56 protein-coding genes, 1 tRNA gene, 1 other RNA gene and 2 pseudogenes (1 of these 60 cut by a window edge) are annotated in these 57,671 nt (G+C 39.5%); 34 read left to right on the top strand and 26 right to left on the bottom strand.

Annotated elements, in window-relative coordinates; translation table 11 throughout:
- Nucleotides 1-901 carry the 5' portion of a M16 family metallopeptidase gene (locus AC559H_RS15680; RefSeq protein ID WP_026795959.1) on the bottom strand. It extends 425 nt beyond the left edge of the window, so 901 of the gene's 1,326 nt are visible here — the first part of the coding sequence; the start codon lies at nucleotides 899-901; the stop codon falls past the left edge of the window.
- Between the two features lie 184 nt (nucleotides 902-1,085).
- Between AC559H_RS15680 and AC559H_RS15675 the strand changes: the two genes are divergently transcribed.
- From AC559H_RS15675 to AC559H_RS15665, 3 genes are read left to right on the top strand one after another with little or no spacing between them, the layout of a single operon-like run.
- On the top strand, nucleotides 1,086-1,256 hold the full coding sequence (locus AC559H_RS15675) for a DUF8624 family small hydrophobic protein (protein WP_173401021.1): 171 nt from the start codon (nucleotides 1,086-1,088) through the stop codon (nucleotides 1,254-1,256).
- Complete coding sequence (locus AC559H_RS15670) at nucleotides 1,249-1,734, top strand: GNAT family N-acetyltransferase (protein WP_026785357.1); 486 nt, start codon at nucleotides 1,249-1,251, stop codon at nucleotides 1,732-1,734. Before AC559H_RS15675 ends, AC559H_RS15670 begins: the two co-directional genes overlap by 8 nt.
- A 52-nt stretch (nucleotides 1,735-1,786) precedes the next feature.
- Complete coding sequence (locus AC559H_RS15665; RefSeq protein ID WP_026785358.1) at nucleotides 1,787-2,530, top strand: HEAT repeat domain-containing protein; 744 nt, start codon at nucleotides 1,787-1,789, stop codon at nucleotides 2,528-2,530.
- A gap of 28 nt (nucleotides 2,531-2,558) precedes the next feature.
- On the opposite strand, the gene ssrS is transcribed toward AC559H_RS15665, so the two are convergent.
- Nucleotides 2,559-2,745: non-coding RNA, 6S RNA (ssrS, locus tag AC559H_RS15660), on the bottom strand.
- A 209-nt stretch (nucleotides 2,746-2,954) separates the two neighbouring features.
- Between ssrS and AC559H_RS15655 the strand changes: the two genes are divergently transcribed.
- On the top strand, nucleotides 2,955-3,575 hold the full coding sequence (locus tag AC559H_RS15655; protein WP_036833668.1) for a tetratricopeptide repeat protein: 621 nt from the start codon (nucleotides 2,955-2,957) through the stop codon (nucleotides 3,573-3,575).
- 129 nt (nucleotides 3,576-3,704) lie between these two features.
- Here the strand turns inward: AC559H_RS15655 and pcrA are convergent, their stop codons facing one another.
- Together pcrA and AC559H_RS15645 are read right to left on the bottom strand one after the other, a co-directional pair.
- Nucleotides 3,705-6,083 carry a DNA helicase PcrA gene (gene pcrA / locus AC559H_RS15650; protein WP_026795957.1) on the bottom strand — a complete coding sequence of 793 codons (2,379 nt, stop codon included), beginning with the start codon at nucleotides 6,081-6,083 and terminating at the stop codon, nucleotides 3,705-3,707.
- A gap of 113 nt (nucleotides 6,084-6,196) precedes the next feature.
- A complete protein-coding gene (locus AC559H_RS15645; RefSeq protein WP_026785364.1) occupies nucleotides 6,197-6,751 on the bottom strand; it encodes a hypothetical protein in 555 nt (184 codons plus the stop codon).
- A 324-nt stretch (nucleotides 6,752-7,075) separates the two neighbouring features.
- On the opposite strand from AC559H_RS15645, the gene AC559H_RS15640 reads away from it, so the two are divergent.
- The 5 genes from AC559H_RS15640 (at nucleotide 7,076) to AC559H_RS15620 (ending at nucleotide 16,051) form a co-directional block, all read left to right on the top strand.
- Nucleotides 7,076-7,921: a segregation/condensation protein A gene (locus AC559H_RS15640; protein WP_026785365.1), complete on the top strand. Its 846-nt coding sequence runs from the start codon at nucleotides 7,076-7,078 to the stop codon at nucleotides 7,919-7,921.
- Nucleotides 7,922-8,138: 217 nt separating this feature from the next.
- Complete coding sequence (locus AC559H_RS15635; protein ID WP_026785366.1) at nucleotides 8,139-9,296, top strand: nucleotidyltransferase family protein; 1,158 nt, start codon at nucleotides 8,139-8,141, stop codon at nucleotides 9,294-9,296.
- 80 nt (nucleotides 9,297-9,376) lie between these two features.
- A complete protein-coding gene (gene priA, locus AC559H_RS15630; RefSeq protein WP_026795956.1) occupies nucleotides 9,377-11,911 on the top strand; it encodes a primosomal protein N' in 2,535 nt (844 codons plus the stop codon).
- A 255-nt stretch (nucleotides 11,912-12,166) separates the two neighbouring features.
- A complete protein-coding gene (gene cobN, locus AC559H_RS15625; protein WP_202806354.1) occupies nucleotides 12,167-14,611 on the top strand; it encodes a cobaltochelatase subunit CobN in 2,445 nt (814 codons plus the stop codon).
- Between the two features lie 108 nt (nucleotides 14,612-14,719).
- The gene (locus AC559H_RS15620; protein ID WP_431602506.1) at nucleotides 14,720-16,051 is read left to right on the top strand and encodes a cobaltochelatase subunit CobN; all 1,332 of its coding nucleotides are present in this window, start codon (nucleotides 14,720-14,722) and stop codon (nucleotides 16,049-16,051) included.
- A gap of 78 nt (nucleotides 16,052-16,129) precedes the next feature.
- Here the strand turns inward: AC559H_RS15620 and AC559H_RS15615 are convergent, their stop codons facing one another.
- A complete protein-coding gene (locus AC559H_RS15615) occupies nucleotides 16,130-17,347 on the bottom strand; it encodes a glycosyltransferase family 4 protein (RefSeq protein WP_026785371.1) in 1,218 nt (405 codons plus the stop codon).
- Nucleotides 17,348-17,623: 276 nt separating this feature from the next.
- Here AC559H_RS15615 and psb30 point away from each other — a divergent pair, with 276 nt between their 5' ends.
- On the top strand, nucleotides 17,624-17,755 hold the full coding sequence (gene psb30 / locus AC559H_RS15610) for a photosystem II reaction center protein Ycf12/Psb30 (protein WP_026795955.1): 132 nt from the start codon (nucleotides 17,624-17,626) through the stop codon (nucleotides 17,753-17,755).
- 42 nt (nucleotides 17,756-17,797) lie between these two features.
- On the opposite strand, the gene AC559H_RS15605 is transcribed toward psb30, so the two are convergent.
- The 9 genes from AC559H_RS15605 to AC559H_RS15565 form a co-directional block, all read right to left on the bottom strand.
- Nucleotides 17,798-18,199, bottom strand: a complete 402-nt coding sequence (locus tag AC559H_RS15605) for a DUF4346 domain-containing protein (RefSeq protein ID WP_026795954.1) — start codon at nucleotides 18,197-18,199, stop codon at nucleotides 17,798-17,800.
- Nucleotides 18,200-18,455: 256 nt separating this feature from the next.
- Nucleotides 18,456-19,292, bottom strand: a complete 837-nt coding sequence (locus tag AC559H_RS15600; protein WP_036834550.1) for an IS5 family transposase — start codon at nucleotides 19,290-19,292, stop codon at nucleotides 18,456-18,458.
- A gap of 170 nt (nucleotides 19,293-19,462) precedes the next feature.
- Nucleotides 19,463-19,729, bottom strand: a complete 267-nt coding sequence (locus tag AC559H_RS15595) for a type II toxin-antitoxin system YafQ family toxin (RefSeq protein WP_026795952.1) — start codon at nucleotides 19,727-19,729, stop codon at nucleotides 19,463-19,465.
- Nucleotides 19,729-19,989 (bottom strand): hypothetical protein, encoded by a 261-nt coding sequence (locus AC559H_RS15590; protein WP_026795951.1) that lies wholly within the window; start codon nucleotides 19,987-19,989, stop codon nucleotides 19,729-19,731. Before AC559H_RS15590 ends, AC559H_RS15595 begins: the two co-directional genes overlap by 1 nt.
- Before the next feature lie 35 nt (nucleotides 19,990-20,024).
- Nucleotides 20,025-20,174 carry a type II toxin-antitoxin system YoeB family toxin gene (locus tag AC559H_RS15585; protein ID WP_081693770.1) on the bottom strand — a complete coding sequence of 50 codons (150 nt, stop codon included), beginning with the start codon at nucleotides 20,172-20,174 and terminating at the stop codon, nucleotides 20,025-20,027.
- A complete protein-coding gene (locus tag AC559H_RS15580) occupies nucleotides 20,167-20,421 on the bottom strand; it encodes a type II toxin-antitoxin system Phd/YefM family antitoxin (RefSeq protein WP_026785375.1) in 255 nt (84 codons plus the stop codon). Before AC559H_RS15580 ends, AC559H_RS15585 begins: the two co-directional genes overlap by 8 nt.
- A gap of 175 nt (nucleotides 20,422-20,596) precedes the next feature.
- Entirely contained in the window at nucleotides 20,597-21,070 is a 474-nt protein-coding gene (locus AC559H_RS15575; RefSeq protein WP_026785376.1) for a hypothetical protein, read from the bottom strand.
- 87 nt (nucleotides 21,071-21,157) lie between these two features.
- Nucleotides 21,158-22,897 carry a SulP family inorganic anion transporter gene (locus tag AC559H_RS15570; RefSeq protein WP_237745559.1) on the bottom strand — a complete coding sequence of 580 codons (1,740 nt, stop codon included), beginning with the start codon at nucleotides 22,895-22,897 and terminating at the stop codon, nucleotides 21,158-21,160.
- Entirely contained in the window at nucleotides 22,890-23,429 is a 540-nt protein-coding gene (locus AC559H_RS15565; protein WP_026785377.1) for a rhodanese-like domain-containing protein, read from the bottom strand. Before AC559H_RS15565 ends, AC559H_RS15570 begins: the two co-directional genes overlap by 8 nt.
- Nucleotides 23,430-23,522: 93 nt before the next feature.
- Here AC559H_RS15565 and AC559H_RS15560 point away from each other — a divergent pair.
- The 5 genes and pseudogenes from AC559H_RS15560 to AC559H_RS15540 form a co-directional block, all read left to right on the top strand.
- Nucleotides 23,523-23,779 (top strand): annotated as a pseudogene (locus AC559H_RS15560) (ferredoxin:protochlorophyllide reductase (ATP-dependent) subunit N); the annotation flags it as partial.
- Between the two features lie 83 nt (nucleotides 23,780-23,862).
- Entirely contained in the window at nucleotides 23,863-24,030 is a 168-nt protein-coding gene (locus AC559H_RS15555) for a type II toxin-antitoxin system HicB family antitoxin (RefSeq protein WP_071782617.1), read from the top strand.
- A gap of 8 nt (nucleotides 24,031-24,038) precedes the next feature.
- Nucleotides 24,039-25,121: a DUF262 domain-containing protein gene (locus AC559H_RS15550; RefSeq protein ID WP_051319548.1), complete on the top strand. Its 1,083-nt coding sequence runs from the start codon at nucleotides 24,039-24,041 to the stop codon at nucleotides 25,119-25,121.
- Entirely contained in the window at nucleotides 25,118-26,233 is a 1,116-nt protein-coding gene (locus tag AC559H_RS15545) for a DUF3696 domain-containing protein (RefSeq protein WP_026795949.1), read from the top strand. The genes AC559H_RS15550 and AC559H_RS15545 overlap by 4 nt, the downstream gene beginning before the upstream one ends.
- Entirely contained in the window at nucleotides 26,226-27,023 is a 798-nt protein-coding gene (locus AC559H_RS15540) for a hypothetical protein (protein WP_026798796.1), read from the top strand. The genes AC559H_RS15545 and AC559H_RS15540 overlap by 8 nt, the downstream gene beginning before the upstream one ends.
- A gap of 102 nt (nucleotides 27,024-27,125) precedes the next feature.
- On the opposite strand, the gene AC559H_RS15535 is transcribed toward AC559H_RS15540, so the two are convergent.
- Nucleotides 27,126-27,701, bottom strand: a complete 576-nt coding sequence (locus tag AC559H_RS15535) for a Uma2 family endonuclease (RefSeq protein WP_026785380.1) — start codon at nucleotides 27,699-27,701, stop codon at nucleotides 27,126-27,128.
- 64 nt (nucleotides 27,702-27,765) lie between these two features.
- Between AC559H_RS15535 and AC559H_RS15530 the strand changes: the two genes are divergently transcribed.
- The 3 genes from AC559H_RS15530 (at nucleotide 27,766) to AC559H_RS15520 (ending at nucleotide 32,314) form a co-directional block, all read left to right on the top strand.
- A complete protein-coding gene (locus AC559H_RS15530; protein ID WP_026785381.1) occupies nucleotides 27,766-29,205 on the top strand; it encodes a sensor histidine kinase in 1,440 nt (479 codons plus the stop codon).
- A gap of 138 nt (nucleotides 29,206-29,343) precedes the next feature.
- Nucleotides 29,344-31,614: a heavy metal translocating P-type ATPase gene (locus AC559H_RS15525; RefSeq protein WP_026795948.1), complete on the top strand. Its 2,271-nt coding sequence runs from the start codon at nucleotides 29,344-29,346 to the stop codon at nucleotides 31,612-31,614.
- 175 nt (nucleotides 31,615-31,789) lie between these two features.
- Nucleotides 31,790-32,314 carry a cupredoxin domain-containing protein gene (locus tag AC559H_RS15520; protein WP_026798541.1) on the top strand — a complete coding sequence of 175 codons (525 nt, stop codon included), beginning with the start codon at nucleotides 31,790-31,792 and terminating at the stop codon, nucleotides 32,312-32,314.
- Between the two features lie 62 nt (nucleotides 32,315-32,376).
- Here the strand turns inward: AC559H_RS15520 and AC559H_RS15515 are convergent.
- A tRNA-Gly gene (locus AC559H_RS15515) sits at nucleotides 32,377-32,448 on the bottom strand.
- 601 nt (nucleotides 32,449-33,049) lie between these two features.
- On the opposite strand from AC559H_RS15515, the gene AC559H_RS15510 reads away from it, so the two are divergent.
- Together AC559H_RS15510 and AC559H_RS15505 are read left to right on the top strand one after the other, a co-directional pair.
- On the top strand, nucleotides 33,050-34,036 hold the full coding sequence (locus AC559H_RS15510; RefSeq protein ID WP_026795946.1) for a LysR family transcriptional regulator: 987 nt from the start codon (nucleotides 33,050-33,052) through the stop codon (nucleotides 34,034-34,036).
- A gap of 116 nt (nucleotides 34,037-34,152) precedes the next feature.
- A pseudogene (locus AC559H_RS15505) lies at nucleotides 34,153-35,073 on the top strand (IS5 family transposase); the annotation flags it as partial.
- A 245-nt stretch (nucleotides 35,074-35,318) separates the two neighbouring features.
- Here AC559H_RS15505 and AC559H_RS15500 read toward each other — a convergent pair.
- The 5 genes from AC559H_RS15500 to AC559H_RS15480 form a co-directional block, all read right to left on the bottom strand.
- A complete protein-coding gene (locus AC559H_RS15500) occupies nucleotides 35,319-36,173 on the bottom strand; it encodes a nitrate ABC transporter ATP-binding protein (RefSeq protein ID WP_026785387.1) in 855 nt (284 codons plus the stop codon).
- Nucleotides 36,174-36,242: 69 nt separating this feature from the next.
- Nucleotides 36,243-38,249, bottom strand: coding sequence for an ABC transporter ATP-binding/substrate-binding protein (locus AC559H_RS15495; protein ID WP_036831947.1), 2,007 nt, complete (start codon nucleotides 38,247-38,249; stop codon nucleotides 36,243-36,245).
- A 53-nt stretch (nucleotides 38,250-38,302) separates the two neighbouring features.
- Complete coding sequence (gene ntrB / locus AC559H_RS15490; protein WP_026798540.1) at nucleotides 38,303-39,151, bottom strand: nitrate ABC transporter permease; 849 nt, start codon at nucleotides 39,149-39,151, stop codon at nucleotides 38,303-38,305.
- Nucleotides 39,152-39,202: 51 nt separating this feature from the next.
- Entirely contained in the window at nucleotides 39,203-40,576 is a 1,374-nt protein-coding gene (locus AC559H_RS15485) for a CmpA/NrtA family ABC transporter substrate-binding protein (RefSeq protein ID WP_026785390.1), read from the bottom strand.
- A 619-nt stretch (nucleotides 40,577-41,195) separates the two neighbouring features.
- Nucleotides 41,196-41,897: a DUF1997 domain-containing protein gene (locus AC559H_RS15480; RefSeq protein WP_026785391.1), complete on the bottom strand. Its 702-nt coding sequence runs from the start codon at nucleotides 41,895-41,897 to the stop codon at nucleotides 41,196-41,198.
- A gap of 132 nt (nucleotides 41,898-42,029) precedes the next feature.
- Here AC559H_RS15480 and AC559H_RS15475 point away from each other — a divergent pair, with 132 nt between their 5' ends.
- Together AC559H_RS15475 and AC559H_RS15470 are read left to right on the top strand one after the other, a co-directional pair.
- Entirely contained in the window at nucleotides 42,030-42,692 is a 663-nt protein-coding gene (locus AC559H_RS15475) for an NAD(P)H-binding protein (protein WP_026785392.1), read from the top strand.
- Nucleotides 42,692-43,393 carry a glycoside hydrolase family 24 protein gene (locus AC559H_RS15470; RefSeq protein WP_051319546.1) on the top strand — a complete coding sequence of 234 codons (702 nt, stop codon included), beginning with the start codon at nucleotides 42,692-42,694 and terminating at the stop codon, nucleotides 43,391-43,393. The genes AC559H_RS15475 and AC559H_RS15470 overlap by 1 nt, the downstream gene beginning before the upstream one ends.
- Nucleotides 43,394-43,414: 21 nt before the next feature.
- On the opposite strand, the gene AC559H_RS15465 is transcribed toward AC559H_RS15470, so the two are convergent.
- The 3 genes from AC559H_RS15465 to purE all read right to left on the bottom strand — a co-directional run bounded on the left by AC559H_RS15465 (nucleotide 43,415) and on the right by purE (nucleotide 45,202).
- Complete coding sequence (locus AC559H_RS15465) at nucleotides 43,415-44,026, bottom strand: hypothetical protein (RefSeq protein ID WP_026795942.1); 612 nt, start codon at nucleotides 44,024-44,026, stop codon at nucleotides 43,415-43,417.
- Between the two features lie 117 nt (nucleotides 44,027-44,143).
- Nucleotides 44,144-44,656, bottom strand: a complete 513-nt coding sequence (locus AC559H_RS15460) for a hypothetical protein (RefSeq protein ID WP_026795941.1) — start codon at nucleotides 44,654-44,656, stop codon at nucleotides 44,144-44,146.
- A 66-nt stretch (nucleotides 44,657-44,722) separates the two neighbouring features.
- Entirely contained in the window at nucleotides 44,723-45,202 is a 480-nt protein-coding gene (purE, locus tag AC559H_RS15455; RefSeq protein ID WP_026785396.1) for a 5-(carboxyamino)imidazole ribonucleotide mutase, read from the bottom strand.
- Between the two features lie 66 nt (nucleotides 45,203-45,268).
- Here purE and nagA point away from each other — a divergent pair, with 66 nt between their 5' ends.
- The 4 genes from nagA (at nucleotide 45,269) to AC559H_RS15435 (ending at nucleotide 48,391) form a co-directional block, all read left to right on the top strand.
- Nucleotides 45,269-46,537 carry an N-acetylglucosamine-6-phosphate deacetylase gene (gene nagA, locus AC559H_RS15450; RefSeq protein WP_051319545.1) on the top strand — a complete coding sequence of 423 codons (1,269 nt, stop codon included), beginning with the start codon at nucleotides 45,269-45,271 and terminating at the stop codon, nucleotides 46,535-46,537.
- A gap of 42 nt (nucleotides 46,538-46,579) precedes the next feature.
- Nucleotides 46,580-46,792 carry a DUF2839 domain-containing protein gene (locus AC559H_RS15445; RefSeq protein WP_026795940.1) on the top strand — a complete coding sequence of 71 codons (213 nt, stop codon included), beginning with the start codon at nucleotides 46,580-46,582 and terminating at the stop codon, nucleotides 46,790-46,792.
- A gap of 209 nt (nucleotides 46,793-47,001) precedes the next feature.
- Nucleotides 47,002-47,352, top strand: a complete 351-nt coding sequence (locus AC559H_RS15440; RefSeq protein WP_026795939.1) for a DUF1815 family protein — start codon at nucleotides 47,002-47,004, stop codon at nucleotides 47,350-47,352.
- Nucleotides 47,353-47,515: 163 nt separating this feature from the next.
- Nucleotides 47,516-48,391, top strand: a complete 876-nt coding sequence (locus AC559H_RS15435; protein WP_026795938.1) for an alpha/beta fold hydrolase — start codon at nucleotides 47,516-47,518, stop codon at nucleotides 48,389-48,391.
- Nucleotides 48,392-48,466: 75 nt separating this feature from the next.
- Here the strand turns inward: AC559H_RS15435 and glyA are convergent, their stop codons facing one another.
- Entirely contained in the window at nucleotides 48,467-49,750 is a 1,284-nt protein-coding gene (glyA, locus tag AC559H_RS15430) for a serine hydroxymethyltransferase (RefSeq protein WP_026795937.1), read from the bottom strand.
- Between the two features lie 195 nt (nucleotides 49,751-49,945).
- On the opposite strand from glyA, the gene AC559H_RS15425 reads away from it, so the two are divergent.
- The 7 genes from AC559H_RS15425 (at nucleotide 49,946) to AC559H_RS15395 (ending at nucleotide 55,908) form a co-directional block, all read left to right on the top strand.
- A complete protein-coding gene (locus AC559H_RS15425) occupies nucleotides 49,946-50,143 on the top strand; it encodes a hypothetical protein (protein WP_026795936.1) in 198 nt (65 codons plus the stop codon).
- Nucleotides 50,144-50,269: 126 nt separating this feature from the next.
- Nucleotides 50,270-50,746 carry a Tic20 family protein gene (locus AC559H_RS15420; RefSeq protein WP_026785403.1) on the top strand — a complete coding sequence of 159 codons (477 nt, stop codon included), beginning with the start codon at nucleotides 50,270-50,272 and terminating at the stop codon, nucleotides 50,744-50,746.
- Between the two features lie 900 nt (nucleotides 50,747-51,646).
- Complete coding sequence (locus AC559H_RS15415; protein WP_026785404.1) at nucleotides 51,647-52,627, top strand: SDR family oxidoreductase; 981 nt, start codon at nucleotides 51,647-51,649, stop codon at nucleotides 52,625-52,627.
- A 145-nt stretch (nucleotides 52,628-52,772) separates the two neighbouring features.
- A complete protein-coding gene (locus AC559H_RS15410) occupies nucleotides 52,773-53,690 on the top strand; it encodes an NAD(+) kinase (RefSeq protein WP_026785405.1) in 918 nt (305 codons plus the stop codon).
- A gap of 114 nt (nucleotides 53,691-53,804) precedes the next feature.
- Entirely contained in the window at nucleotides 53,805-54,500 is a 696-nt protein-coding gene (gene nblR, locus AC559H_RS15405) for a response regulator transcription factor NblR (RefSeq protein WP_026785406.1), read from the top strand.
- A gap of 172 nt (nucleotides 54,501-54,672) precedes the next feature.
- Nucleotides 54,673-55,224 (top strand): DUF192 domain-containing protein, encoded by a 552-nt coding sequence (locus tag AC559H_RS15400; RefSeq protein WP_233423139.1) that lies wholly within the window; start codon nucleotides 54,673-54,675, stop codon nucleotides 55,222-55,224.
- A gap of 468 nt (nucleotides 55,225-55,692) precedes the next feature.
- Nucleotides 55,693-55,908 carry a DUF2949 domain-containing protein gene (locus AC559H_RS15395; RefSeq protein WP_036831945.1) on the top strand — a complete coding sequence of 72 codons (216 nt, stop codon included), beginning with the start codon at nucleotides 55,693-55,695 and terminating at the stop codon, nucleotides 55,906-55,908.
- 335 nt (nucleotides 55,909-56,243) lie between these two features.
- Here AC559H_RS15395 and vapB read toward each other — a convergent pair whose 3' ends face one another.
- On the bottom strand, nucleotides 56,244-56,465 hold the full coding sequence (vapB, locus tag AC559H_RS15390; RefSeq protein WP_026795935.1) for a type II toxin-antitoxin system VapB family antitoxin: 222 nt from the start codon (nucleotides 56,463-56,465) through the stop codon (nucleotides 56,244-56,246).
- A gap of 692 nt (nucleotides 56,466-57,157) precedes the next feature.
- On the opposite strand from vapB, the gene AC559H_RS15385 reads away from it, so the two are divergent.
- Nucleotides 57,158-57,601 carry a type II toxin-antitoxin system VapC family toxin gene (locus AC559H_RS15385; RefSeq protein WP_026785411.1) on the top strand — a complete coding sequence of 148 codons (444 nt, stop codon included), beginning with the start codon at nucleotides 57,158-57,160 and terminating at the stop codon, nucleotides 57,599-57,601.
- Nucleotides 57,602-57,671: the final 70 nt, after the last annotated feature.

Genomic DNA, 57,671 nt, shown 5'->3' with positions numbered 1-57,671 from the left:
CCCGTAGATCTTGGAATAGTCGTGCGGTTCTGCCCTGACCTAAAATATAGGCTAAAACGTCTAAAGGATAGGTTTCAGAAAGTTCTACTAAACCAGGTACACGCCACAACATCAATAATCGGGCTTGTTCCAAGGTATCATCAATGATTTCTTGACGAACAATTTCCTGAAAACTCGCTTCAGGAGTCCAGGGTTGTAGTTCAGGGAGGGCAGAACCCGACGAGGATGGGGGATAAACCGAGCTAACGGCATTTTCTACCGTTTGGATCAAATTTTCCACGGGTAAATTTCCGACCACTGCTACGGTCATGGAGCGGGGCTGATACCAAGTGCCATGGAAATCCCGCATTTGTTGAGATTGTAACTGCTCAATCACCGATGCTGGCCCCAAAACCGGACGACGATAGGGGAGTCGCTCAAAGGCGATTTCCATGGACTGACGGAAGGAACGCCGCCCTGGGTTATCTTCAGCCCGACGAATTTCTTCTAAGACGACAAATCGTTCCCGTTCAAAGGCTTCATCCGCGACACTGGCATTCAGAACCACATCAAATTGTAGGGGAGCTAAATCCGCAAAGTCCTGGGGGGCGGTGGTGATGTAGTAATGGGTATAGTCCTGACTGGTTGCTGCATTGGTGACCGCGCCCCGTTGTTCGATTTTTTGCTCAAATTCCCCGATTTGCAGATGGGGTGTGCCTTTAAAAACGATATGTTCTAAAAAGTGCGCCATACCGTTGATATCATCGGATTCAATGGCTGAACCAATATTAATCCAAACATTGAGATTTACCGCATCAACGGCTAACTGTTCTGCCACAATGGTCAGACCATTGGAGAGTTGATGAACAGTGGGAGTATTGATCGGTCGAGGCAAAGATGGTTTAACGAGGATAGAAGTCATTTAATTCAGTTATCAGTAAACAGTTATCAGTGGTTAGACGCGCCTAAACAAAGCGCAATCTCGTCAGGCTGTTATTGCATCCGTACCAGTTATTAGTTATTCGTTCATAGTTGATAGTTTTTATTGTATTGTAGGTTATTAGCTAAAAACCGACAATTCCTACACTGATAACTGATAACTGATTATGGCATTCTTTCGTCAATATATGGCCCCGTTGATTGTGGTCATCATGTTTTTATTTGCTCTGTTCGTTGTCAGTGCGCGAATTTTTCTCCCTGGAGATATGACCGCCCCTGCGCCCATTGGCACGATTACTACATCGGCGACCTATTTCCTTAATCATATCCGTGTCTGAAGTTTTTATTCCCGGTTATCATTTGCGCCAGGGGTCACGTTTAGATCGGGCTTTATTACTCAAGTTTGCATATCGAACCTATAAGGAACAATTCCCCGATCAAGATTTAAGCCATCTCGCCCTAACTGTTGAGCAGTATTTTTCGCCTCAAACTCCTTTGTGGTGGGTGGATAAATTCAACCCAGACTCCTACCCTCCCGAACCGATAGCTTGTTTATGGTTAGGTAATGCGATTGATTTGGCCGACGGAGAACGCACCGCCCATGTTTTTTTGTTGTATGTCGCACCAGAACACCGAAAACGGGGTATTGGTTCGGCTTTAATGGCTCATGTCCAACAGTGGGCCATAGGACGAGGCGATCGCAAAATCAGTCTACAAGTTTTCACGAATAACCAACCCGCTCTCAATCTTTATCAGAAACTAGGTTATCAACCTCAATCTTTGTTGATGCAGAAGATTCTATACAAAGAGGTTTAACTTCCCTAAAATTGATGACATCAACGGTGACAAATTGTTGTAAATTAATGATATGGAGGATGAAAAACTGATCGTAACCAATACTCAAGACCCCTTAGAAAGTCCTTTGGATCAATTGGATGATGGCGAAATGGCCAAACCCGATCCAGAGGAAATGTTGCTGTTGTTAACCTCATCCGAACCGCAACAGCGCATGATTGCGGCCAGGGCATTTTGTGAAATTAAGGACAGGCGGGCTATTCCTGATTTAATTCGGTTGTTGAAGGATAGTTGCCCTTTGGTGCGGGTAAGTGTGGCCTATGCCTTGGGACGCAATTCTAATTCCCAAGTGGTGGAAGCTTTGATTACACAACTACATCAAGACTGGAATGGTTATGTCCGTAAAGGGGTGGTTTGGGCTTTAGGAACCTGTGGCGATCGCCGAGCTTTAGAACCTTTATTAGATGCCCTAAAAACTGATATTCCCGCCGTGCGTCTGTGGGCGGCGAGTTCCCTTGGTCAAATGGCGAAAGTGAGTTATGATACCGTGATTCGGGCAATTCCCCCCATGATTGAAGCCCTCCGTCAAGATCCGGTTCCGGCGGTTAGAAGTAACTGCGCCTGGGCATTGGGTCAACTCTGTCGAGAACTACCCTCTAATGTTGTTTATGCCGTGGCTATTGATGCCTTAATTGAAGCCTTGGAAGAAGATGGGGATGTCGGGGTTAAGGATGATGCTAAATCATCGTTATTAAGAGTCGGTGATCCGAGGGGATTACAAATTATTGAAGATTTAGAAATGGACGGCCTATTATAGTTTCTATTGTTTGAGAACTTGAGCGATAAGGTTAACCGCAACGCCGTGTTACCTCAGCTTTTGACCTGGGCAAAACCAGGTGGGTACCTCGACCAGACTTAAAGTTTCCGAGTCTAAGCTCGGTTTACTGCCGCCTGCAATTCTCTTGGCTCCCGTATTCTTAAAGCTATAGATCAAAAAAACATATCGGCAAATCACCAACGCCGCAGCACAACCTTGAACTTATTATAACAGATTTTTCTGGGATAGCAAGGAGATTGGGCAAGAGGTAATGGGTAATGGGTAATGGGTAATGGGTAATGGCTGTTGTTCATCAAAAAATTAAATTAATTCTTTGTCGAGCTTTAGCTCCACCCGTTGTTGCGCTTAAGCGCATCTTCTCTGTTATAATAGATTGCGCTTAAGCGCAACAACAATATCAAATATGCCTCTTTCCTTAGAACAACAACTCAACTACTGGACTAAATATTTTCATTCCCATCCTGATGATATTCGGGGATATATTCAACGGGGAATGGTTTATTTTAAATTGGGGAAAATTGCTGAATCTATCCAAGACTTTGATCACGCAGAAAAGTTGGATTCTAGCATTAAACCCTATTTGTGGCAACGGGGATTATCCTATTATTATACAGAACAATATCAACTCGGTGCTGAACAATTTGAAATTGATTTAACCGTTAATTCCCAAGACGTTGAAGAAACGGTTTGGCGATATTTATGTATTGCCCAATTTCAAGGAGTTGAAGCTGCTAAAAATACCCTGCTTCCGGTTAAAAATGATCCGCGTCCGGTTTTGAGAAGTGTTTATGAATTATTTGCCGGGAATTGTACCCCCGAAGATTTATTAAAAATCGGAGAAAAACAAGGAAAATCAGGGAATTTTTATAGTCATCTTTACTTGGGATTATATTATGAAGCTGAACAAAATATAGAACTTGCTAAAACCTATATTAATCAAGCTGCAACTGAATATGAAATTGAGGATTATATGTGGAATTTAGCCGTTGTTCATCAAAAAGTTAAATTCTTTGTTGAGCTTTAACTCCACCCGTTGTTGTGCTTTAGCACATCTTCTCCATTATTGTAGTTTAACAATAGATTGCGCTGAAGCGCAACAACAAGCGCAACAACAAACGCAACAACAAACGCAACAACAAGTGCAACAACGGGATTATTTGAAACGTTGTAAGGGAACAGTATTTGGGTCAAGAATTTTAGGACTGAGACTGCCAAATTTAATCGCTAAAGACATTTTATCTTTATTTGAGAAAATGTGGGTTACTTCTCCAATCCCAAAGGTACGATGAAAGACTTTATCCCCAACTTTCCAGTCCTTAACATTCGATTCTAATTTGTCACTTTTGGCAGGTTGTTTAATCTCAGTTGGTGATTTTGACTCTTGTTTAATTCCCTTATTTTTATTTTTAGTTGTTTTGGGTTGAATGGGAGGAGTATAACTATGAATTAATCCTTCGGGTAATTCTTGTAAAAACATTGAGGGGATACAGGATTCTAAAGTTCCCCATAACCGCCGTTGACAAGCATGGGTTAAGAATAACTGTTCCTGGGCACGAGTAATTCCAACATAACATAAACGTCGTTCTTCTTCAATAGATAAGGGGTCATTTAAACTGCGATAATTGGGGAAAAGTCCCTGTTCTAAACCAACTAAAAAGACGATGGGAAATTCTAATCCTTTAGCCGCATGGAGGGTTAATAAGGAAACCGCTTGTTGTCCTTCTTTTAAGTTATCTAAATCGGAAGCTAAGGAGGCACTGGCTAAAAATCCACCCAGGGTATTATCCTCATATTCCTCTTGAAATTGGGAGACGGCATTCGTCAATTCTTTAATATTTTCTAAGCGGTTTTCGGCTTCATCTGTTCCTTCATTTTTCAAGTCTTGAATATAACCCGCATCCTGTAAAATTCCTTCTAAAATTTGCATGGCGGAATGGTCTTCTAGGCGTTCTTGCCAAGTTTTAATAGTTTGGGCAAATTGATTTACGGATTTTGCTGAACGTCCGGCTATGGTATTAACAGAATCTTCATCACTAAGCACTTCCCAAAGGGGTATTCCTAACTGTTTAGACGCATTGAATAACCCATCAATAGTGGTTTTACCAATACCTCGACGGGGAACATTAATAATTCTAAGTAAACTAATACTATCGGCCGGGTTAGCAATTACTCGTAAATACGATATGGAATCCTTGATTTCTTTGCGGTCATAGAACCTTAATCCCCCGACAACGGTATAGAGAATATTATTTCTTAATAACACATCTTCTAGGGCGCGAGATTGGGCGTTGGTTCGATATAAAATGGCAAACGCACCATAATCTAATTCGGGATTTTGTTGACTAATTTCTTGAATTTGTGATAGAATAAATTTGGCTTCATCTACTTCATCATCTGCTCGATAACAATAAATTGGTAGCCCTTCTCCTCGGGTGGGACGGAGGATTTTATCAATGCGTTCGGTATTTTGTTGAATCAGATGATTTGCTACTTGTAAAATATTTTCCCGGGAGCGATAATTTTCCTCCAGTTTAATCATAGTACGAGTATCATCATCGGGGAGGCGATCGCCAAAATCCTGTTGAAATTCTAACAATATTTTATAGTCTGCCATCCGAAATGAATAAATAGATTGATCCACATCTCCCACCACAAAAATAGAACGATTTTGCCAATTTTTAATGGTTCTGGGGTTTTCCCCATTCGTAACTAATAACCGAATTAAATTATATTGAGTGCGGTTAGTATCTTGATATTCGTCTACTAAAATATGGCAGAATTTTTGATGCCAATAGGCTAATACTTGCTCATTTTGACTGAGTAAATCAACGGTTACTCTAATTAAATCATCAAAATCTAAAGCATTATTTGAAGCTAATTGAGATTGATAGGAACTATAAACTTCCGATACGACTCTACCATAATAATCAGGATTTTCCCTGGCATATTGTTGAGGCGAAAACCCCAGGTTTTTAGCATTACTAATCGAATATCTAATTTTTTTAGGCTCAAATTTCTTATCGTCCAAATTCATATCTTTAAGAACGATATACTTAACCAATTTTTGAGCATCATCTTCATCAAAGATGGAGAAATTCTTATCCCACTTTCTGCCACTTTCGTCTTGATATTTATTAATATCATATCTTAGAATCCGAGCGCATAAACTATGGAAGGTTCCCATCCAAAGATGTTTGCTAATACTGCGATAAACCTTTGATTTCAAGCGAGTTTGTTCATCGGCAGCTAAAGCTGATAAGGGTTTTCCAAATTCGAGTTCTGCCTGTTGTTGAGCAAAAATTAACTCAACCCGTTCTTTAATTTCCTTGGCAGCTTTATTAGTAAAAGTCACCGCCAAAATGTTCTCAGGATGAACCCGATGACTGCGAATTAAATTAGCGATGCGATAGGTTAAAGCCCGTGTTTTACCCGAACCTGCCCCCGCCACCACCAGCATCGGGCCACAAAAATGTTCCACCGCCTGACGTTGGCAGGTATTTAGATGGCTAAGGAAATCAATTGTTTGAGTCATGGCTACAGAAAACACGGGAATTGAATCAACTTCTATTTTATCCGTAGCCGGGGGTCGCGGACACACTGAACACCGAAACAAATAGGATATACCCTCAACAGAGTCGGAATAGATTAGGATTTTTGAATTCTGTTATAGGTCTGGTGAACCATATCCAGTAAGGTTAACAATTGCTGCCACTGGGCATCTCCAGTCCCATTAGCAGTTTGCTGTTCCGTGGTTAAACGGTCTTTTAGATGCTTAAATAAATCATTAACTGAGGCCTCCTCAGAGGAATTGTCTGTCTCGTACCGACCCTCCTCTGAATCATCATCTTCTCCAGAATCGGCTGAGTCTTCGTGAATATCCTGGGCTGTTTCTGCCAAGGTTAGGGCCCGTTGAGCAATATTTTCAGGGAGTTTAGGACGTTCTCCTAAAGCAACCCGAGACAATTCTAGTAATAGTTGACGCACCTGTTCAATCCATTGGCTTTTTTCAGATTGCCAACCTGTTTTGGCAACTTTTTGCTGAATATTCTGGGCTTTTTGGGCTAAAGGTAAGGCTTGAGTGGAAACACTATCAGGTAATTTAGGAGTATCTGCCAAAGAAGCGCGGGCGACTTCAATTAAGAAATCATGGACTTGCTTGACCCACTGAAGATCGGATAATTGTGAACTTACTCTAGGCATATTTTAAACTCTTGGATTTTTTACTCATAAATTGTGGAACATCAATACACAGTCCGCCATTATTCTCCGCAGGTTGCACTTCGTCTAAGGTGGGGGTTTTTGGGTAGATCAGTTCAAATAAATGTTTTCAGGGTTCGATTTTTTCAATCCCTGACATTAATCTAAAACCCAGTTTATCAAAAAACAACTGATTGAGCAGATCGTATTGTTAAGAAACAAAGGTTTTAGTCTACAATAATTTAGATATTCAGCGAACTACTGAGCTTTGAACCTTCAGTGATTTCAGGCGATTCCGCAATTTATAGCCCTAAACCCATCGAACCCATTCCCCCACCCCTTGCCACCCCTCAAGATGCGTTAACGGCTCTCTCAGAGGGGATTGCGCTCCTAATTGACTTGGCACAACGGGGAGAAATTGATCCTTGGGATGTGCAGGTCATCGACGTAATTGATCGTTATTTGAGTAAACTAACCCCCCCAGAGGAATCAAGCTCGAGCAACAATTTTGCCGAGTTGTCCCAGTCGGGTCAGGCGTTTTTGTATGCCTCGATGTTAGTCTTGCTCAAGGCTGATAGTTTAATGGCGACGGAAATCCTCGACCCGAATGCTGGCCCCATGGAAGGGGAAGAATTCCTAGACCCTGAAGATGAGGGAAATGGGATTCAACGCCCCCAACAACTGGAAAAACAAATCCGGCGGCGGGCTGTTGCCAAAATTCCCCAAAAACGGCAAGTGACGTTGCAAGAACTGATTGAACAGTTGCAACTGATGGCCGATACCATTGCCGCCCAAAAAGCCCGTCCCCGTCCCCGCGCCAACAACGCTAAAAGCAGAGCCACTACCGCCAAGGCGATCGCTGAATTAGCCCATCAAGAAAATTTAGTTGAAATGGCGGCACAGGTCGAACAGCTTTTGAATTCAGGATCACAACAGATTCCAGAATGGTTTGATTTGGAGCAGTTACTAGGTCTGTGGTTGGAGATGAAGCAACCGGAACAGGCTCCGTCCCCGGAAGAAACCCCGATTCAGCATGGCCCCAATCATGATCGGGTGGGGGTGTTTTGGGCATTATTATTATTATCGGCCCAATCTAAAGTGGAACTCGCTCAAGAGGAATTTTACCAAGACCTGAAGGTTCGTTCTTTAACAGAACCACCTACAAAGTCTTGAAATCGTGTAAGTTGAAGTTTTCTGGAATCCTACGGATTAAGCAACATGAACCTTGATAGGCTATTAATTGATGAATAGACTCAAAACTCAGATTGTAGAATAGAGCAGTTATGCTGTATCAGTGCTTGGTGCATACAAGGCATTTAGCGATTCTGATTAGTCAGTTGAATTTGAGTGGATAATTTTAAACATAGCTTAGGGTTGTGAGGAAGTGAATATGAAAGCCATGATTCTGGCGGCTGGAAAAGGAACTCGTATCCGTCCAATTACTTATACCATTCCTAAACCTTTAATTCCGATCCTGCAAAAACCGGTGATGGAATTTTTGGTGGAATTACTACGAACACACGGTTTTGATCAAATTATGGTCAATGTCAGTCATTTAGCTAATGAAATTGAAAACTATTTTCGTGATGGTCAAAAGTTTGGCGTTCATATTGCCTATTCTTTTGAAGGACGAATTGAAGACGGAAATTTAATTGGAGAAGCATTAGGTTCGGCGGGAGGGATGAAAAGAATTCAAGACTTTAATCCCTTTTTTGATGATACTTTTGTGGTTTTATGTGGCGATGCGTTAATTGATTTAGATTTAGCCGCAGCCGTAAAATGGCATAGAGAAAAGGGAGCCATTGCCACCATTGTGATGAAATCTGTTCCTAAAGAGCAAGTTTCTAGTTATGGAGTTGTGGTAACTGATGAAACAGGCCGGATTAAAGCCTTCCAAGAAAAACCCTCGGTGAATGAAGCCCTCAGTACAGATATTAATACGGGGATTTATATTTTTGAGCCAGAGATTTTTAAATATATTCCTTCCGGGTGTGAATATGATATTGGTAGTGAATTATTTCCCCATTTAGTTGAAATTGGAGCCCCATTTTATGGGATTTCTATGGATTTTGAATGGGTGGATATTGGGAAAGTCCCTGACTATTGGCAAGCAATTCGCAGTGTGCTGTTAGGATATATTAAAAATGTTTCTATCCCTGGTCAACAGGTGCGCCCTGGCATATATACGGGGCTGAATGTAGCGGTGAATTGGGATAAAGTTAATATCCAAGGCCCGGTTTATATTGGGGGGATGACTCGAATTGAAGACGGAGCGACGATTATTGGCCCGACAATGATTGGCCCGAATTGCTGGGTTTGCAGCGATGCCTATGTGGACAATAGTGTGATTTTTGAATATTCCCGTTTGGGGCCGGGAGTGCGTTTAGTTGATAAATTGGTATTTGGGCGCTATTGTGTGGACAAGCTGGGGGCTTCTATTGATGTCCAAGCGGCAGCCCTGGATTGGTTGATTACGGATACCCGTCAAGTTTTTCATAACCAATCTTCTGAACGACAAGCGATCGTTGATTTATTAGGTAATACTTAATCTAAGCGGTGTCGGTGTTCGGTTTTCCGGCTCCGTTACCCGCCACCCTTCTCAATATTAATCCTCAACAAAAACTACTGATGTCTTCTTTGACTTGCGATCAATCTAAGTTTATTGTTGCCGAATCTGGTGCATCTTACTATCAGGATGATTCGGGTGGTTCTTCTGTGGGTTCAGAACAATTTGTTGAAGTATTAGTTTATTTTGGTTCAACTCAAACAATAACAGATCCAAAAGATGTAGAGACACCAAAACTATACACTTATAGAGTGCCATTACAAATGAATGTGCAATTAGGGTGTATTGTGAGTATTCCTGTTAGGAATCAAATCAAAAGAGGAATAGTTATTCAATTTATTAATCAACTTCCTCCTCATTGGAAATCAGAGGAAATTAAAGCAGTATCAGAGGTTGATCAAGCCTATTTACCTCAAAATTTATGCCAGCTACTTACACAAATCTCTAGTTATTATCAGACTGAACTAATTGACGTTATTCGCACCTCATTACCTCCGGGTTTATTAAGTACACCTCAACTGCGTATTCGTTTAATTAAAGAAGCCATTCCTCCAGGTGCTTCTGAACTTTTAAGAACATCTGCTAAAAAGATACTTTCTCTGTTACTAGAACAAGATAATGATTTAAGTTGGAAAGAAATTAATCAAAAAGTAATTAATGCTCAACAAGGACAAAAAGATTTATTAAATCGAGGTTGGATTGAACTTTATTCGGATGATTCTAATCGTCCGAAACCAAAACTAAAAGCATCTATATCTTTAGCTGTTGATCCTTTTTTAGTAGAAAAGCTACATAAACGACATCGTGAAATTCTTATTTTTCTCAAGAATAACAGTGGTGAAATGTGGTTAAGTGATTTTGTTAAGACTTGTAATACAACTTATAATACTATAAAAGTTCTTGCAGAAAAAGGTTATATTGAAATTGAAGAAAGGGAAGTTTTAAGACTAGCTCAAGAAATAGAACAACTCCAAGATCAACCTAAAAAACTTAATCATTCTCAATTAAAAGCTCTGGAAATTATTAACAATCTCACTGGATTTTCTGAAGCTTTATTGCATGGTGTGACTGGATCAGGAAAAACAGAAGTTTATTTACAAGCGATCGCACCTGTTATAAACCAACAAAAATCCGTTATTCTCTTAGTACCCGAAATCGGTTTAACTCCACAACTTACTGATCGAGTTCGTGCGCGTTTTGGTGATCAAGTTTTAGTTTATCATAGTGGTTTTCAAACAGAACGTTATGACACTTGGCGACAAATGTTAACAGGGACACCCTATGTTATTATCGGAACTCGTTCAGCTATTTTCGCACCTTTACCGAAATTAGGATTAATTATTTTAGATGAAGAACATGATAGCAGTTTCAAACAAGATCAACCTTCTCCCTGTTATCATGCCCGAAAAGTTGCCCAATGGCGGGCGGAATTAGAAAATTGTCCCTTAATATTAGGATCAGCAACTCCCTCCTTAGAAAGTTGGTTAGAAATTAAACAAAAAAACCAAGAAAATCGGTTTTATTTATCCCTTCCCGAACGCATTCAAGCGCGACCAATGCCGCCTATAAAAATAGTCGATATGCGTCAAGAATTGCGTCAAGGAAATCGCTCTATTTTTAGTTATGATTTACAAACCGCCCTACATCAATTAAAAGCCACAGGTCAACAGGGGATATTATTTATTCATCGTCGGGGACATAGTACCTTTGTTTCCTGTCGCAGTTGCGGTTATGTGATGGAATGTCCCCATTGTGATGTCTCCTTAGCCTATCATCATGAACATCAAAATGCCGCCCAACTTTTGAGATGTCATTATTGTAATTATAGTCAACTCTATCCCCAACGTTGTCCTGAGTGTGATTCTCCTTATTTTAAACATTTTGGTAGTGGAACTCAACGGGTTACAGAAGAATTAAATCGGTTATTTCCTGAGTTAAAATGTATTCGCTTTGATAGTGATACTACCTCCCGAAAAAATGCCCATCGCACCCTATTAACTCAGTTTGCTAATGGAGAAGCGGATCTATTAGTGGGAACCCAAATGTTAACTAAAGGATTAGATTTAGAGTCCGTTAGTTTAGTCGGAATTGTATCAGCAGATGGGTTATTACATTTATCAGATTATCGCGCCAGTGAACGGGCTTTTCAAACCTTAGTCCAAGTCGCAGGACGGGCGGGGCGAGGGAATGATCCTGGGCGAGTAATTTTACAAACCTATACCCCCGAACATCCGGTGATTCAAGCGGTACAACGTCATGATTATGAGTCTTTTGTTGCTATGGAATTAGAACAGCGACAGGAGTTAAATTATCCCCCCTATGGTCGTTTAATTTTATTACGTTTAAGTAGTTTTAATCAGCAAGATGTTGAACAAACTGCTCAAAGATTAGCAGAATTTTTATTAGAAAATAATCCTAATTCTGATTTTGAATTATTGGGCCCGGCTCCGGCTCCGATTCTTAGGGTTGCTAATCGTTATCGGTGGCAAATTTTAATTAAAACTACTCAAGATTCTTCTATGATTTTACCTAAATTTTCTGATTTTAATTCTGGTTCTGTTTATATTACAATTGATATTGATCCTCTACATTTGTAAAGGATTAAGACTGAGCCATCTAAATGGGTGTATCCTGTAAGGAATTAGCTGGAACAGTTCAAGAAATATATACTCTTTTTCACTCCAATCATGATATAATATAATAGGACAGAATTTAAGTAAATTATGTAAATTTAAAATTTTGTCAACTAATCCATGTCAAATTGTATTGAACAAATCCGTTAGAATGAGAATATAAATTATTAGAATTTATAATTTTAGAGACCTGAAATTAAACCTATTTTTTGAATTAAAATGCACAGAATTGCAGCCACACCCGGCGGATGGAACCCCGATACAGACGGAGTGATTTTTATTGAACAAACCCCCGCACCAATTATTTTTTTAACGGCGGCGGATACGGATATTCAAACCTTGGCCACGGTGGTATCCAAACTTCCGGCTGATTTTCCGGCGTTGCGGGTAACAAATTTATTACAATTACAACAACAATTAACCATTGATACCTACGCAGAAACTGTTTTAGAAAAAGCCCAAGTTATTATTTTAAGACTATTAGGAGGACGTTCCTATTGGCCCTATGGATTAGAAGTTTTACAAGACATTTTTGCTAAAACTAAAACTCAATTAATTATCCTTCCGGGTGAAGATCGTCCCGACCCAGATTTAATCAGTCATTCCACAGTATCATTATCTATTGTTGATCAAGTTTGGCGCTATTTAACTGAAGCCGGAGTTGATAATTTTGCCAATGCTCTGTTATTAATTGGCAATCATATTTTTAATAAAAATTATCCGATTATTCCGCCAGTTACAATTCCAAAAGTGGGTTATTATCAGTGGAATCAATCGGCAAAATCCGATGATTATAGTGCTGGGGTTGGGATTCTATTTTATCGCGCTCATTACTTATCTGGAAATTTAGATCCGATTGATTCTTTATGTCAAGCATTAGTTGAATATCAGTTAAAACCTATTCCTATTTTTGTTTCTTCTCTACGAGATCCCGACATACAAACGGAAGTTTTAAACTATTTTAATTCTAATATTCAATTATTAATTAATACCACCAGTTTTTCGATTTCTTCGACTTCAGAAGATAGTAGTCAACCCCCATTATTTTCCTTGGATATTCCAGTATTACAAGTAATTTTAAGTGGGGGAAGTTTAGAACAATGGGAAAATAATTTTATGGGACTTTCCCCCAGGGATATTGCGATGAATGTCGCGTTACCCGAAGTGGATGGACGAATTATTAGTCGGGTGATTTCTTTTAAAGCTATTGAAAATTGGCATCCTACCTTAGAAACCAATGTTGTTAGATATGTGGCGGTGCAAAATCGGATTAAATTTGTCGCTGAGTTAGCCAAAAATTGGATTAATTTACAACAGAAACCCCCATCAAAACGAAACATTGCGATTATTTTAGCTAACTATCCCTGTCGAGATGGACGCTTAGGAAATGGAGTGGGTTTGGATACGCCAGCCAGTTGTATTGAAATTATAAAAGCCTTAGAAGAAGCGGGATATTTCCTAGAAAATTCTCCTGAAACCGGAGAAGAATTAATTGATCAATTAACATCAGGAATCACAAATGATCCTGAAGGTTGGGAGTTGCGATCTATTGATCAAAGTTTATCCTTTGCAGACTATCAAGACTATTTTTTAACCTTACCCATCGCCATTCAAACTGCTATTAATAACCGATGGAAAGATCATTTTCAAGAGGAACAAAAGACCGCTAAAGGCTTTGCTATTTCAGGGATTCAACGGGGAAATATTTTTATCGGGATACAACCTTCTCGGGGCTATGATCTTGATCCTAACTTAAATTATCATGCCCCGGATTTAGAACCCACACCGGATTATTTGGCGTTTTATTATTGGTTGCGATCGCAATTTCAAGCCGATGCTATTATTCATTTAGGAAAACATGGGAATTTGGAATGGTTGCCGGGTAAAAGTGTAGGATTATCAGAAAACTGTTATCCTGAAATAGCTCTAGGTGCATTGCCAAATTTTTATCCATTTATTGTTAATGATCCAGGGGAGGGAACCCAAGCTAAACGTCGTTCTCAAGCGGTAATTTTAGACCATTTAACCCCTCCTTTAACCCGTGCGGAATTATATGGATCATTACAACAGTTAGAAGGGTTAATGGATGAATATTATCAAGCTCAAAGTTTAGATCCCTCGCGGTTATTGTTAATTTCAGAAAGAATTATTCAGTTAATTCAACAGGAAAATTTAGAGGAAGAATTGGGTTTACCCAAACTTAATAAACAGGCAGTTTTACAGGATCAAGGTTCCATCTTTAGTGAATTAGATCGCTATTTATGTGAGTTAAAAGAGGCACAAATTCGGGATGGATTACATATTTTTGGGCAATGCCCCCAGGGTGAACAATTAAGGGATTTAATTATTTCTATAGCCCGTCATCCTGACAATAAACGATTGGGTTTAACTCGCGCGATCGCCCAAGATTGGCAGTTAGAATTTGATCCTTTAACATCAGATTATGGGGAAATTATTAATCAAACTATTAATCATCAATTTTGTCGAACTGTTGGGGATGGGGTGGCAGTTATTGAAGAATATGCGATTAATTTAATTGAAGAATTACCCCCCCTAGCCCCCCCTTGCCAAGTGGGGGAACAAGAGTTTTTAACTTCTACTTTTGTTGAAGAATTACCCCCCCCTAGCCCCCCCTTGCCAAGTGGGGGAACAAGAGTTTTTTAATAACAATTCCAGTTCCCCCATTACCAAGGGGGGTTAGGGGGGGTCAAATCTACAGAATTAATCCAAAAAGAACTCAACTGGATTCAGAATAAATTATTACCCAATTTATTGAGAACTTCCGAAGAAATTACCAATCTATTAAAAGGTTTAGACGGTCGATTTATCAAGAGTGGTGCATCGGGGGCGCCAACAAGAGGAAAACCCGATGTTTTACCCACCGGACGTAATTTTTATTCCGTTGATATTCGGGCTATTCCTACAGAAACTGCTTGGAGAGTTGGGGAATTAGCCGCATCAGTATTAATTGAACGTTATACCCAAGAAAATGGCGAATATCCCCGCACTTTAGGATTATCGGTTTGGGGAACTTCAACAATGCGAACTGGGGGAGATGATATCGCTGAAGCCTTAGCATTATTAGGCGTAAAACCTGTTTGGGATTATCCTTCGCGACGAGTAGTTGATTTTGAAATATTACCAGTTTCTATTTTAGGTCGTCCCCGGGTGGATGTTACACTAAGGATTTCAGGGTTTTTTAGAGATGCTTTTCCCAATTTAATTGATCTATTTGATCAGGCGGTAATTGCTGTTTCTAATTTAGATGAAACTGAAGATCAAAATCCTTTAGCCGCCAAAGTTCAACAGGAAACCCAATTTTGGATGCAAGAAGGGTTAACAATTGAACAGGCAAATTTGCGATCGCGCTTGAGAATTTTTGGGTCTAAACCCGGTGCTTATGGGGCAGGTTTACAAGGATTAATTGAATCCCAAAACTGGCAAACAGATCAAGATTTAGCAACAGCCTATATTAACTGGAGTAGTTACGCTTATACCAGCACAAATTCTGGCTATCAACAGGGAATTTCTGCGTCAGAAGCCTTTCAAAATCGGTTAGAAAATATGCAAATTGTTCTGCAAAATCAAGATAACCGAGAACATGATTTATTAGATTCCGATGACTATTATCAATTTCAAGGAGGAATGACCGTTGCGGTTAGAACCTTGACGGGAGAAAATCCTGAGATTTATTTCGGAGATAATGCTATTCCTGAAAACCCAAAAGTTAAACTTTTAAAAGAAGAAATTTCTCAGGTATATCGTTCCCGGGTTATTAACCCTAAATGGATAGCTGGAGTCATGCGACATGGCTATAAAGGAGCTTTTGAGCTATCAGCAACCGTTGATTTTTTATTCGCCTATGATGTGACAGCAAATTGTGTTGAAGATTTCATGTATGAAGGGGTGGCAAATGCTTATATTTTCGATCAGAAAGTACAACAATTTATTCAAGAAAAAAATCCTTGGGCGTTACGCGATATGGCAGAAAGATTATTAGAAGCCCATCAACGCCAATTCTGGCAAACAGCAAGTCAAAATATGATTGAACAGTTGAGGGCAATTGTTCATGAAGCCGAGGGAATAATTGAAGGGAAAACTTAGGAATGAAAAATCAATAAACTGATCACTCTTAAACTGATAACTGATGACTGATAACTGATAACTGATTTAACTGATTCTCTAAACAACGTGGCTGAATTCTAAACGCTGTTCTTGTAACAAATCTCGATAGAGATGTTCCAACTGAGTGATATTTTGACTCAGGGTATAGCGTTCTAAAACCCGTTGACGGGCTTTCTGACCCACCAGGGGGATCATTTCAGGATGATCTCGCAATAGCGGTAACAGAGTTCGTAGTTGGGAAGTCACGCCCTCGGTCTTCATAATAATTCCCGCGCCGCCTTCCATCACTTCCCCATCCGCCCCCGCATCCGTCGCCACGCAAGCCGTACCGCAGGACATCGCCTCTAATAACGAGATCGATAACCCCTCCACCATCGACGGTAAAACAAAAACATCCGCCCCTCGCAAAATTTCAATCCGTCGGTCTTCATCCCCGATGAACCCAAACCAGATAATCCCATCCTCTGGCCCATAGGAGGCTTGGAGAGAGGGGGCTAAGGGCCCATCACCAACGATGACCAATAGACAACCTGGCCCCATGTCCGACTTCTTCCAGGCTTTGAGTAGTGACTCTACGTTCTTTTCCGTAGCCAAACGGCCTTGATAAACAAAAACCCGTTCCGCCCCTAATTCCTCCTTAAAGCTCGATGGCCCAGGAGAATATTTCGACCCATCGACTCCATTAGGAATCACCGCTACCCTGTGTTTTTCGACTCCTAGACGGTTTAACATCTCCCGTTGGACTTGGGAAAAGACAATCACACGGTCATAGTTTGCTAAAAAAGGCGCGTAAATTTGATAGGTTAAATGTTGTGTCCCCGATTGGAAATTCCGCAATTTGTGGTAGAAGGGCGTATGAAAGGTCGCCACCAGGGGGATATTCAGTTCTGCACAAATTTCAGGTAAGACAAAATCCAACGGTGAAAGAGTCAGGGACGCATGAACCAAATCGGGTTTCAACCGTTTTAGGGATTTGGTTAAGACTTTACTAGAACTGAGGGTGGGAATTGTATAGACTTGAGACTTATACAGACAGGGTAAAGACACCTCCTGAGTCATGGGAAAGGGTGTCACCTTGCCATTTTTGTCCTCGGTAGAGATTTTCCAGTTACCGTTTTCCAGTTGCCATTCTGGGTTGCGGTCGTTCGTTCCTTCCTGAGCAAAGTGCAGAAAGCTGACTCGATGGCCCCGGTCTAACAGGGCGTTAGTGATTTCCCGGGAATAGGTAACGTTACCGCAAAAGGGTGATTTTTTTCCAAGCCAAGCAATGTGCATTCAAGTGATTTGGAATTTATTAAAATGGGTTTGATCAGCATGACTTTACCACGATTACCGCGTTCTGTCCTTAGATTAGTCCTTATATCTCAGATCAGCCACTCTATCCTCTATCCCAGGGAATAGGAAACCGGATTACTGCTTTTGGGTTCAATATCCCGGTCATTGTATTGCGTTTTGTGAAAAATATTAAAATGAAGGTGCGATCGCCTGGTAAGATCAACTGTTGATTTTTACAAACAGTCAATATTTACACCCGTTAAATTTGGAGGAATAATGGACGCAATTACAAGTTTTTTGGGCAATATCAACTTTGAGCTTATTGCACAGTTGACAATGTTAGGTCTGATTGTGGTTGCTGGCCCGGCAGTCATTATCTTACTAGCTTTTCGTGGCGGCGATCTCTAATCAAGAGGATGGAGACGTTGGTAGCAACGTCTCTAGCTAATTTTAATCTTGAATATAATCAGACCCAGAAATTAGGGCGATTTCCGCCCGCACAAATTCCCGTCCCAGATACAACGCATGATCTAAACAACTAATAGGACAGGGTTGGGTTTCTTCAGTAATTTTAATCCCTAATTCCTTAGCGGTTTTTCCAGTAAAAATAGCCGTGGGTTCGCGCTTTAAACTTCCCGTACAAGGGAAAGGTTCTCCGGTTTCAGGATCAACAGCTAATCCTTTTTCATTGATAGCATTGGTATAGTGTTCGGCACAGATTAATCCTGCTTTTTGATCAATATAAACAATAAAATATCCCGCCGGATCAAGATGAATAAAACGATTAGAAAGCTGATCGTCTAAAGCGGCGAGTGCTTTGAGGTTGAGAGTAGTTGTAGGTTGAGGAGACACGGTATTATTAATGGGATGATAAATTAAGCTGTCTATAGTTTATCTCATTTTCCGCCTAAATTTTCATCAAACCCCGTAGGGGCGGGTTCGAGTCAACCTAGAAAACTCACCCCAAAACCAACTAAACCCGCCCCTAAACTAAACCCGCCCCTACAATATCTTGTGAAAGCGAGAATATTTAATAGACCTCATGAAAAATTTATACATAATGACCTCTTGCAAAAAAAATCTATGCTATAATAACAAATTTTCACTTTCAGACTAAGAGTGTCAACTCATAATTATAAATGGCCGACAACAAATTACAACGAAGACCATAACGGCGACGACGATTTCGATAACGACTCGATAAGATCCTGAAAATTTTGAGGCTCCGATTAACGTGTTCAATCACAATTCGTTGATGAGCCAAAGCTTGATTATAGTCTTTTTCTAAGACCGAAAGATTGCCATTTTTGGGTTTCTTTTTGGGTACATAGCTATTCAAGTGATAATCCTTAATCCCTTGATAGCCACTATCTTGTAAACTATCAGTTTGGGGGTGAAAATGAATTTTGCTTTTTTTGAATAAGCTAAAATCGTGGCAATGTCCTTCTCCAAAATCTGTACAAATAATCTGTTTAGTTTCTTGATTAATTACTAACTGAATTTTGAGTGTGTGATGTTTTTTCTTTCCTGAGTAATATTTTTTCTGTTTTTTTTTCGGTCTTTCAATAGCCGTTTCTGTGACATCCATCACTACGATTTCGGGGTAGCCAGAATCTTGAATTAATGCTTTTTTTCCCGGAATACGAAACTTTTCTGTTTTGATTAAAGTTGATTCAATATTAGCAACAATTCGGCAAATAGTTGATTCTGATACTCCCCAATTTGTCCCAATATGAAAATATGTTCTGTATTCTCGCCAATACTCCAAGGCTACTAAAACTTGCTCTTGGAGAGTCAGGTGGGTGTGACGTCCTCTCCTATCTTTAGGATGTTCTAACCTGAACTGCTCTATGGCATTAACCATTTCTTGAAAGGTTTGAATCTTGACACCAAATCTCCGTTTAAATTCATGAGGTTTCAAATTTAGATAAAATTGAGTGTTCATCGCAGAGTTATTGTCTAAATTCACTTTCAATTTTTACCATTTTATGGAGTTTTTAGCAAAAATTTGTGAAGAATGGTTAGTCTCTAGGATTTTATGAAATTGAGCAAAACTTACCATAATACCATAAAATTATTTTGCAAGAGTTCTTAATTTGTGGATATCTTAAAAATTTAGAATAAATCTGAATGTGAACCTGAACGAGCTAGAAAAAGATGGGTTTCTGAGATTTTATAAATTAAAAGCCAGTCAGATTCTATGTGACAATCTCTATATCCCTTCCAATTACCTGTTAAAGCATGATCTTTATATTTTGGTTCTAGTTCTTGATTTTCTAGTAATTTTTCAATCACTATTTTTAGCTTTGACATATCTTTTCCCCGCTTTTGTAAACGTTTGATGTCTTTCTTAAACCGATTTTCAAAAATAGGTGATAGCATTAAATACCTAATTCATTATAAAGCTCATTTTTATTATTGCAAACTGTTAAGTTTTGTTGTTCTTCGATATTCTTGATTGCTTGTTGTGTTTCCTCGTTGAAATCATTAATCGTATAAGTTTCTTCTTCAATCCGCTTTTCTTTCTCAGCTTTTTGTAAAAATTCATCCAGATGCTTCTGTAGATATATTGCAAGAGTATTTTGTTGCTCTTCAGGAAGCCGTGAAATTTGCTCAAAGGTTTCTTGTATTAATTTAGTCATTTGATTTCTTTCTCTGAAATTTCTTCTTAGTAAGATTATAGAATAAATTTTCTTGAAATAGAGGGGTAAGGTGGGCAGATTTTGATAATTTTATTAATTTTTTTGAGAGTTTTTCGATCCTGATTTTGCCAGTAAATATAATTGTCCCAAGCCTCGTCAGTCCAAGCCAATATGCGGTTACTCATCTATCAACTGATGTTCAAGAGCTTTCCCCTGCCTATATTGGGCAATAGAACGTTCTAAATGAGCAGCGTTGGCTGGCGACTTTAATAAATGAACCGTTTCCAGTAAACCATTAAAATAATCAAGGGACATGACTACTGCATGATCAGCATCGCGTCTGGTAATTATGGTGTAGTCAGCATCTTCAACTACCCGATCTAACACCGTTTTTAATTGGCTTTTCGCTTCGCTAAACGTTACTACTTTCATTGCTGTTACTTGTACGACTATGAGCACAAGTTAATTGTAGTGGATTTTGATTAATAGTGGTTGCGCGATCGCACTGATGGCAGAGTGTTTAAATAATGCCAGAGTTAAAAAAGCCGATTCATTATTAACCTCATGATTAACCTCATGAAAAATTTATACCAAATTTATAGATATCTTAAAAATATTGAATGATTAACGGCTTTTCTGGAATAAATCGAGATTGAAAGACTTCTTTTTTACCAACGGCTTTAAAATTAGAAATATTCAGGGGAACATCTAAGGGTTTGAGGTCGGTGACTTCCCAAAAAATCGCAAAATTTGGAGCATCAGTTGCCGCCGTAGCTGGACGATATTTCATCCCTTGGGGATGGCGACCTCGGCGCGAGTCTAAATGACCAATATATAAGGCTTGCCAGGTTACTTTAGGAATAAAGGAACGATTGTCTTGCAAAGTTGCATAGATAAAAACCTTAACGACCCGATCATTTCGGTCTTGGTCAAGTTTACGAAAAACTTCAAAATCTTGACTCCCAAACGCTACTTTTCCTTCCTGTTCACAAACATCCTGACCGGAAAGCAAATGAATTTCAGGTACGGGCACAAGCAGTGAAAAATTACGGGTGATCGGTTTTACAGTAGAATCGTGCATCAGCATCCTTTTCAACACAAGATAGTTAAATTATCCCATGTTTAGGTCAGAAAGAACAGGGAATGCCACTATCAAATCAATTAAGGGTTAAAGGGAAACCCGTTGAGATAATTCTTTTATTGCTTGATCGGTGCTTAAAAAAATGCGATCGCGTCCCAATTTATCCACAAACCCAACCTTTTCTAATTGATCAAAAATTGGGCCTTTGACCTCAGAAAGATAAAACTCAATTTTCATCTGGTGTAAATCTTCTATCAGACGTTGTAGGGTTTCTAAAGCACTGCCATCAATCGAGTTAATCCCACTACAAACTAACAGTAAATATTCGACTTCTTTCTGTTCTGTTACCAGTTTTAATAAATAATCTTCTAAATATTTAGTATTTACAAAATACAAACTTTCATCAATTCTTATCGCCAAAATATGGGGGCTAGTCGTTACCGGATGTCGTAAAATATTGCGAAAATGTTCCGTATTTTCCACCCGTCCTAAAACAGCAATATGGGGTTTACTGGTTCGTGATAAATATAAAACTAGAGAAATTAATACTCCCAAAATAATTCCCTGTTCTGCACTTGTTAGCAACACCGCAATAAAGGTACTAACCCAAGTAATTCCATCGAGTTTATTATAATTCCATAACCGTTTAAGAGTGGCAAAATCGAGTAAGTTGCCAACGGCGACTAAAATAATTGCAGCTAAACTTGTTTGCGGTAAATAATAAAATAAAGGAGTAAAAAACAAAACTGTTAACATCAAAAATAACGCCGTAATGATTGAGGCTAAGGCTGTATTTGCTCCGGCGGAGAAGTTAACCACAGAACGACTTAACCCTCCTGTGATCGGATAACCTCCGGTGAATGCAGCCGTTATATTTGAGGCTCCCAAAGCAATTAATTCTTGATTTGCTTCAACCTTTTTGCGTTTTTTACTAGCTAAAAATTGACCGACAGAAAAGGCTTCCATAAAGCCAACAAAACTAATAGCTAAGGCAGAAGTTCCTAATAATTGGATATTGTTTAAATCAAAATTAGGTATAGTAAAAGGTGGAAACCCTTTAGGAATTTCTCCGATCACTTTAACTCCAAATAATTGATCTAAATGTAATAATCCCACTAATATTGAACTACCGATCACTACCATTAAAGGGGCACTTTTCGTGATCGGTATAATCAGAGATTCCTGAATTCCTTGGGATTTAAGATGTTTTCCTAAGCCGCGATTAAAATATAATAATAATGCTAGACTAATAATTCCTAAACTAAAAGTTACTAAATTTAGATTAGGACTTTCTTTAATAATATAAATAACTGTACTAAAAAATGATTCAGTCTGAGGAATTTTAATTCCCAATAAATGCTTAACTTGACTAAATCCAATTAAAATTGCCGCCGCACTAATAAACCCAGAAATTACCGCTTGACTAAGGAAATTAGCTATAAATCCTAACCGACAAATTCCGATCAAGAGTTCTATTATTCCTACCATTAAGGCTAAGGTTAAAGCATACCCCCAATATTCCGGTGTGTTTTCGGTTGCGATCGCACTAACGGCCGTTGCTACCATTAAAGAATCCACCGCCACCGGAGCTACAGATAGCATGGAAGCTGTTCCCAAAAACGCATAAACAATCTGAGGAAAAATACTGGCATAGAGTCCCACTTCTGGGGGTAAACCTGCCAGCATTGCATAGGCCATTCCCTGGGGAATTAATAAACTCGCCACAATAATTCCGGCGGTTAAATCTCCGGTTAAATCGTCTCGTTTGTAATTTAATCCCCAATCTAAAATCGGAAAATATTCCCGCATTTTTCCTAAATTACGCACGCTGATTATAGGGTAATTTTGCCAATAACATTGCCATCGCACAGGTATTACTAATTCCAGCAAATAGTAATCCGGCTCCGACAAAGCCACTTAAAAATAGGAAATTCGGAGAAACAAATGCCCCCAATAAAGTCCCGGTTAAAATCAATGACCCGGCAACAATTTGCACCTGCCGCATGATACTAATAGGAGCATTTTTATTAATAACTGTTGGATATCCCGCTTGTTTCCAAGTATTCAATCCCCCCTGTAGGTGGCTCACCTGTTCAAATCCCGAAGCCAATAATTTTTGTGCCGCTTGTCCACTGCGGTTACTGGTTTGACAATACAAAACCACGGGTTTAGAGGAATCCGATGGTACATTTTTAGGATCAAAAGTAGATAAAGGCACTAGAATTGATCCGGCAATATATTCCCCAGCGTGTTCAGAAGGTTCTCGAACATCAATTAAAGTAATTTTATCTTGATCTAGCCATTGTTTTAAGGTTTCAGAATCAATGGACTGTAAGCGATCGCCAAGAGATTTAACCATATTTTTAGATTTGATTAATTAAGTAATTTGGATTAACCCTAACTATTCTATCATACAACATTTTAATAGAATCAGGACTTACGCAATTGCATACCTACTATTGTGGAAAAACCGGATAATTACAATCAAATTCAACGAATTTATGAGTTAAAATCGAATTTAGTGATTACCGCAATGGCTCATGCTAACCCCTTAGAAGCCCGTGGTATTAATACGAAATGGTCGGTAGAATTCACCTTTGCCCAAATGCACGGGATATTCTGGAGTTAGTAACTCAGCCGTTACGTCGGAATAACAGTCTCAAGGATTTAGGTTGGGATAAGTTAGTTAAGGAAGATGCGAAGGTTTAATTGACAAAATTAGCTAAAATAGATATAGGATTATAGGGGCAAGGTAAGACTTGCCACTATTTTGGTTTACTAGAGGTTAGAAAATGATTAAAGAATTTAATGTACTGATTGATAAAGATTCTGATGGTTATTTTGTGGCTTCAGTCCCTACTTTTAAAGGTTGTCATACACAAGTAAAATCCCTTGATGAGCTTAGGTCAAGGATTCAAGATGCGATCGAACTTCGCCTAGAATTTGAAAATTTTTACTAATAATTATTATGTTATTCAACTCAGATGATGAACTAACAATTTCAGAGTTTTTTGATCCTGATTCTATTAGTGTTTCAACTCGACCGATGACGGTTCAGCAACTGCTAACGAGATTGGAAAATAATCAACTGAATTTAGCTCCAGAGTTTCAAAGAAATCAAGGAATTTGGACTCAAGTAGCTAAAAGTAGATTAATCGAATCTGTTTTAATTCGTTTTCCAATTCCAGCTTTTTATATTGATGCAACAAATGAAGAAGAATGGTTTGTTATTGATGGAATACAACGGTTAACCACTTTTAAAGAATTTTTAATAGAAGAAACCTTAGAATTAAAAAATTTGGAATTTTTAGATCAGCTTAATGGAGGCAAATCTTCTGATATTCCTAATTATTTAAGGCGACGAATTAGAGAAACAGAATTAACTATATTTTTAATCTTAAGAGGAACATCTAAAGATGTTATTTTTAGCTTATATAAGCGAATTAATCGAGGTGGTTCTCCTTTGTCTTCACAGGAAATGCGTTATGCAAAAAATCAAGGTCAAGCGACAAATTTATTAAAATATCTAGCAAACCTAAAATCTTTTAAAAACACTACAGGTAACAGTTTAAAAGCCAAAAGAATGTTAGATCAGGAGTGTATTTTGAGATTTTTAGCTTTAACGGATAGTCATAGTTTTGAATATAATTTTAAAGATTATGATGTTTTTTTAAATGACAAAATGGCTCAGATAAACCAAATGAGTGAGCAAGAAATTGAATTACTAAGACAGCGTTTTGAACGAGCGATGGATGCAGCTTTTCAGATATTTGGTAAAGATGCTTTTCGTAAACCCAAGTCACCTGAGCGGAAAAGACGGTATCCTATCAATAAAGCTCTATTTGAGGCTTGGTCTGTTAACTTAGATCGATTAGATGATCATGCTATACAAATTTTAGCTCATTGTAAAAATAATTTATATCATAATCTTTTAAATAGAAAACAAAACGGTGAATTTGATGCTATAATTTATAGAAGTACAGGAAATAAAGAAAGTGTCAAAAAACGTTTAGCCCATATTGAAACAATTATTAAGGAAGTTTTGAAATGATTAAAAATTTACAGCTAATCAATTTTAAGTCTTTTCAAGATCAAAGCATCTCTTTTAAACCTTTGACCTTATTATCAGGTTTAAATAGTACCGGAAAATCTTCTGTTTTACAAGCGTTGATGCTGTTACGTCGTTCATATCAAAGAGATTTTCTTCCTAACAAGGGTTTAATTTTAAACGATGAACAAGTATATATTGGTACAGGACAAGACGCACTTTTTGAGTATGCAGAAGATGAATTAATTAAATTTGAAATAGATTTAGAAAATGGACAAAAAGGAGTTTGGTGCTTTAGTTCTTCTAAAGAATTAAATGTTTTAGAAGTGGCATCAGAGAAAGTTGAACCTGAAATTTATAAATCTAGCATTTTTAAGGATAAAAAATTTCATTACTTAAAAGCAGAACGAATTGGGCCTCAAATCTCATACCCAATGTCAGAGTTTGATGTGATTCAAAAAAAACAACTTGGAATAAATGGAGAGTATGCAACTCATTTTTTAGACACTTTTGGAAATAAAGATATCCCCAATGAAAAATTAAGTCATCCTAAAGCAAAATCACTCAGTTTAAAAGATCAAGTTGATGCTTGGATGGGAGAAATAAGCCCTGGAATTTTAATCAAAACTGAACCAAACTTACAAACCCAGCGTGTAAGACTTATATATTCTTTTAAAGAAAGTAGAGGTTATAGTCCCTTTAATGTGGGTTTTGGAGTCACATATACTTTACCTATTTTAGTAGCAATTCTGGCTGCTGAACCCGAAACTTTAATTATTGTTGAAAATCCAGAATCTCATCTACATCCTAAAGGACAATCTCAAATGGGCGAACTTTTAGGAATTGCAGCAAGTTGTGGGATTCAAATTGTTGTAGAAACCCATAGTGATCATGTTTTGGATGGAATTTGTTTAGCTGTTAAACATGGTGAAATCAATTCTAAAGAAGTACAAATTCACTATTTTAAACGGGAAAAAATACAAGGAAAAATGTTAACAGAAATAATATCTCCTAATATAGATCAAGACGGGCGGATTGATGAATGGCCCGAAGGCTTTTTTGATCAACGTGAAAATGACTTAATGGAGCTAACTTATAATGTACGTCGTGATTAATGAACTTTCATTTCTTGGACAAGCAGAAAATAATTATGATGAAGCAGATAACCTGATGACTGCTGTATTTGAAATAATTGAAGAATTTGATAAAATTTATAAAGGAATTCCAGTTAGAATACATAGTAATTTTTGGGCTTGTCAAATTTCACCAAATTTAACAGTAGCAGAATGGTTGCGGAACAAACAAAACTTAGAGAGGAAAAAAAATAAAAATAATCAATTTAGCCTGTTTTTACAAATAACTCGGAAAGGCCCTTTTATTGATCGCGAACTTGAGGACAAATTAAAAAGAGAAGAAATTCCTTTTTTTAAATGTGAATTCAAGGAAAAAGATGTTTCTAAAAGTTCTTTAGCAGGTGTTGTATATTTCCAAATTTATGATCATATCATGAGCAAAATTATCAGTTTACCAAAAGCTCCTGCTTTCTCAAAAGAATCTCTTAAAATTAAATTTACTACAGATGGGAAATACCATTTAATAGAAATTACTAATTTGAACTATGTTAGTCAAGCTAAAAAGTTACTACCTAAATATATCCCCAGCCCTAAACATCGTAAGCAAGGTGAACGAGGAGTGAAAGGAACATTGATGGATTTAAGTGATGCAGAAGCTCAAGAAGTCTTGAATGAAAGCTACCGTAATAATTGGTTGTATGGGAAAAAGTTTTATGGGTATAAAAATGGTAAGTTTTATGAATTTCAACCGGATAATGTTGATGGTTATCACGGATATCCTATTGAACGGGATGATGTTCCTAATCCCGTTCTTAAAAAGATGAAACTATAAACCATAAATTAGATTAAATATAGTATAATTGAAACTCGGTAATTAATAACTGAAATCATGTTTTCTTCCTACATCGTAAGCAAGTTTAGATCAGATTTATGATTAAAACTCTACTTTATCATAAATATCAGCAACGGCAATTTCAAAAGATATCGAGTTAAGCACTAAGGTTTCATTGCTATTATTATACTCCATAAATATCCAGTGTTTCTGATCGGTTTTATAATAGTGTTCAATCTGAATATTATATTGATCAATCAAAATATATTCTTGAAAAGTGGGAAGGGTACGATAGGCGGCAAATTTTTCGTCTTTGTCGTAGTTTCTAGTTGATGCGGATAATACTTCTACAAGAATTAATGGATTTGTAATTGTATCTTTTCTCCCTTCTTGGAGTTGAATATCACCCTGAATTACCATAATATCAGGATAGGTATAGAGGCGTTTTTCAGGAATCCAAAGACGTTGATCGGTAACAAATACGCGATAGGGTTGACGCTTGAGGGCAAAATTCAGCGTCGCGTAGAGATTACCAGTAATTTGATTATGATTGGGAGTTCCACCGGTCATAGGTCTAATTTCACCTTCAATATATTCGTGGCGTTCTGGAGAATTAACTTCAAAATTGAGGTATTCTTCCAGAGAATAGACGTTTTTTTGTTCAACTTGTAAAATCATTGTATTTTCCCTATCCTAAAATATAATTGTAACCTATTTATAGATTAGCAAATTTTTTTAACTTATGTTTCAAGCAACTCGACGACGGTTAGCAATTTGGTATACCGCAGTTACCGCTATTTTATTATTACTATTTGCGAGTGGGTTTTATTTCTATGTGCGAAATACCTTAATTGAACGGATTGATGATACCTTAAATCACGTTGTGGAGGTGGTAGAACGTTCTTTGGTAATTGAACCCGTAACGACGCCTCCAGCCATGTCTCCGGCGGTTTTAGCGGGGCAATTTCAAGTCAATGTTGAAGCCAGTTTTAGAAATAATTTGAATAACGTTGAAGATGATCATATTGATATTGAATGGTTTAGTCCTACGGGTGAATTATTATGGTCTACCTTTTCTCAAGTATTAGATATTCCAGTTGATCCTAAGCACAGTGGGGAAACGGTACATATTTCTGAAGATAATAATGTTTCAGAAACGATTTTAAGACAAGTTACAGATCGGGTGGAAATCGGACGACAAGTATTAGGCTATTTGCGAGTTAGTCATCCTTGGTTTGAAGTGACAAAACCCATTCAGCAGTTAATTTTTGATTTGACTTTAGGAACTATTTTAATGTTAATTGGTGTAGCTACTATTGGCTGGTTTTTATCGGGTTTAGCCATGGAACCTGTGCGGGATTCTTACCAACGTTTAAAACAATTTACCGCCGATGCTTCCCATGAATTAAGAAGTCCGATTGCGATGATTCAAACTAATGTACAAGTGGCTTTAGCAGAACCTAATTTATCTAGTTCAGAACAACAACACTTGCAAGTTATTGAACGAATTACCCGCCGTTTAGGTAGGTTAGTGGATGATTTATTGTTTTTAGCTAGACAGGATAGCGGGATTATTAAACCTCAATTTATTTCCCTTCCTTTGGATGGGTTATTAATGGAAGTAGTGGAAGAACAAACAGCGATCGCAACTCAACAAGGAATCCAACTTTCCTTAAATTTTATTGAGGATATTGAGGATATTATTCTCAATTCAGATAGCAATTATTCCCAGGAAAATGAACCTTTTAATTTAGAGGGGGATTGGGATCAATTGGTGCGATTATTTACTAATTTAGTTAGTAATTCGGTACAGTATACTCCTTCTGGGGGTGAGATTAAAATTGAATTAAAATCTATAACCAAACCCAAGCGACAAGCTGCATTAGGAAAAATGACAGAATCTTGGGAAAAATCAAATTCCCTCTTGAAATTTGAAGGATTACAAGTTATAATAAAAGACACAGGAATTGGGATTCCAACTGAAGCATTACCTAATATTTTTGACCGTTTTTATCGGGTTGATCCCTCTCGAACTCATCGCAATAGTGGGGGGTCTGGTTTGGGTTTGGCGATCGCCCAAGCTATTGTGGAAAACCATCACGGTCAAATTGATTTAGACAGCCAAATTAACCAAGGAACAACCGCTACAGTCCTCTTACCCCTGCATTCTAGCGGGTTGTAGGCGATTAGAAATTTAATTTTCCATTCCCCCTTGACACTCCAGTTGAGAGGAGACTTTAGAATAAAAATCAACAACATTGTGGGGTGTCCAAACCGAGGACACGCACCACCAAACTGAACTCAAAATGGAGTTTAAACCATGAAAACAAGCTATTTACGATTAAAAGGAATGGGGTGCGCCTCCTGCGCCAATACTATAGAAACAGCGATTCAAAATGTGGATGGGGTTGGGATTTGTCATGTTAATTTTGGGGCGGAACAAGCAACAGTTGAATTTGATCCAGATCAAACTAATATTGAGAAAATTCAACAGGCGGTTACGGATGCGGGATATACGGCTAAACCCATAGAAGATACAACATCTGATCTCCAAGATAGTGAAAAAGAAAACCGAAAAATTGAACAAAAATTAACCCAAAAGGTTTTAATAAGTGCCATTGTCAGTGGGTTTTTAGTCATTGGAGGATTACCGATGATGACGGGTTTGAATTTACCTTTTATTCCCCCATGGATGCACAACCCTTGGTTACAATTAATCCTAACAACACCGATTCTATTTTGGTCGGGTCAATCCTTTTTTATGGGAGCTTGGAAAGGATTAAAACGTCATCAGGCGGATATGAATACCTTAATTGCTGTGGGAACAGGATCGGCTTATTTATATTCTGTTTTTGTTACCTTTTTCCCGCAATTTTTCCTAAATCAAGGGTTATCGGCGGATGTTTATTATGAATCTGCGGTTATGATTATTACCTTGATTTTACTAGGTCAATTATTAGAAAATAAAGCCAGAGGAAAAACCTCCGATGCGATTAAAAAATTAATGGGATTACAAGCTAAAACAGCCCGGGTAATTCGGTCTGGAGAAGAAATTGATATTCCGATTGAAACTGTTAATTTTGGGGATATTATTCGAGTACGTCCTGGGGAAAAAATCCCCGTTGATGGAGAAGTAATTGAAGGTAATTCTACCGTTGATGAAGGGATGGTGACGGGGGAAAGTATTCCCGTTGAAAAACATCCTGGGGATGAGGTAATTGGAGCTACAATTAATAAAACTGGAAGTTTTAAATTTCGAGCTTCACGGGTGGGAAAAGATACGGTATTAGCCCAAATTGTGCAGTTAGTTCAACAGGCGCAGGGGTCAAAAGCACCAATTCAAAAATTAGCAGATCAGGTGACAGGTTGGTTTGTTCCGGTTGTAATTGCGATCGCGATCGCTACTTTTATAATTTGGTTTAATTTAACCGGAAATATCACTTTAGCCATTACCACTACCGTAGGAGTTTTAATTATTGCTTGTCCCTGTGCATTAGGATTAGCTACACCGACTTCTGTGATGGTTGGAACGGGTTTAGGGGCAGAAAATGGGATTTTAATTAAAGGAGCAGATAGTCTGGAATTAGCCCACAAAATCCAAACGATTGTATTAGATAAAACTGGAACTTTAACCGCCGGAAAACCAACCGTAACCCACTATATAACCGTCGGAGGAACGAATAACGATCATGAATTGAAGTTATTAAAATTAGCCGCAGCAATTGAACAGCAATCGGAACATCCCTTAGCAGAAGCGATTGTTGAATATGCTAAAACTCAAGGAGTTAATTTTCCCTTACCTGAAATTAATGATTTTCAAGCCTTAGCTGGAATGGGAGTTCAAGGTTATATTTCAGATCAATTGGTACAAATTGGCACCTCTCGCTGGATGGAAGAATTAGGAATTAAAACCGAACCTTTACAACAGTATCAATCGAGTTGGGAGTCAGAAGGAAAAACAACTGCTTGGATAGCATTAGATGGAGAAATAGAAGGGTTATTTGCGATTTCTGATGCTCTAAAAGCAACTTCTAAAACGGCAATTCAAGCGTTACAAAAAATGGGTTTAGAGGTAGTTATGTTAACAGGAGATAATCAAAAAACCGCCGAAGCGATCGCCTCGGAAGTGGGAATTAAACGGGTATTTGCAGAAGTCCGTCCCGACCAAAAAGCGAATATGATTAAATCCTTACAAAATGAACGGAAAGGGCAAAAAAAACAGGATCAAATTGTAGCGATGGTGGGGGATGGAATTAATGATGCTCCGGCTTTAGCTCAAGCGGATGTGGGAATTGCGATTGGAACTGGGACAGATGTGGCGATCGCTGCTAGTGATATTACCTTAATTTCAGGGGATTTAATCGGGATAGTTACTGCTATTAAACTTAGCAAAGCTACGATGAATAATATTCGCCAAAACCTGTTTTTTGCCTTTATCTATAACTCGGCTGGAATCCCTATTGCATCTGGAATTTTATACCCTTTAACGGGTTGGTTACTGAATCCAATTATTGCCGGAGGAGCCATGGCATTAAGTTCAATTTCTGTTGTTACTAATGCGTTAAGATTACGTCAGTTTAAGCTGGATTAATTTCTAAATAGGGAATAGCCCCCCAAACCCCCCGTGTACGGGGGGCTAGGGGGGGAGGGAATAGGGAATAGCCCCCCCAAACTCCCCGTGTACGGCAGGCTAGGGGGGGAGGGAATAGGGAAGAAAAAATCTCACCCTCTGGGTTTGAGTATTATTATAATCAGGAGATCAAATCATGAACAAAAAACTAAAAATCGGATTACAATTGAGCGGAATTTTTCTATCTATTTTAATTGGGAATTGTGCCCCAGTTCAGTCAATGGAAGCCCATACAGAACCCGCCAATAATCAATTGCGGACAATTGAACAGCCCTTATTAACTAAAATGGTGGTTACTGCGGGGGGATTAGCCTTAATTGGCTTAGAACTTTGGTGGTTTTTATTGAGTAAATCTAAAGCCAAAAAAGCAACAATCAATCAAGATGCTCAAGAATTAGATATTTTAGTGGATGGAGGCTATCAACCTAACCACATTACTGTTCAATTGGGTAAAAAAGTCCGTCTGAACTTCATTCGTAAAGATCCTAGTCATTGCTTAGATAAAGTGTTGTTTCCTGACTTTAATATTGCTCAAGATTTACCGATGAATCAAACTACAACCATTGAGTTTCTTCCTGAAGAATCTGGAGAATATACCTTTAGTTGTGGGATGAATATGATCCGGGGAGTTTTAGAGGTTCAGCATTTAAACGCTATTTAAACGGAACAACATTAGGGCTAATTCATGAATTTACCCAGTCGAAAGTAAGATGATTAGAGTGAAGCGGACGATGGGACTCGAACCCACGACGTTCAGCATGGGAAGCTGACATTCTACCACTGAATTACGTCCGCGACTGGGTTTTATTTTCAGTCACTAACGATTATAACCCAATTTTCCCAATTTTCAATACCCAAAATCCAGAAAAAACGAAAACCCGCGAACAGCAATACTAGGATAACGGGTTAGGAGGACTGAAGATCGATTAGGAAAGATCACTAACCATAGGTTTTTGAGCATCTACTACTATTGATGGGAAGTATTATTGTTTTTTGGCTATTGTTTATTGATTTATTATTGATTTTCATTAATGAACAAGACTACCACTACTCCCCCTGTGATCCCAAAACCTAACAGAAAAATTTTGATCTCTGAATTGCAACGCCGTCAGAAACCTCGCTAGAAAGCTCTAGAGATGAATTGAGGGTTGTCAGGTCTACCCCTTTTGATTTGCTGATTTCGGTGTTCTTGGTTCTAGTATTGATCAATCAAATCATTGCTATAATTCAATCTCATATAATCTCAATCCCTTGATTTATGGGGTTTTACAGAATTATTTGATCTGAGTTGATGATATTGGTAAAATTATATGTAATAATATAAAATTATAGATGTCAATCTATGATAAAAATCCCGAAAATTATCAAATATTGGGTAAAAGGAGGATATAGAATTTTGATGCAGGCAACATTACACCAATTAAAGGTATTTGAGGCGGTGGCCCGTCATCGTAGCTTTACTAAAGCCGCCGAAGAAATGATGATTACCCAGCCAACGGTCTCCACCCAAGTTAAACAACTGACTCAGACCGTGGGTTTACCGTTATTTGAACAAATTGGCAAACAACTCTATCTTACCGAAGCCGGGGAATCTTTATTATCTACCTGTCAGAATATTTTTGAACAGTTGGATAATTTAGAAATGCAGATAGCAGCATTAAAAGGAACAAAACAAGGACGGTTACGGTTAGGAGTAGTTTCAACAGCTAAATATTTTGTCCCTCGATTATTGGGTTATTTTTGTCAACAATATCCGGGGATTGATATTGCCTTGCAAGTCACCAATCATGCCACTTTAATTCAACGAATGCAAGATAATGAGGATGATTTGTATATTCTGAGTCAACCTCCTGAAGATATTGCTTTATCTAGTCAACCTTTTTTAGATAATCCTTTAGTAGTGGTGGCTAGACAGGATCATCCTTTGGTGGGAGAAAAAAATATTCCAATTAAATCTTTAATGGGAGAACCTTTTATTATGCGAGAACAAGGTTCAGGAACCCGACAGGCGATTCAAAATCTTTTTGATCGCTATAAAATTGATGTAAAAGTTCGGTTGGAATTAGGCAGTAATGAGGCAATTAAACAAGGAATTGCTGGTGGATTAGGAATTTCAGTTTTATCTAAACATACTTTAATTGCAGAACAACTCATGGGAGAACTTGCTATTTTAGATGTGCAGCATTTCCCGATTCATTTACGTTGGTATGTCACTCATTTAGAAGGGAAGCAAATCTCTATTATTGCAGAAACGTTTTTAAGATTTTTATTAGAAAATAGTAACCATGTTCCTACCTTAGAAACAATTACTTTACATAATGGAAATTTGCAAAAAAAACCGAATTCAGTCATCAGTAATCAGTTAACAGTTAACAGTAATTAGGGCTTGCTGAAAAAAAATGAAAAGCCGAGAAAGTCTGGAGGAGGAGAGGGCAGAAAGGGATAATGGTGCAAGGAATTAGTGTATAATAGCCCAAAAACCTTGCAGGAGTCGGGGAAATGTACCGAAAAGAGGAGCAACCGAACACATCATCAGAAGAGTTTAAACTGCCGTTTGAGGGAAAACTCACAGAAGATAATCGGTGGGTAATCATGGCCAAAATAATACCATGGAAAGAATTTGAAACCGAATATGCAGAATTATTCTCATCAGAGATGGGCGCACCAGCCAAAACATTTAGGACGGCATTAGGAGCATTAATCATCAAAGAGAAATTAGGAATAAGTGATAGAGAAACCGTAGAACAAATCAAAGAAAACCCTTACTTGCAGTATTTTATCGGGTTGTCAGAATATAATAATTCTGCGCCATTTGATGCGTCAATGCTAGTTCACTTTCGGACAAGAATTAGTGTGAACTTAGTGAACAAAGTCAATCAAGTAATGGTCAAAAAAATGCGAGAGACTGCTACAGAGACATCAGCAGAAAACTCGTTAGAATCTGAAGAAGTAAGTGAGAGGAAAAACCGAGGAAAATTAATAGCTGATGCGACTTGTGCGCCGGCTGACATCACATATCCGACGGACTTAAAAATTTTAAATCAAGCCAGAGAACAAACAGAAAAAATCATTGATATTTTATATAAGAGCCGTCAGGATAAATCAAAGAAGAAACCAAGAACTTATCGAAAAATAGCGAGAAAAGATTACCTAGAAGTAGCCAAGCAACGCCAACCGTGCCGACAAAAAAGACGAAAAGCAATTAAAAAACAACTGCAATATATTAAACGAAACTTAGGGCATATAGACCAAATAATAGCGAATGGAGAAAAGCTAGATTGCTTGAACAACAAACAATACAAGAGTTTATTAGTAATATCAGAAGTTTACCGTCAACAGCAATGGATGTATGATAATAACAAACACAGTATTCCTGACAGAATAGTAAGTTTAAGCCAACCCCATATTCGTCCGATTATCTTTTAACTCTTTGTCTCAAAAAAAACTTATCTCCCATTCTGACTTGATGAGTTAGTTAATCATTCTTTTCCTTTTTTGTTACTTATTCAGCAAGCCCTAATTAGTTTTTAGCCTAAAAATATCCCTCTTTTGTCAATCTCTGAGTATAATAAACAGAGGAATCAAAAGAGGGATATTAAATTAACAATGAACTCTTGAATGATAAATTTTTACTGATAAATCTTACACTGATAACTGATAACTGATTATTCGTCGTCATGGGCAAAACGACGATAGAGGAAATCGAGGGCATAATTTCTGAGGTTATAATATTCGGGATCTTCCATAATTTGAGTGCGATCGCGGGGACGTTCAAAGGGAATTTCTAGGATTTCTCCAATGGTTGCTGAAGGGCCATTTGTCATCATAACTAATCGATCAGCCAGGAATAATGCTTCATCAATATCATGGGTAATCATTAACACCGTACAGCGATGATCATTCCAGATTTTCAATAATTCTTCCTGCAATTCTTCCTTTGTAATTGCATCCAAAGCCCCAAAGGGTTCATCTAAAATTAATACTTCTGGACGAATAGCTAAAGCCCGGGCAATAGCAGCCCGTTGTTTCATTCCTCCCGAAATCTGAGGGGGTTTTTTCTCAGCCGCTTCTAATAATCCCACCAGGGCTAAATGATCTCGAACAATAGCATTTTTTTCGACCTTTGACTTATTGGGATGAACCGCATTAACGGCTAAATAGACATTTTCAAACACCGTGCGCCAAGGAAGTAAAGCATAGTTTTGAAATACCACCATTCGGTCGGGGCCAGGTTTTAAAATCGGTTTTGAACGCAATGTTACTTTTCCCTGAGAAGGAATATTAAACCCCGAAACCATATTTAATAAAGTAGACTTTCCACAGCCGGAATGTCCGATCACACAAATGAATTCACCCTGATTAATTGTTAAATTTACATCTTTTAAAACTATATACGGCTCTTTAGCAGTGGGATAAACCTTAGAAACCTGATCAAAGACTAAATAAGGTTCAGTTGTCCCTGGGGATGTTTTAGTAAACTTTTTACCAAAGGTAGACGCAGAAATTTTGGCAGTAGTCATGGTTGATATTTCCTAAATTTTAAATTTCATTGGTAGAGACGAGCCATGGCGCGTCTCTGTTTTGTTGAATTAAGCTACTTTAATCCCAGGAGAATCTAATACAACTTCAGTAACAGTAAAATCCCGTTTAATCTTCAAACTATTCAGATAACCAATAGGATCTTCTGTATCAAATTTTGTACCATCAAATAATTGAATAGCACCCCGACTATAACTAATTTCAGAAAGTCCTAATTCCCGGGCTGCGGTACTAAAAGCACCCACCGCACATAACCGTTCTAAAATTTCCACCCAGTTACGGGGGAAAGGCGTATGTCCCCAACGGGCCATTTGAACAATATGCCAAAGCTGTTCGGTGCGACTGGGACGGTTGACCCCATCCCCAAAAAATTGATGATGGGCATATTGACGCATGGGTTCATCCATGTTGCAAGCAATATCATTGGGATCAGCTAACTGAATATATTCGGGGCGAGTTCCCAGATATTGACGTTGAGCTAAAATCTGCTGAATTTCAGGGGCATTTTCCGGGTCAGCGCAATAAGCTGAAGCCTCTAATAGTGATTTGACCAAGGCAATATGGGTATTAGGATAGGCCTTCGCCCAGTCTTCCCGCACTCCTAAAACTTTCCCTGGGTGTCCGGGCCAGATTTCTAAATCCGTGGCCACCGTAAACCCGACATCCTCCATCATTGCCCGCAGGTTCCAGGGTTCCCCGACACAGAACCCATCAATAGTGCCAGCCTGTAGGTCTACCACCATTTGGGCCGGAGGAATGGTCAATAGTTCCACATCATGGTCGGGGTCAATACCTCCCGACGCTAACCAATAGCGCAGTAACAGGTTGTGCATGGAACTAGGATGAACTACCCCCATGCGATGCTGTTGTCCAGGGGATTGTAACAACATTCGTTTGAAGTCGGCCAGGGTATAAATCCCTTGGTCATAGAAGCGACGGGCGAGGGTAATGGCGTTACCGTTGCGGGTCATGGTGAGGGCTGTAATCACCGTTACGGGTTGGGTGTCATCCCCTCCCAAAGTCATCCATAAAGGCATCCCAGAGGGCATCTGAGCCGCGTCTAAATAGCCTCCGGCGATGCCATCACTGATGCCACGCCAACTGGTTTCTCGGACAAGATTGATTTCATCGAGGCCGTGTTTTTCAAAAAATCCCAATTCCTTGGCCACGGCGAGGGGGGCGCAGGCGGTGAGGGGAACAAAACCCAATTCTAAGTTAATTTTTTCTAGGCCATGACGGGCAATAACTTTGTTCTTTTTCGCCCGCATTTTTTTGATCAATTTCTGTTGATTTAAGAAATAAATCATTTCACTCCGCAAGCGATAATAACTGGGATGTTCAACGACTTGCATTCGTTGGCGGGGGCGAGGAATATCTACTTCTAAAATTTGCCCAATTTTTGATTCCGGGCCGTTAGTTAACATCACAATTCGGTCAGATAGTAACACCGCTTCATCAACATCGTGAGTCACCATTAAGGCACTAATTTCATTGTCTTGGCAAATCTTCATTAATTGTTCTTGAAGATTACCCCGTGTTAAGGCGTCTAAGGCTCCAAAAGGTTCATCTAATAATAATAATTTGGGGCGTAAGGCTAAGGCGCGGGCGATCGCAACTCGTTGTTTCATTCCTCCTGATAACTGGGCAGGATATTTGTCTATGGCCGGGCGTAATCCTACCATATCAATATGGCTTTCAATGATAGTTGTTCGTTCTGCTAGGGGTAATCCTTTCATTACGGAATCAACTGCTAAAGCAATATTTTCTCGGACTGTTCGCCAGGGTAATAAAGAATAGTTTTGAAATACTACCATTCGATCTGGCCCTGGTTTGGTAATTTTTTGACCTTCAATGGTGACAATTCCTTCTGTGGGTAAATCTAACCCAGCCACCATATTTAATAAAGTCGATTTTCCACAGCCTGAGTGTCCAATTAGGGTGACAAATTCACCTTTTTGAATTTGTAAGTCAATACCTTTTAGGGCAACATATTGACCTCCACCAGATAAGTTAAAGACTTTATCAATTTGTTCGACTTCTATTAAGGGTTTTGACATGATGTTAACTCCTGGTTAATGGTTGATAGCGCCTGGACTGCGATGACCGTATCCTATTTTTTGTCGCCGGGGACAATTAATTGTTGAACGTAGCCAATACCTCGGTCTAAAATTAAACCGACTGCACCGATATAAACCACGGCTAAAATAATGTCACTGATGTAGTTTTGTTGGTAAGCATCCCAGATAAAGAAACCAATTCCCACGATACCGGACATCACGATTTCAGCAGCGATAATTGCTAACCAAGCTAAACCTACGGCAATTCTTAATCCGGTGAAAATGTAAGGTAAGGCGGAAGGGAATAGAATATTTAAGTAATATTCTTTGCGAGATAATTGCAAGACTTTGGCAACGTTATTATAATCATCGGGAATCTGTTTAACGCCTTCTTTAGTATTAATTAAAATCGGCCAAACGGAAGTAATAAAAATCACGAAAATCGCTGCGGGTTGGTTTTGTTGAAAGGCGACTAAGGCAATGGGAACCCAGGCTAAAGGAGCCACCATTCTTAAAAACTGAAATAGGGGATCTAATGCTTTATCTAAAATCGGATTTGTTCCGACTAAAACCCCCACACTAATGCCAACAATAGCAGCAATTGAATAGCCTTGAGCCACCCGTCCTAAACTGGCTAAAGTTTGCCAAAATAAGCCTTTATCTAATCCTCCTCGATCATAAAAAGGATACATTAATAAAGTTCGGGTTTGTTCATTAGTCACGACACTTAATGGCCCTGGTAAACGGGTAAGTCCTGAGAGGGAGAAAAGTTGCCAAACTACTAAAAAACCCAAAGTTCCCATTAAGGGAAGAATAATATCTTGTGAATTCTTTTTCCAATATTCAGCCACATTGTCAACAAAGCTATTTCCGTTGGTTTTTCTTTTAGCGGTACTTGTCATTTTTCAAACTCCTTATGTAGAGACGTGCCATGGCGCGTCTGTATATGATTTCTAGACTTTTTTGATGGTTAAACTTTGAAGATAGGCTTCTGGATTTGCCGGATCAAAAGTAATTCCATCAAAGAACTTTTCCACACCTCTTGAAGTCGAAGCGGGAATATCAGCAGTAAACCCGGCTTCTTTGGCAGCTTCTCGCCAAATATCCTCACGGTTTACCTTATCAACAATGGCTTTTGCTTGGGCAATATCTTTAATTTGACCATTATGGAAACCCCAACGGATAGTTTCAGTTAAAAACCATAAATCATGGCTTTTATAGGGATAGGAAACACTACCAATTGGATCTTTCCAATATAACGGCCCTTTATTAAAGTCTTGAATTGGAGGTTTTCCATCTCCCATCTGATAGTTTCCTTGGAAGGGGCCAGTCAGAACTGCTTCAGGCACATTAAAATAATTCCGTCCAGAAACTATCGTGATTAATTCGGCTCGATTTTCTGGTTTATCACACCATTGTTGGGCTTCCATTAAGCCTTTTAATATAGCCTTTGTTGCCTTGGGATGTTTATCAACCCAGTCCGCACGAATGGCTAAATATTCTTCAGGATGAAACGGCCAAACTTCCGTGGTTAAACAGGACATGAAACCGATGTTATCACTAACAATTCGATAGGGCCAGGGGTCGCCTGTACTAAAGGCATCCATCGTTCCATTTCTCATTCCCTGAAGGGTTTCTGCGGGAGGAACTGCGATCAAATCAATATCCACATCTGGGTTAATTCCCCCCGCAGCTAACCAATAGCGAATCCAAAAATCTTGGTTAACATTGGGGAAGGTATAAGCAGCTTTAAATTTGCGTCCAGTGGTAGTTGGAAGACTGCGAATATATTCGGCTGCTCCCTTAATATCTAAACCTATTCCTTTCCCTAAATGGGTATTAGCAATAGCGACACCATTGCCATTTGTATTTAATTGAGCTAAGACATACATAGGGACTTTTTTGCCCCCGGTAATAATGCCTTCTGTCAATAAATGGGGCATGGGCATTTGCCACTGTCCGCCATCAATTCCGCCCCCACCTGAGCCAATGGTAACGTTATCCCGTGCTGAAGCCCAGTTTGACTGTTTGGATACTTCAACATCGCTCATTCCATACTTAGCAAAAAAGCCTTTTTCTTTGGCAATAATTAATGGGGCAGATTCCACAATAGGAATAAAACCCAGTTTAATTGTTGTCACTTCTGGGGCTTGTTCTGGACTAATATTAGCCGCCGGAACTTGTGTTGTCGCCGGAGCACTTCCTGTCTTAGCGGTAGGTTCAGGTGGGTTACCCAAACATCCTTTTAAAAACACGGTACTAGCCGCGGAAACTCCGGCGGTAATTAAAAATTTTCTGCGAGAATAACCTGTTGAAAATTCAGACATTAAACCTCCTAACAACCTGTCTGTTGAAAAAATAGGTTGCTACTTACAAAAAGAATTTTGTAGTAGTTAAATTATTCAGGACTTACGCACAAGACCAAAGAAACCGGGTTTCTGGCCCTGATTTTGCGGATGAAATCGGTTATTTCTCGTTCAGAAACCCGGTTTCTGCGTAAGTCCTATAGATAAAACATTACCCTGGGGTCAGGGTGACTTGGGTTAGGACTTGATTGTTAATGAAGTCGTGCCATAGCCGTCTATAAATACTAAAGTAGCATCATATCTATAGATTGTCACTACCTTTTAGTGCCAAATATAATTTTTTTTTAAATGGGAGTGATCAAGTTTTGCTTATCATTCATCGTTTATTCTAAATATATTTATTTTAAACATAATCAAATCTTATCAAAATAGGGATTTTTGGCCAAAAATTGAGACTTAAACAATAAATTAATGGTTTAAGTCGGTAAAAACAGGGGAATTAGACGCATTGACGAAAAAGAATAGTTGTAAAACTTTACATATAAAAAGGTCAATACACCGAAACCCGCCAGGGGTGTCTTATATAGTTGTATTCGCTTATCCTAAACAGCAGTGCGAGTGTTCGGTGCTCGCTAGGGTATTAACCGCGATATTTAGGAAAAGGAATCCCCAAGCTGGTATGAAAATCCTGTTGAGTTTTAGCCGAAAGACGCCGGGAAACCTGTTTAACAATATTTTTTAGTAGGGTATCCCCGCTTTTTTGAATTAACCCTTCTGATTTAGAACGAATAAACTTAGGAATTTGTACCCCGACGGCCAAATCTAGGCGCCATTTCGCTCCAGTGATTTGAGTCGGACATTCCTTTAATTCAATTCGATGTTTAGTACAAAATTCGGCCGTGGGTAAATCAACTAAAGTCATCGTCGATTGAAAATCCACCTCATAACCAGGAGCAGTATAATTGGGGATGGGAACCGTCCGAATCCGATAAATCCCCTCTGCATCCGGTGGGACTAATTCTAATCCAATCCGCGCTTCCACTCGATAACCCAAGGCTCCAAACCTTCCAACTAATAAATCATAGGCATTATTCCCCATGGGTTCGGTTTTCATTGGTAACGCACACCGACAAAACCAGCCGCTATGTTGACCCAAATATTCCGCCACCGTATCCAAAGGCGCGAACATTTCCATACAGTCTTCAAAATCGCTGTGAAACCAGATTAACTCCTGAGAATCTTGCTCTTGATTACTTTCTTCGGGGTTTGGGAGAGCAACAGAATCATCAACAAACTCAGATGATGCTCTTGACGGTTGAGGTTCAGAGATATCGGACGGCATAATATGTTCTCCTGCGAGGGTTTTTTCCTATTTCCAGAATGCCTTGTATTGTCGTGAACCGCTATGATAAATATACGTAACTTTTGATGTTACTTGGCAAAACTTAACACTTACTGAAAAACCTTTAACAGCATGAAAGCATTTGTCGCAGGGGCAACGGGGGAAACGGGACGGCGAATTATCACCGAATTAGTCAAGCGGGAAATTCCGGTTAAGGCTTTGGTTCGGAATATTGAAACTGCTCAACAAATTTTACCGACCGAGGTGGAACTGGTGGTCGGAGATGTTTTAAATACTGACAGTTTAGCCTCGGCTTTGAGTGATTGTACGGTTGTATTGTGTGCAACAGGCGCCAGACCCAGTTTTGATTTTACTGGGCCCTATCAAGTCGATTGTCAAGGAACAAAAAATTTAGTTGATGTGGCAAAATCCCAGGGAATTGAACATTTTGTTTTAGTTACTTCCCTGTGTGTCTCCCAATTTTTTCACCCATTAAATTTATTTTGGTTAATTCTTTTCTGGAAAAAACAAGCGGAAGAATATCTTCAAAATAGTGGTTTAAATTATACCATTGTTCGTCCGGGTGGGTTAAAAAATGAGGACAATAATTATAATTTAGTCATGCAGTCGGCCGATACTCTATTTGAAGGTAGTATTCCCCGAACAAAAGTGGCTCAAGTGTGTGTAGAAGCATTATTTATTCCAACTTCACGGAATAAAATTATTGAAATTGTAGCTAACCCAGAAGCTCAACAACAGCCCTTAGAACAACTATTTGCCAGTGTAAGTGATTGATGGAACATTATCAAAGAAAAAGACAGAATCTTAATCGCCGTAAACGGCTATTCTGGAGTGGTTTACTGCTATTGACGTTAACCTTTATTGGGGTCAGAAGTTGCCAGGGAAAATCGGATTTTGAACCGTCAATTGATCAACAGGTGGAAACAGAATGGCCACCTTTAGTTATGCGGGGCGGAGATCCTTATATTCGGGCTTTGATGCGAACCATTTCCGCCAGTGAGTCCAGTTATTCTGACCCCTATCATGTTTTATATGGCGGAAAATATGTCTCTAATTTACAGAGCCATCCTGACCTATGTATGAAGATTATGGTCGGCCCAAATCAAGGCAAATGTAGCACCGCCGCCGGACGCTATCAAATGTTAAAAACTACCTGGGATGAAAAAGCCGAACGCTATCATCCAAAACCCGCTCAATTTTGGTTTTGGCTTCCCTATAGTTTTGAACCAGAATATCAAGATACGGTGGTTTATCGTTGGTTATTAGATGATAAATTTTGGGGAGTTAATATTTCCCAATTATTACGCGAAGAAAAAGTTGATCAGGTGTTAGAATTATTATCAGGAACCTGGACAAGTTTAGGCTATGGAATTGAAGATAATATGGTTACGAATTCCTTGCCCGAAATTTATGAAAAGATTTTGCAAAATGAACTTAATCACGAAAATGGTAAGTTATTTAAAATGCCTCCTTAACCCTCATCCAGATCGATTGATTTAACCAATCGGATGCTGACCAGGCTTAACAGCATGAATATTTTCGCTCCCTGACTGGGGCCATCCCCTGCGATCACCCGATTCTGAGGGTTGTCCCCAACCTAATTGTAATAACATTTCTAAAAAACTCGATTTCTCCCACTTCCAAATACAAGCCCATTCCGTGCGTTGAATAATAGCATCGACTTCTTCTACGCAAATTTGACGATAATCCTTACCACTATTTAAACTTAAATATAAATCCATCCCGGCGGTTACATCATCCCAGAATGCCAATAATTTAATTTTTGCTGCTTTTAACTGTTCTAAATCATAGGGTAAGGCAATTAATTGTTCATTCACAAACGGAAATTGTAGGGTTTTTCCCCTAACAATAATTTCCCGCCAAACAATTCCAGAAACTTGATGTTCTTGTTGGTATTGGTGAATTGTTGCCTTAAAATTTTGATAGGCTGTAAACTTTTGAATTCCCTCCGGTTTTAAAAAACAATCAACCACGGGATTTCCCACCGCCGGAGTCGCCCTTAAATTCAAACGCTCCCCTTTCAGGCAAGCTTGGCGCTCCTGATTTAAGATTTGGATCAGTTCCTCTGTACTGTAGATTTTTGACATCAGAAACGTCCTAAATTTACATTATTTATGGGATGGGATGTAATTGAGGATATGGTAGTGCATCCGTCTTAAGGATGTCAAGGAACTGATCGTCAAGGTGAATCCCTTAAAGACTGATTATTCAGTAGAATTAAGTTTGGATTTTAATAACTTTAGCCGATCGGAACTCAGTTTAATTTTAACATCCATTAACTGTTGATGATCCCGAAATAAAATCATTCCATCTTTGCCAACAGCCAAATCGGGATCGGTTAATTCTATGATTTGATAAGGAGGTTTATAACCTTCGACTCGAATCACCACTTGCTGTTGAGATTGGGGGAAAATATACAGTTGTTGTTGTTGAGAATCAAGTTTTAATTTATGGGGAGTAATACTCAGTTCTTGGGGTAGTTCTGGTTTAAAATAATAGAGTGTGATTCCGCGAATTTCTGGTTTTTTTATCGTAAAGGTTTCATCAAAACGTTGGGGTTGCCAATCTAAACCACTCAAATAATCCCCATCGGCAGGAATTAAACGTTGTTGCCAGTGAATTTCCTGACCTTGTAAGGATGCCCACCACTGACGAATGATATCCAGATGGGTTGCATTATCGGGGTGATTGTTACTAGACTGCCAAAGGGTTGTCATAATTTTTTTATCCTATTTTTTTTGTTAGTTCTCAATATCACTGCTCGCAGATCTCCGACTTTACACCTAATATTCACTATAGCCAACTTGATCCAAACGCTCCTGTTTTTCCAGAACAGATTGTTTAAGATTTTCCCGATAGTCTTGAACTTTTTGCAAGAGTTCAGGATCATGACTGGCTAGGATTTGTACTGCTAATAAACCCGCATTTTTAGCATTACCAATTGCCACCGTTGCCACCGGAATTCCTCCAGGCATTTGTACAATAGAATACAGAGAATCAACCCCCTGTAAGGTGCGAGTTGTTACTGGAACCCCAATTACAGGTAAAGGGGTTAAAGATGCCACCATCCCCGGTAAATGGGCGGCTCCTCCGGCTCCGGCAATAACCACTTTTAATCCTCGCAAATGGGCGGTTTTAGCATATTCAAACATCCTTTCCGGGGTACGATGGGCGGAAACAATGGCAACCTCATGGGGGATATTAAATTCTTCACAAACGGCGATCGCCCCCGCCATTGTGGGTAAATCTGAATCACTCCCCATAATAATCCCAACCACAGGAGTAGAGTTAGTCGATAATAATGTAGAGTTCAAAGCCAACTATTCCTCATGATCACAACACCACAGCAAGACGCCGTTAACTTCGATATTATCAATGTCCGTCTCCCAAGAACACAAAATTTACAACAAGTTTTAATTCGTCAGGGTAAAATCTCAGGCGTTGGAGCGATGGCAGGTTTATCTCAACCCAGATCAACCGCAGCAATTCAACAAATAGATTTGCAAGGAGATTGGCTATCTTTGGGAGGAATAGATTTACAAATTAATGGGGGATTAGGATTAGCTTTTCCCGATTTAGAACCGCAATATTTTTCCAAGTTAACCGAAATTTGCCAGTATTTATGGGAACAGGGCATTGATGGGTTTATGCCCACTATTGTCACCACTTCAATTGATAAAATTCAGCGATCGCTCTCCACCATAGCAGAATTTATCCAAACTGTTCCCCAGGACAAACCCACCGCTAAAATTCTAGGGGTACATCTGGAAGGGCCATTTCTCAATCCCAGTAAACGGGGGGCCCATCCTCAAGAGCATTTATTACCCCTAACTTTGGAGCAGGTGCAACGGGTTCTAGGGGACTATGCAAACGTCGTAAAAATTATTACCCTAGCCCCGGAATTAGACCCCACAGATACAATAATTCCCTATTTGACAAATTTAGGCATAATTGTTAGTTTGGGTCACTCCCAGGCTACAGCAGAGCAGGCAGAACGAGCTTTTAACCTAGGGGCAAGGATGGTAACTCATGCTTTCAATGCCATGCCCAGTCTGCACCATCGAGAACCGGGTTTATTGGGGGCGGCTTTAGTTAATAACCAGGTACAATCGGGCTTTATTGCCGATGGACAGCACATTTCTCCCCTAATGGTTAATTTGCTGTTAAGGATGTCGGGAATTAACCAACCCAACGAAGCCACAGATTTAATTCCCCTGTTTTTGGTGAGTGATGCCTTAGCACCTTTGGGACTACCGGATGGGGTTTATCCTTGGGATGAACGACAAATTGAGGTGAAAGAAGGTACCGCCCGTTTAGCCGATGGGACTTTATCTGGAACCACCTTACCTTTATTTGTAGGGGTAGAAAATTTAGTTAAGTGGAATTGTTGTGATTTGGGAGAGGCGATTGCCTTGGCCACAATTGCTCCGAGGCAAGCCCTGGGTATATTTTCTCTTATGGGTGAATCCGCCAGTCAGCTTTTGCGGTGGAAACTTGATCCGGCCTCTGAAACTGTTACTTTGAATTGGGAGCGATTATTACCATTTGTGATCGATCAAGGAATAATCGTCAACTCGCCAAAAGATCAAATAAAATGAATGGGAGTAAATAAGTCCTACTGTTAACTTTTATATACAAATATGGGTGAAGCAAAACGCCGAAAAGATTCTATGGGGGAAAGTTATGGCCAAGAGGAAAAATTTGTCCCTTGGTTTCCCGTCACTAAAAACCAAAGTCGAAAATTCATAGAAATTACGACTAAAGCCAGTTGGTTAGGGATTGGTTTACTGGTTTTTGTTTGGGTTACGATTCGATTTATCGGCCCTGGATTTGGGTGGTGGCAGATTGATTGAGGTTGAGGGAAAGTTTCTGTACCTGGAACTTCTCAACAGAGGGTTTTGGTTAACCTGGAAAACAGTCTCTATTTTGGCACTGGGGGGGGTAAATAGGGTGATCTGTTCAATTTAGGCTGATCAGACTAAGATTAATATTTCAGCACCATAACTTTAAGATTATGCTACATTTTGTAAATAATCCCAGGTGTGGTGATAGGAGGAGAATTATGTTTCTCAGAATTGCAGAACAACACCGCAAATTCGTTCAGGACTTGGTGATGAACCTCCAAGCTCTAGCTACGGTGCTAGAAAGACAGGGGTATCTTGCCTCCTGCTATACCTGCGGCGGTCAGATGAATAGCGCCTCCTTTATGGTTAGTTTAGGCGAAAGTCATCTGATTCGTTTCCTGGTGTCGGACTATGGAATTACCTGGACAGAAATGCGCGATGACCGGGAACTCATGAAATTAGAAGGTGCCGAAGCAATTCAACAGTTGCAGGAATTGGCTAATTTAGTCATTTACAGAGGAATACCTTCTCCCCATCTGATCAGTCCCAAACTTGCCCAGCGTGTTTAGAAGATGCGGAATTGCCTTTTTACAGACCTAATGAAGTTGATGGATTTAACCCCCGTCGGTGGTAATCTGGAATCACCGAGCAACTGTTTAACATTGCTCCAATCCGTTGAGGAAATTCTCTAAGACGTTAGCCTAAGCGCTTGTGAGCATTATATTGGAGTTTATGGTGACATTGGAATCTGATTGGCAACATCTGTTTGTAGAAACGAATAACATTCGTTTACACACGGTTACCCAAGGTGAGGGTGAACTCGTCATACTTCTACATGGATTTCCTGAATTTTGGTACGCTTGGCGCTATCAAATTCCGGCTTTGGCTCGTCATTTTAAAGTTGTTGTACCTGATTTACGGGGTTATAATGATTCTGACAAGCCGGATAGTGGCTATGATTTGGATACCCTCGTAGTTGATATTCAGGGCTTGATTCAACGATTAGGCTATGTTAAAGCTCATATTGTTGGGCATGATTGGGGGGGATTAATTGCTTGGCATTTTGCCCAGAAGTTTCCTGAATCTCTAAATCGTTTGGCGATTCTAAACGCTCCTCCCCCTTATCGTTTTGTGCAAGAATTAGTTAGTAATTTAGATCAAGTTCGTCGCAGTTGGTTTATTTTTGCCTTTCAAGTTCCGGGGATTCCCGAATGGTTAATCCAACAAAATTTAAAAGAATTTATTACTAATGCGTTGCGAGAACACGCTATCCGTAAGGGTGCTTTTAGTACCGAAGAAACTCAAATTTATGAAGCAGCTTTAGAAAAACCCGGGGTATTAAGAGCAGCGATGAGTTATTATCGTCATTTGTTTTGGCCGCCGACTTGGTTATTAAATTTGACAAAAACCCAGGTAAAAGTTTTATCTCCTACTTTAGTTTTATGGGGAAAGGAAGACTCATTTTTAAGTTATCATCTAACGGAAGGTTTAGATAGATTAATTGCGGCCCCGTTTAAACTAGAATTAATCTCCGATTGTGGTCACTGGATGCAACAGGAAGTTCCCCAAACTGTAAATCGAGAATTGTTAAATTTTTTAAGACCTTAGCCCCCCGTGTACGGGGTTTGGGGGGTAATTGGGTTTAAATCCTACAATTCATTTGATAGATCTATCTAAATCCCACTAGGCTAAGGCTGGAACTTTCAAACTCAGATGGGGATAGAGGGGAAAGCGATCGCACAAATTCGCCACCCGTTGACGACAGGCTTCGCCGATACCTTCATCTTCGGGGTTTAACAGACGGTCGGCGATAATATTCCCAATTTCGATAAATTCCGTTTCTCCCATCCCCCGGGTGGTCATGGCCGGAGATCCCAACCGTAAACCACTGGTGACAAAAGGAGATTCGGGATCAAAGGGAACCGTATTTTTATTCGCCGTAATATTCACTTCACTAACCAGTTGATCCGCCCGTTTACCCGTCATATTGACAGAACGTAAATCCACTAACATCAAATGATTATCCGTACCACCGGAAACAATTTTTAAGCCTCGGTTTTGTAACTGAGTCGCTAAGGCTTTAGCATTGGCAATCACTTGACCAGAATAGGTCGAAAACTCGGGTTTGAGGGCTTCCCCAAAGGCAACGGCTTTGCCTGCAATAACGTGCTCTAGGGGGCCACCTTGACTACCGGGGAAAACAGCTTTATCCAATTTTTTGCCCAGTTCGGCATCTCGGCTGAGAATCAATCCGCCCCTTGGCCCTCTCAAGGTTTTGTGAGTAGTGGTGGTGACAACATCACAATAGGGGATCGGGTTAGGATGATGACCCGTTGCCACTAACCCAGCAATATGGGCAATATCGGCCATTAAGTAAGCACCGACTTCATCGGCGATGGCGCGGAACTTCTCAAAATCAATAATCCGAGAATAGGCAGAATAACCGCAAATCAGCATTTGAGGTTTATGCTGTTTAGCCAGTTCTAAAATTAAGTCATATTCAAGTTGTTCGGTTTCCGGGCTAACTCCGTAATGGCAAGCCTTAAACCATTTACCGGAAACATTGACCGGGGAACCATGGGTTAAATGTCCCCCATGGGATAAGTCCATTCCCATGATCGTGTCACCCGGTTTGAGCATAGCCAAGAACACGGCAAAGTTAGCTTGGGCTCCAGAATGGGGCTGAACATTGGCACTCGCAGCCCCGAATAGTTGTTTGGCGCGTTCAATGGCTAATTGTTCGATGCCATCGACAAATTCGCAACCCCCATAATAGCGTTTTTTGGGAAGTCCTTCGGCGTATTTATTGGTGAGAACCGACCCCTGGGCCGCCATGACCGCCGCCGAGGTAAAATTTTCACTGGCAATTAATTCTAGGTGTTCCCGTTGACGACAGAGTTCATGCTGAATCAGATCAGCAATCACCGGATCAGTTTCAGATAAGATTTCTAAGTTAGTCTGACTCACAATAAAATTCCTCTTAATTACACAATTTGATTACCGATTCAAACGGATTAGGATTATCCCTGATTTTCCATCATAACTTTACTGTGCTGATGGTTGATTCCAAAATTGCATTAAGTTGTGACTCATTTAGCCGAATCCCCGATAACTGTGGGATTACAATAAAAGTATAATTGGGCGTCTGTCGGAGGAATCATTATGCTAGTCATTTTGATGGATAACCAGATACTTGCTTCTCAACAAGTTTGTCAGGGATGTTTATTAGCCGATCAAAGCGGTCAACCGCGTTGGAGAGGAGGCCAGTTGTCCTGTGGACATTTGGTTCGTCCCTGCATTGACAATCAACCGAGTCAGTATGAATGTCAGATGGGTTTCCGTATTGCCAATATCCAATAATATATTGGTTCTTGGTGATCAGCGAGGGGGTACTTGCACTCCTTGTGGGTTTTTCTTGCGAACATCTAACCCCAATCTCTAGGACTGCGCTATCCTGAGTTTAAGAGATACTCAGGAGAATTGGTTATGACTTGGCGCGGAACCACGACAGTACGCGATCGCATTTTTGCCGCATTACCCTATCTATTACCTTTAATGAATGGGTTGCCCTTTGGACGCTTTTTATTCCAACAGTTTCCAGTTTTACAAATTATTACATTGCCTGTTATTCCTTTAATGTTCCTTTATCAATACATTCCTTTTGCTGGATTTATTGTGTTTATCGGTTTATATATGTTAGTGGTTCGTAATGAAAATATTCCCCATTTCATTCGATTTAATACCATGCAAGCCATTTTGATTGACATTGTTCTAATTTTATGCACGTTAGTATTCCAGGTATTTGGCAGTGTTCTTCTACAAGGATTTGTCGGTGAAACCCTCTACAACATGATATTCTTGGGACTTTTGGCGGTATTTTTCTATTCTGTGATTCAATCTTTGTCGGGAAAATATGCAGAAATTCCCACGATTTCCGATGCAGTCTATATGCAGGTGCGTTGACATCCACCCCGCGGTAAAACGGGCGGGGATTCCATCTATTTCAACAAAGAATAAAATCGGGCTAGATGTGCTAACAGTCTGAACAAGTGTCATCCCCTACATATCAAGATTAGATGCTGATTTAATCGAAAAGTCTCTGTTACCTAAGTTTACAATTGCGAGAGTGTTGATTGATCAAATGATTAACTTTAATGGATTTCACTTGCAATTTATAGGGGGAATGTTTATTCTATATACAGGAGCCAAAAAGAGCTTCTCTGACAGATCAGTAAACGATGTTCAAACGGTAAAATCTCGATTATAGGAGGCCCGAAACACGTTTTCTTGAGCGTCCGAGTTAAGTGAAATTAGGAGGTTAACTAAACTGTTTCATCTAACGTCTGTCGTCTTCCGCAGTAACTCTTTCTTTAGTTGCTGATATTTCCTCTAGTGAACCAAATGGGAGCAATGTAGCTTTGTTTTTAACAAGTATACAACTCCAAACTTACGGATTATAAACGAGGAAATTCCTTAGCTTAACTAGGAGGTTAGTTACTCTGTTAAAAGTCAATACAATCTGTCTTGTAGAATACAAACAACAGTACCTATCATTATATCCTTACACTTCCCCTAATCATGGTAAAGGGAGCAATGCAACTAGGCTTCGACCTTAGTAGCAACTCTACATCATCCAACATAGGAGGGGAAATCACTAGGGAAATGAGCTTTGGGTGCTGTTGTTTTGGGTTGGAACGATTTCGTCGCAACGCCGCAATCAGAAAAAGTTTTTATTGTTTTCAGAGTCTGGGGTGATATCTGGGATCTACAGGGTAGGCCCTCGGATTTTTGTTAAGTTTTGTAAAAAAATGAGAGAATATTTGATAGCATACTTAACAAACTTTAATCTTCAGACTCATATTCATGACCTTATTAATTGTTGGTGGGACTGGCACATTGGGAAGACAGGTGGTGCGACGCGCTATTGACGAGGGTTATACCGTGCGTTGTTTAGCACGCAGTTACCGCAGGGCAGCGTTTTTAAAAGAATGGGGGGCGGAATTGGTTCCTGGGGACTTGTGTGAACCAGAAACCTTAAAATCTGCCCTAGAAGGAGTAACGGCCGTGATTGACGCAGCAACAGCCCGTCCTACGGATTCATTAGGAATTAAACAAATAGACTGGAAAGGGAAAGTCTCTCTGATTCAAGCGGCCAAGGAAGCAGGAGTGGAAAAATTTATCTTCTTTTCCTTTTTGGATGCCGAGAAATATCCCCAAGTGCCCCTATTAGAAATCAAGCGCTGTACCGAACTATTTTTAGCCGAGTCCGGTTTAAATTACACAATTTTAAAGCCCTGTGGATTTTTTCAAGGGTTAATTGGTCAATATGCGATTCCAATTTTAGATAAACAAGCGGTTTTGGTACCTGGGTTAAGTTCACCCGTTGCCTATATGGACACCATCGATATCGCTAAATTTGCGGTTAAAGCCCTATCCGTTGCTGAAACTGAGAATAGAAGTTTTCCCATCGTCGGCTCTAAAGCCTGGACAGCCGAGGAGATTATTCGTTTATGTGAAAGGCTTTCGGGTAAAGAAGCTAAAATTACTCGCACCCCTACACAAGTCCTGCGTCTATTCCGGCAAGTAACCCGTTGGTTTCAGTGGAGTTGGAATGTCTCTGACCGTCTAGCCTTTGCTGAGGTTTTAGCCAATGGTCAACCCTTGCAAGCGTCGATGGATGAAACCTATCAAGTTTTTGGCATCGACCCCAAGGAAATCAGCAGCTTAGAGACTTATATGCAGGAATACTTTAGTCGGATTATGAAGAAACTTAAAGAATTAGAATATGAACAGGAAAAGCTGAAAAAACGTAAACAGAGAAGCAATCCCTTCAAGCCCCTCTAACTGGACACAATCGCCCAAAGACAGAGTATGCTTTAACCATCGCTCAATTGTATGTCTGATCAGAATTGGGGTGGCAATCCCAGTTCTGAGATAGACGAATTAGTTGCTGTTAGGCTATTTAAACCCAATTTTAACAAGACTTCTCGTGCCAAAAGTAGGAATTATTTATAATGACTCCAAACCCACCGCTTGTCGTGCTGCGACCGAGATCAAAGATAAGCTGATAGGGCGGGGATTGAAGGTTTGCACTGCACCCGGAACCGGGGGCATCTTGGGCTATGCTACTGGGCCAAATCCTTTACACCGCATTCCTATGGATAAGCTGGCCCCGCCTGATTTTGATCAGGAGATGATGTTTGCCATTGTTCTAGGTGGGGATGGTACGGTTCTCTCCGCCTCTCGTCAACTGGCACCTCACGGTATTCCTCTATTGGCGGTGAATACGGGTCACATGGGGTTTTTAACCGAAACCTACCTGAATCAATTGCCTTCGGTCTTGGAACAAGTGATCGACGGAAACTATATTGTTGAAAACCGGACTATGATTGCGGTGGAGGTATGTCAGTCAGAACAAGTGCTGTGGGAAGCTTTGTGTTTGAATGAAATGGTGTTACACCGGGAACCCATGACCTGTATGTGTCATTTTGAAATTAAAATCGGTCGTCATGCTCCGGTGGATATTGCGGCGGACGGGGTGATTATTTCTACTCCTACGGGTTCAACGGCCTATTGTTTATCAGCCGGAGGAGCCGTGGTAACACCCGGGGTGGAAGTGTTACAGTTACTTCCCATCTGTCCCCATTCTTTGGCTTCTCGGGCTCTGATTTATGGGGAAACTGAACCTGTAATCATTTATCCGGCTAGTCCGAATCAGTTGGTGATGGTAGTGGATGGAAATGGAGGCTGTTATGTCCTTCCAGAATATCAGGTGAAAGTTAAGCGATCGCCCTATCATGCCAAATTTATTCGGCTTCAACCCCCCGAATTTTTTCAAGTTCTCCGAGAAAAATTAGGCTGGGGACTACCTCATATTGCCAAACCGACTTCTGTTGAATTACCGTAGCCGGGGGAGACAGAGGAGGCAGGGCGGAAGTGTGTTAGCACGCACTAACACCTTAATAGTTAACGGAAAGTGTTAAAATAGTTTTAATTTTTTTGATCAAAACAAAATAAATAGATGAATAAGTTGGGGTTAGAGCAGCATCCTTCGATCTTAGTTATTGAGCCAGATGAACTGTTAGCTCAACAGATTAGCCTAGATTTAGAAGAAGCGGGTTATTATCCGATTGTAGTCAGTAACGGAGCAGCAGGATTAAATCAAGCAACGGAATTACAACCCGCATTAATAGTCATTGATCGATTATTGGGAGGAGAGTCAGGACTATCGGTTTGTAGTCATTTACGTGATTTAGGTAGCCGGATACCTGTGTTAATTTTAATGGCAAAAGATGCGATCGAAGACCGCATTGCTTGTTTAGAGTCGGGGGCAGATGACTATTGTTTAAAACCCTATCGGACGGAAAGTTTTTTGGAACGGGTCAATCTATATTTGCAACCAGGAACTAATACTAACGAACAGTTACGCTTTGGGGAGTTAGTCTTGGATTTGGCCACCAGAAGGGCACTCCGCAATAGTAGAACAATTGATCTAACAATGAAAGAGTATGAGTTACTCAAATATTTGATGGAACATCCGCGAGAAGTCTTAACCCGGGAACAAATTTTAGAGAATGTCTGGGGTTATGACTTTCTGGGAGAGTCTAACGTTATAGAAGTTTACATTCGTTATTTGCGACTCAAAATTGAAGACGAAGGCGAAAAACGCCTAATTCAAACGGTTAGAGGGGTGGGGTATGTTCTCAGAGATGGGTAATGGGTTTTGGGTTTTGGGTAATGGGTTTTGGGTTTTGGGTAATCTGCGTAATCCTGTTAAATCAGTGATCAAAATTGTCTAAGATGCTGTACGATCTTTTGTCGCTGGGGATACAAATTTTTTGACAACCTTGAACCTTGAACTGTTAGTCGGATTTAGGACTGGTTTGATCTTGGCTTCTATACCCAAAGCCTTAGTTTCCATGGGTTTTGGGGCGCTCGGTATATTATTAGTTAGCTGTTCACCTTTGTTATCATCGGTTTCAATAGCACAATCTGTAGGTTTAGGAACTTCGGTTTCTCAATCTCCTATAATCACCCAAGAGAATCGGGGTCAAATGTTACCGATTACGGCGAAGGCTAAAATTGGCAGCCAGGTTATTCAGCTTGAAGTGGCTCGAACCCCTCAGCAACAAGCATTAGGTTTAATGTATAGAACCAATGTAGCCGATGATCGGGGAATGTTATTTCCCTTTGCTCAACCTCGGGTTGTGGGGTTTTGGATGAAAAACTGTAAAATCCCCCTGGATATGATTTTTCTGCGCGATGACGTGGTGAAAGCCATTCAGGTTAATGCTCTCCCTTGTGAACAGGAACCTTGTCCTACCTATGGCCCTGATGTTCCGGTGAATCAGGTGATTGAATTACGGGGCGGACGATCTCAGGAATTGGGTGTAAAAGTGGGCGATCGCATACCGATCAGCTTTCTGAATTCTCAGCCATGAGCTTTAAGTTGAAATAACTTTACAAAAATTCATGTAATTTGTTAAAACTTTAATGTTAAGGTCTACACCATAGCAAATAAATTTGTTAATCTGTTTATTCGAACACTGTTCAGCGTAAAGGCAGTTAACCCTATACAGTTGATTTATTCTTCTTAGGTGTGAGGAGAAGCAAGCGGGCAAAGAAAATTGATCCACGACGATCATTGGTTGTCAGGGCTAATTTTGAGTCAAGTTCGCGCGTATTGAACAAGCTAGGGTTAAATAACCGTGAAACTGTGACTCTAAATTTTAGAGTTCCGCTACTTCTCTGTTTTGACAAGGAAACTGTTCTGTCTAGCGACGGATTAATTTTGATAGCTTCATCTGTTTCAGTATATCAATCTATAAAAAAAGGCAATTAGCCAATTTTATCAGAAAAATTTTTTGTTAACCCTTAGATCAATATTAAATTAGGAGGTGAGTGTTAGAATGACACCCAGTAAATACTCTCGGTTTATTCACTTTCTGCAGGAAGAATTATCCCTATCTGCGGATTCAATTGCCATGGCAGAAAGAGCCAATCATCCCACGAACTCTCAACATAAATATCAAGATCCCAGTCCCGTATCTATGACTTTGTTGCAATACGGTTTAGTTACCTTAGAGCAGTTAGATAGAATTTTTGACTGGTTAGAAACGGCTTAAAATCTCGATTTTTAAGAACAAAATTATAAGTAGGGCTTGCTGAATAAGTAACAGAAAATGACACAAATTACTACAACTGAATTACCCCAAACCTTGCAAACTCTATTGATAGAGGTTGAACGTACCAAAACCCCTCTAACTGTTATCCATGACGGGCAACCATTAGTGATTATCTATCCCGCCAACAGCCAACCCTCACGCCCCGCTAGCATCAGAAATTAGGCTAAACTTACTGTAGAAACGCTAAATTTACCTTTGCCATGAGCTATCGCCATATTATTACTATCGAGCCTGGTAAACGAGGCGGAAAGCCTTGTATCAAAAGAAATGTCATGTTACATATATTCCTTTAGATTATCGAGTGGTTGATCGAAATCATCAGACATAAATATCTGACCAACCCAACTTCCATAACCATGAAGTTCTTCAAGTTTTTCTTGAGATGATCCACTTTTGGCGTGTTTCTCAAGTAGATATTGTGCATAATCCAATATCTCTTTTTTTAAAGATTCCGGCATCTTGACGACGGTTTGAAAAATCTCTATATCAATAGTCATGATTATTATGCAATATTAGCAAGATTATCTTTAATTATTATACCATAATTACATTGAAAAGGCGACTCAAATCTTCAATTGTACCAACACAATTTAGGCGAAGGCGACTCTGTTCATCAGCATTATGAAAGTCTGCAAAGATTCTGGGATAACTCATGTTTTTACTCGATTTAGGATGATGATTGTGATGGGTTAGGAATCGTTGGTGTGATTACGACCGCCACGAACTACTAAGGCTTTGTTTGGAATTATTTCCACAAGTGTAGGCTGTTTGATTTATATATGCGCTACAGTTTACCAGAAATCTTTGCCTAAGCGCGATCGCTCTTTATTTTAAGAAGGCGATCGCTCTCCCTACAATGATCACATTGATATGATGGAAACTGGTGATATAATAAATTAAGTAATTCTGGAATCGCCATGGCTAAACTTCAGATTGAAAACTTGCCTGATGAACTATATAGTCAGATTGAGTGTCTGGCCTCAGAGAAAAATTTTACTCTTAATGAGGCAGTTATTCATCTGTTGACGCAATCCTTATCATTTGATCCTGACAAAGTAATGATAAATCGGACGCAAGAGAACCAACCCATGTCAGCAATTCTACAAATAATTCGTAATCGTCCGAGAGTTAACCCCAGGGATTTTGGATTAACAGATAGCACTATTTTAATTCAAGAGGATCGCAATAGATGACCGTTAGTTTACGCTGCATAATTGATACAAATATTTGTATTAAGTTATTTGTTGCTGATCTATTGACCTCTAAAGTTAATCAACTATTTACTCATCTTGATGATCCTTCTGTTGAGTTTTTTGTACCTGATCTTTTTTATATTGAATGTGCTAATGTTCTCTGGAAGTATGTACGCGCTAACCTCTACACGGCTGAACAGGTTAAAGCCGATTTAAGTGACTTAAAAGCACTACGATTTCAAGTCATTTCAACAAAAGATCTAATCAGTAATGCTGTTCAAATTGGTTTGGACTATGGAATTACAGCTTATGATGGCTGTTATGTAGCACTTTCAGAACAAGTTAAAGCACCGTTGCTAACTCTGGATGAACGGTTAGTAAATTCTTTGACAGGTAGCAGGTTTGATGTGAGACTTTTTACAACTTTTTCTCTAAAATGATCACATTGATATGATGAAATGCGATCGCTTTCCCTACAATTATTACAAGAAAGTGCGATCGCTCCTTTTT

Source organism: Planktothrix prolifica NIVA-CYA 540 (assembly GCF_963864145.1).
GTDB classification, from domain to species: domain Bacteria; phylum Cyanobacteriota; class Cyanobacteriia; order Cyanobacteriales; family Microcoleaceae; genus Planktothrix; species Planktothrix agardhii.
The sequence above is the reverse complement of the archived record's forward strand: the minus strand, read 5'-3'. Positions and strand labels throughout refer to the sequence as shown.

Excerpts from the sequence above, each read along its gene's own strand:
- AC559H_RS15675 (WP_173401021.1), top strand. The coding sequence starts at position 1,086 with ATGGCATTCTTTCGTCAATATATGGCCCCGTTGATTGTGGTCATCATG.
- AC559H_RS15665 (WP_026785358.1), top strand. The coding sequence starts at position 1,787 with ATGGAGGATGAAAAACTGATCGTAACCAATACTCAAGACCCCTTAGAA.
- AC559H_RS15655 (WP_036833668.1), top strand. The coding sequence starts at position 2,955 with ATGCCTCTTTCCTTAGAACAACAACTCAACTACTGGACTAAATATTTT.
- pcrA (WP_026795957.1), bottom strand. The coding sequence starts at position 6,083 with ATGACTCAAACAATTGATTTCCTTAGCCATCTAAATACCTGCCAACGT.
- AC559H_RS15645 (WP_026785364.1), bottom strand. The coding sequence starts at position 6,751 with ATGCCTAGAGTAAGTTCACAATTATCCGATCTTCAGTGGGTCAAGCAA.
- AC559H_RS15635 (WP_026785366.1), top strand. The coding sequence starts at position 8,139 with ATGAAAGCCATGATTCTGGCGGCTGGAAAAGGAACTCGTATCCGTCCA.
- priA (WP_026795956.1), top strand. The coding sequence starts at position 9,377 with ATGTCTTCTTTGACTTGCGATCAATCTAAGTTTATTGTTGCCGAATCT.
- cobN (WP_202806354.1), top strand. The coding sequence starts at position 12,167 with ATGCACAGAATTGCAGCCACACCCGGCGGATGGAACCCCGATACAGAC.
- AC559H_RS15615 (WP_026785371.1), bottom strand. The coding sequence starts at position 17,347 with ATGCACATTGCTTGGCTTGGAAAAAAATCACCCTTTTGCGGTAACGTT.
- psb30 (WP_026795955.1), top strand. The coding sequence starts at position 17,624 with ATGGACGCAATTACAAGTTTTTTGGGCAATATCAACTTTGAGCTTATT.
- AC559H_RS15600 (WP_036834550.1), bottom strand. The coding sequence starts at position 19,292 with ATGAACACTCAATTTTATCTAAATTTGAAACCTCATGAATTTAAACGG.
- AC559H_RS15595 (WP_026795952.1), bottom strand. The coding sequence starts at position 19,729 with ATGCTATCACCTATTTTTGAAAATCGGTTTAAGAAAGACATCAAACGT.
- AC559H_RS15590 (WP_026795951.1), bottom strand. The coding sequence starts at position 19,989 with ATGACTAAATTAATACAAGAAACCTTTGAGCAAATTTCACGGCTTCCT.
- AC559H_RS15585 (WP_081693770.1), bottom strand. The coding sequence starts at position 20,174 with ATGAGTAACCGCATATTGGCTTGGACTGACGAGGCTTGGGACAATTAT.
- AC559H_RS15580 (WP_026785375.1), bottom strand. The coding sequence starts at position 20,421 with ATGAAAGTAGTAACGTTTAGCGAAGCGAAAAGCCAATTAAAAACGGTG.
- AC559H_RS15575 (WP_026785376.1), bottom strand. The coding sequence starts at position 21,070 with ATGCACGATTCTACTGTAAAACCGATCACCCGTAATTTTTCACTGCTT.
- AC559H_RS15565 (WP_026785377.1), bottom strand. The coding sequence starts at position 23,429 with ATGGTTAAATCTCTTGGCGATCGCTTACAGTCCATTGATTCTGAAACC.
- AC559H_RS15555 (WP_071782617.1), top strand. The coding sequence starts at position 23,863 with ATGATTAAAGAATTTAATGTACTGATTGATAAAGATTCTGATGGTTAT.
- AC559H_RS15550 (WP_051319548.1), top strand. The coding sequence starts at position 24,039 with ATGTTATTCAACTCAGATGATGAACTAACAATTTCAGAGTTTTTTGAT.
- AC559H_RS15545 (WP_026795949.1), top strand. The coding sequence starts at position 25,118 with ATGATTAAAAATTTACAGCTAATCAATTTTAAGTCTTTTCAAGATCAA.
- AC559H_RS15535 (WP_026785380.1), bottom strand. The coding sequence starts at position 27,701 with ATGATTTTACAAGTTGAACAAAAAAACGTCTATTCTCTGGAAGAATAC.
- AC559H_RS15530 (WP_026785381.1), top strand. The coding sequence starts at position 27,766 with ATGTTTCAAGCAACTCGACGACGGTTAGCAATTTGGTATACCGCAGTT.
- AC559H_RS15525 (WP_026795948.1), top strand. The coding sequence starts at position 29,344 with ATGAAAACAAGCTATTTACGATTAAAAGGAATGGGGTGCGCCTCCTGC.
- AC559H_RS15520 (WP_026798541.1), top strand. The coding sequence starts at position 31,790 with ATGAACAAAAAACTAAAAATCGGATTACAATTGAGCGGAATTTTTCTA.
- AC559H_RS15500 (WP_026785387.1), bottom strand. The coding sequence starts at position 36,173 with ATGACTACTGCCAAAATTTCTGCGTCTACCTTTGGTAAAAAGTTTACT.
- AC559H_RS15495 (WP_036831947.1), bottom strand. The coding sequence starts at position 38,249 with ATGTCAAAACCCTTAATAGAAGTCGAACAAATTGATAAAGTCTTTAAC.
- ntrB (WP_026798540.1), bottom strand. The coding sequence starts at position 39,151 with ATGACAAGTACCGCTAAAAGAAAAACCAACGGAAATAGCTTTGTTGAC.
- AC559H_RS15485 (WP_026785390.1), bottom strand. The coding sequence starts at position 40,576 with ATGTCTGAATTTTCAACAGGTTATTCTCGCAGAAAATTTTTAATTACC.
- AC559H_RS15480 (WP_026785391.1), bottom strand. The coding sequence starts at position 41,897 with ATGCCGTCCGATATCTCTGAACCTCAACCGTCAAGAGCATCATCTGAG.
- AC559H_RS15475 (WP_026785392.1), top strand. The coding sequence starts at position 42,030 with ATGAAAGCATTTGTCGCAGGGGCAACGGGGGAAACGGGACGGCGAATT.
- AC559H_RS15470 (WP_051319546.1), top strand. The coding sequence starts at position 42,692 with ATGGAACATTATCAAAGAAAAAGACAGAATCTTAATCGCCGTAAACGG.
- AC559H_RS15465 (WP_026795942.1), bottom strand. The coding sequence starts at position 44,026 with ATGTCAAAAATCTACAGTACAGAGGAACTGATCCAAATCTTAAATCAG.
- AC559H_RS15460 (WP_026795941.1), bottom strand. The coding sequence starts at position 44,656 with ATGACAACCCTTTGGCAGTCTAGTAACAATCACCCCGATAATGCAACC.
- purE (WP_026785396.1), bottom strand. The coding sequence starts at position 45,202 with ATGGGGAGTGATTCAGATTTACCCACAATGGCGGGGGCGATCGCCGTT.
- nagA (WP_051319545.1), top strand. The coding sequence starts at position 45,269 with ATGATCACAACACCACAGCAAGACGCCGTTAACTTCGATATTATCAAT.
- AC559H_RS15445 (WP_026795940.1), top strand. The coding sequence starts at position 46,580 with ATGGGTGAAGCAAAACGCCGAAAAGATTCTATGGGGGAAAGTTATGGC.
- AC559H_RS15440 (WP_026795939.1), top strand. The coding sequence starts at position 47,002 with ATGTTTCTCAGAATTGCAGAACAACACCGCAAATTCGTTCAGGACTTG.
- AC559H_RS15435 (WP_026795938.1), top strand. The coding sequence starts at position 47,516 with ATGGTGACATTGGAATCTGATTGGCAACATCTGTTTGTAGAAACGAAT.
- AC559H_RS15425 (WP_026795936.1), top strand. The coding sequence starts at position 49,946 with ATGCTAGTCATTTTGATGGATAACCAGATACTTGCTTCTCAACAAGTT.
- AC559H_RS15420 (WP_026785403.1), top strand. The coding sequence starts at position 50,270 with ATGACTTGGCGCGGAACCACGACAGTACGCGATCGCATTTTTGCCGCA.
- AC559H_RS15415 (WP_026785404.1), top strand. The coding sequence starts at position 51,647 with ATGACCTTATTAATTGTTGGTGGGACTGGCACATTGGGAAGACAGGTG.
- nblR (WP_026785406.1), top strand. The coding sequence starts at position 53,805 with ATGAATAAGTTGGGGTTAGAGCAGCATCCTTCGATCTTAGTTATTGAG.
- AC559H_RS15395 (WP_036831945.1), top strand. The coding sequence starts at position 55,693 with ATGACACCCAGTAAATACTCTCGGTTTATTCACTTTCTGCAGGAAGAA.
- vapB (WP_026795935.1), bottom strand. The coding sequence starts at position 56,465 with ATGACTATTGATATAGAGATTTTTCAAACCGTCGTCAAGATGCCGGAA.
- AC559H_RS15385 (WP_026785411.1), top strand. The coding sequence starts at position 57,158 with ATGACCGTTAGTTTACGCTGCATAATTGATACAAATATTTGTATTAAG.